52 protein-coding genes and 1 other annotated feature are annotated in these 57,671 nt (G+C 49.4%); of the genes, 9 read left to right on the top strand and 43 right to left on the bottom strand.

Annotated features, from left to right (window positions below; translation table 11 throughout):
- Positions 1 to 77: 77 nt before the first annotated feature.
- From cobA to nirB, 4 genes are read right to left on the bottom strand one after another with little or no spacing between them, the layout of a single operon-like run.
- The gene (cobA, locus tag ACAN56_RS28665; RefSeq protein ID WP_379147130.1) at positions 78 to 845 is read right to left on the bottom strand and encodes a uroporphyrinogen-III C-methyltransferase; all 768 of its coding nucleotides are present in this window, start codon (positions 843 to 845) and stop codon (positions 78 to 80) included.
- Entirely contained in the window at positions 842 to 1,714 is an 873-nt protein-coding gene (locus ACAN56_RS28670) for a formate/nitrite transporter family protein (protein ID WP_379147132.1), read from the bottom strand. The genes cobA and ACAN56_RS28670 overlap by 4 nt, the downstream gene beginning before the upstream one ends.
- Positions 1,715 to 1,743: 29 nt before the next feature.
- Positions 1,744 to 2,055 carry a nitrite reductase small subunit NirD gene (gene nirD, locus ACAN56_RS28675; RefSeq protein ID WP_038599708.1) on the bottom strand — a complete coding sequence of 104 codons (312 nt, stop codon included), beginning with the start codon at positions 2,053 to 2,055 and terminating at the stop codon, positions 1,744 to 1,746.
- Positions 2,056 to 2,074: 19 nt separating this feature from the next.
- Complete coding sequence (nirB, locus tag ACAN56_RS28680; RefSeq protein WP_076109354.1) at positions 2,075 to 4,504, bottom strand: nitrite reductase large subunit NirB; 2,430 nt, start codon at positions 4,502 to 4,504, stop codon at positions 2,075 to 2,077.
- A 332-nt stretch (positions 4,505 to 4,836) separates the two neighbouring features.
- Between nirB and ACAN56_RS28685 the strand changes: the two genes are divergently transcribed.
- Both ACAN56_RS28685 and ACAN56_RS28690 read left to right on the top strand, forming a co-directional pair.
- A complete protein-coding gene (locus ACAN56_RS28685; protein WP_076109353.1) occupies positions 4,837 to 5,433 on the top strand; it encodes an ANTAR domain-containing response regulator in 597 nt (198 codons plus the stop codon).
- A 12-nt stretch (positions 5,434 to 5,445) separates the two neighbouring features.
- Positions 5,446 to 6,480 carry an anthranilate phosphoribosyltransferase gene (locus ACAN56_RS28690; RefSeq protein WP_038591591.1) on the top strand — a complete coding sequence of 345 codons (1,035 nt, stop codon included), beginning with the start codon at positions 5,446 to 5,448 and terminating at the stop codon, positions 6,478 to 6,480.
- Positions 6,481 to 6,566: 86 nt separating this feature from the next.
- On the opposite strand, the gene ACAN56_RS28695 is transcribed toward ACAN56_RS28690, so the two are convergent.
- The 12 genes from ACAN56_RS28695 to ACAN56_RS28750 all read right to left on the bottom strand — a co-directional run bounded on the left by ACAN56_RS28695 (position 6,567) and on the right by ACAN56_RS28750 (position 17,750).
- A complete protein-coding gene (locus tag ACAN56_RS28695; RefSeq protein WP_038591588.1) occupies positions 6,567 to 7,061 on the bottom strand; it encodes a DMT family transporter in 495 nt (164 codons plus the stop codon).
- Between the two features lie 50 nt (positions 7,062 to 7,111).
- On the bottom strand, positions 7,112 to 7,810 hold the full coding sequence (locus ACAN56_RS28700) for a Crp/Fnr family transcriptional regulator (protein ID WP_379147136.1): 699 nt from the start codon (positions 7,808 to 7,810) through the stop codon (positions 7,112 to 7,114).
- Between the two features lie 20 nt (positions 7,811 to 7,830).
- A complete protein-coding gene (locus ACAN56_RS28705; protein ID WP_038591582.1) occupies positions 7,831 to 8,256 on the bottom strand; it encodes a DMT family transporter in 426 nt (141 codons plus the stop codon).
- Positions 8,257 to 8,429: 173 nt separating this feature from the next.
- Positions 8,430 to 8,831 carry an NUDIX hydrolase gene (locus tag ACAN56_RS28710; protein WP_038591579.1) on the bottom strand — a complete coding sequence of 134 codons (402 nt, stop codon included), beginning with the start codon at positions 8,829 to 8,831 and terminating at the stop codon, positions 8,430 to 8,432.
- Between the two features lie 103 nt (positions 8,832 to 8,934).
- Entirely contained in the window at positions 8,935 to 10,899 is a 1,965-nt protein-coding gene (locus ACAN56_RS28715; RefSeq protein WP_379147139.1) for a GTP-binding protein, read from the bottom strand.
- Between the two features lie 9 nt (positions 10,900 to 10,908).
- The gene (locus tag ACAN56_RS28720) at positions 10,909 to 11,892 is read right to left on the bottom strand and encodes an aldo/keto reductase (RefSeq protein ID WP_379147141.1); all 984 of its coding nucleotides are present in this window, start codon (positions 11,890 to 11,892) and stop codon (positions 10,909 to 10,911) included.
- A 109-nt stretch (positions 11,893 to 12,001) separates the two neighbouring features.
- On the bottom strand, positions 12,002 to 12,820 hold the full coding sequence (locus tag ACAN56_RS28725) for a GNAT family N-acetyltransferase (protein WP_379147143.1): 819 nt from the start codon (positions 12,818 to 12,820) through the stop codon (positions 12,002 to 12,004).
- Positions 12,821 to 13,064: 244 nt separating this feature from the next.
- Entirely contained in the window at positions 13,065 to 14,240 is a 1,176-nt protein-coding gene (locus ACAN56_RS28730; RefSeq protein ID WP_379147145.1) for an alanyl-tRNA editing protein, read from the bottom strand.
- Positions 14,241 to 14,305: 65 nt separating this feature from the next.
- Positions 14,306 to 15,070, bottom strand: coding sequence for a TSUP family transporter (locus ACAN56_RS28735; protein ID WP_379147147.1), 765 nt, complete (start codon positions 15,068 to 15,070; stop codon positions 14,306 to 14,308).
- Positions 15,071 to 15,235: 165 nt separating this feature from the next.
- Positions 15,236 to 16,402, bottom strand: coding sequence for a purple acid phosphatase family protein (locus tag ACAN56_RS28740; RefSeq protein WP_379147149.1), 1,167 nt, complete (start codon positions 16,400 to 16,402; stop codon positions 15,236 to 15,238).
- A 21-nt stretch (positions 16,403 to 16,423) separates the two neighbouring features.
- Positions 16,424 to 16,858: an NUDIX hydrolase gene (locus ACAN56_RS28745; RefSeq protein ID WP_379147151.1), complete on the bottom strand. Its 435-nt coding sequence runs from the start codon at positions 16,856 to 16,858 to the stop codon at positions 16,424 to 16,426.
- Between the two features lie 340 nt (positions 16,859 to 17,198).
- On the bottom strand, positions 17,199 to 17,750 hold the full coding sequence (locus ACAN56_RS28750; RefSeq protein ID WP_379147153.1) for a hypothetical protein: 552 nt from the start codon (positions 17,748 to 17,750) through the stop codon (positions 17,199 to 17,201).
- 236 nt (positions 17,751 to 17,986) lie between these two features.
- Here ACAN56_RS28750 and ACAN56_RS28755 point away from each other — a divergent pair, with 236 nt between their 5' ends.
- On the top strand, positions 17,987 to 18,556 hold the full coding sequence (locus ACAN56_RS28755; RefSeq protein WP_379147216.1) for a YdeI/OmpD-associated family protein: 570 nt from the start codon (positions 17,987 to 17,989) through the stop codon (positions 18,554 to 18,556).
- A gap of 88 nt (positions 18,557 to 18,644) precedes the next feature.
- Here the strand turns inward: ACAN56_RS28755 and ACAN56_RS28760 are convergent, their stop codons facing one another.
- From ACAN56_RS28760 to lysS, 3 genes are all read right to left on the bottom strand, one after another.
- The gene (locus ACAN56_RS28760; protein WP_038591548.1) at positions 18,645 to 18,824 is read right to left on the bottom strand and encodes a hypothetical protein; all 180 of its coding nucleotides are present in this window, start codon (positions 18,822 to 18,824) and stop codon (positions 18,645 to 18,647) included.
- Positions 18,825 to 19,010: 186 nt separating this feature from the next.
- Entirely contained in the window at positions 19,011 to 19,730 is a 720-nt protein-coding gene (locus ACAN56_RS28765) for a YebC/PmpR family DNA-binding transcriptional regulator (RefSeq protein WP_038591545.1), read from the bottom strand.
- 91 nt (positions 19,731 to 19,821) lie between these two features.
- Complete coding sequence (gene lysS / locus ACAN56_RS28770) at positions 19,822 to 21,378, bottom strand: lysine--tRNA ligase (RefSeq protein WP_379147156.1); 1,557 nt, start codon at positions 21,376 to 21,378, stop codon at positions 19,822 to 19,824.
- Between the two features lie 64 nt (positions 21,379 to 21,442).
- Positions 21,443 to 21,706: a binding site (T-box leader), on the bottom strand.
- 105 nt (positions 21,707 to 21,811) lie between these two features.
- Here lysS and ACAN56_RS28775 point away from each other — a divergent pair.
- Positions 21,812 to 22,798, top strand: coding sequence for a phosphotransferase family protein (locus ACAN56_RS28775; RefSeq protein ID WP_379147158.1), 987 nt, complete (start codon positions 21,812 to 21,814; stop codon positions 22,796 to 22,798).
- Positions 22,799 to 23,386: 588 nt separating this feature from the next.
- On the opposite strand, the gene ACAN56_RS28780 is transcribed toward ACAN56_RS28775, so the two are convergent.
- The 3 genes from ACAN56_RS28780 to ACAN56_RS28790 all read right to left on the bottom strand — a co-directional run bounded on the left by ACAN56_RS28780 (position 23,387) and on the right by ACAN56_RS28790 (position 26,678).
- Entirely contained in the window at positions 23,387 to 24,502 is a 1,116-nt protein-coding gene (locus ACAN56_RS28780; RefSeq protein ID WP_379147160.1) for a 5-methyltetrahydropteroyltriglutamate--homocysteine S-methyltransferase, read from the bottom strand.
- Positions 24,503 to 24,517: 15 nt separating this feature from the next.
- Complete coding sequence (locus ACAN56_RS28785) at positions 24,518 to 25,450, bottom strand: LysR family transcriptional regulator (RefSeq protein ID WP_038591530.1); 933 nt, start codon at positions 25,448 to 25,450, stop codon at positions 24,518 to 24,520.
- Between the two features lie 106 nt (positions 25,451 to 25,556).
- Positions 25,557 to 26,678, bottom strand: coding sequence for a phosphodiester glycosidase family protein (locus ACAN56_RS28790; RefSeq protein WP_038591527.1), 1,122 nt, complete (start codon positions 26,676 to 26,678; stop codon positions 25,557 to 25,559).
- 172 nt (positions 26,679 to 26,850) lie between these two features.
- Here ACAN56_RS28790 and ACAN56_RS28795 point away from each other — a divergent pair, with 172 nt between their 5' ends.
- On the top strand, positions 26,851 to 27,339 hold the full coding sequence (locus ACAN56_RS28795) for a GNAT family N-acetyltransferase (RefSeq protein WP_038591521.1): 489 nt from the start codon (positions 26,851 to 26,853) through the stop codon (positions 27,337 to 27,339).
- Between the two features lie 90 nt (positions 27,340 to 27,429).
- On the opposite strand, the gene ACAN56_RS28800 is transcribed toward ACAN56_RS28795, so the two are convergent.
- The 7 genes from ACAN56_RS28800 to ACAN56_RS28830 all read right to left on the bottom strand — a co-directional run bounded on the left by ACAN56_RS28800 (position 27,430) and on the right by ACAN56_RS28830 (position 39,536).
- Positions 27,430 to 28,584 carry a TPM domain-containing protein gene (locus ACAN56_RS28800; RefSeq protein WP_379147163.1) on the bottom strand — a complete coding sequence of 385 codons (1,155 nt, stop codon included), beginning with the start codon at positions 28,582 to 28,584 and terminating at the stop codon, positions 27,430 to 27,432.
- 140 nt (positions 28,585 to 28,724) lie between these two features.
- Positions 28,725 to 33,209 (bottom strand): coiled-coil domain-containing protein, encoded by a 4,485-nt coding sequence (locus tag ACAN56_RS28805; protein WP_379147165.1) that lies wholly within the window; start codon positions 33,207 to 33,209, stop codon positions 28,725 to 28,727.
- Positions 33,196 to 33,954, bottom strand: a complete 759-nt coding sequence (locus ACAN56_RS28810) for a DUF6063 family protein (RefSeq protein ID WP_038591513.1) — start codon at positions 33,952 to 33,954, stop codon at positions 33,196 to 33,198. Before ACAN56_RS28810 ends, ACAN56_RS28805 begins: the two co-directional genes overlap by 14 nt.
- Positions 33,955 to 33,965: 11 nt before the next feature.
- On the bottom strand, positions 33,966 to 35,474 hold the full coding sequence (locus ACAN56_RS28815; RefSeq protein WP_038591510.1) for a hypothetical protein: 1,509 nt from the start codon (positions 35,472 to 35,474) through the stop codon (positions 33,966 to 33,968).
- A 176-nt stretch (positions 35,475 to 35,650) separates the two neighbouring features.
- Positions 35,651 to 36,247 carry a GNAT family N-acetyltransferase gene (locus tag ACAN56_RS28820; protein WP_379147168.1) on the bottom strand — a complete coding sequence of 199 codons (597 nt, stop codon included), beginning with the start codon at positions 36,245 to 36,247 and terminating at the stop codon, positions 35,651 to 35,653.
- Positions 36,248 to 36,394: 147 nt separating this feature from the next.
- A complete protein-coding gene (gene thrS / locus ACAN56_RS28825; RefSeq protein WP_379147170.1) occupies positions 36,395 to 38,308 on the bottom strand; it encodes a threonine--tRNA ligase in 1,914 nt (637 codons plus the stop codon).
- 472 nt (positions 38,309 to 38,780) lie between these two features.
- The gene (locus ACAN56_RS28830) at positions 38,781 to 39,536 is read right to left on the bottom strand and encodes an HAD family hydrolase (protein WP_379147172.1); all 756 of its coding nucleotides are present in this window, start codon (positions 39,534 to 39,536) and stop codon (positions 38,781 to 38,783) included.
- A gap of 80 nt (positions 39,537 to 39,616) precedes the next feature.
- Between ACAN56_RS28830 and ACAN56_RS28835 the strand changes: the two genes are divergently transcribed.
- Positions 39,617 to 40,102, top strand: coding sequence for a DUF6803 family protein (locus ACAN56_RS28835; RefSeq protein ID WP_038591505.1), 486 nt, complete (start codon positions 39,617 to 39,619; stop codon positions 40,100 to 40,102).
- Positions 40,103 to 40,141: 39 nt separating this feature from the next.
- Here the strand turns inward: ACAN56_RS28835 and ACAN56_RS28840 are convergent, their stop codons facing one another.
- Positions 40,142 to 40,738, bottom strand: coding sequence for a TetR/AcrR family transcriptional regulator (locus ACAN56_RS28840; RefSeq protein WP_379147175.1), 597 nt, complete (start codon positions 40,736 to 40,738; stop codon positions 40,142 to 40,144).
- Between the two features lie 101 nt (positions 40,739 to 40,839).
- On the opposite strand from ACAN56_RS28840, the gene ACAN56_RS28845 reads away from it, so the two are divergent.
- Positions 40,840 to 41,877, top strand: coding sequence for an alpha/beta fold hydrolase (locus ACAN56_RS28845; protein ID WP_038591499.1), 1,038 nt, complete (start codon positions 40,840 to 40,842; stop codon positions 41,875 to 41,877).
- Between the two features lie 90 nt (positions 41,878 to 41,967).
- On the opposite strand, the gene ACAN56_RS28850 is transcribed toward ACAN56_RS28845, so the two are convergent.
- The 8 genes from ACAN56_RS28850 to ACAN56_RS28885 form a co-directional block, all read right to left on the bottom strand.
- A complete protein-coding gene (locus tag ACAN56_RS28850; protein ID WP_379147177.1) occupies positions 41,968 to 43,350 on the bottom strand; it encodes a sensor histidine kinase in 1,383 nt (460 codons plus the stop codon).
- A complete protein-coding gene (locus ACAN56_RS28855; RefSeq protein ID WP_197073696.1) occupies positions 43,347 to 44,054 on the bottom strand; it encodes a response regulator transcription factor in 708 nt (235 codons plus the stop codon). Before ACAN56_RS28855 ends, ACAN56_RS28850 begins: the two co-directional genes overlap by 4 nt.
- 212 nt (positions 44,055 to 44,266) lie before the next feature.
- Positions 44,267 to 45,457: a cell wall-binding repeat-containing protein gene (locus tag ACAN56_RS28860; RefSeq protein ID WP_379147180.1), complete on the bottom strand. Its 1,191-nt coding sequence runs from the start codon at positions 45,455 to 45,457 to the stop codon at positions 44,267 to 44,269.
- 190 nt (positions 45,458 to 45,647) lie between these two features.
- On the bottom strand, positions 45,648 to 46,160 hold the full coding sequence (gene msrA / locus ACAN56_RS28865; protein ID WP_379147182.1) for a peptide-methionine (S)-S-oxide reductase MsrA: 513 nt from the start codon (positions 46,158 to 46,160) through the stop codon (positions 45,648 to 45,650).
- 80 nt (positions 46,161 to 46,240) lie between these two features.
- Positions 46,241 to 47,275 carry a Gfo/Idh/MocA family protein gene (locus ACAN56_RS28870; protein WP_379147184.1) on the bottom strand — a complete coding sequence of 345 codons (1,035 nt, stop codon included), beginning with the start codon at positions 47,273 to 47,275 and terminating at the stop codon, positions 46,241 to 46,243.
- Positions 47,276 to 47,308: 33 nt separating this feature from the next.
- Positions 47,309 to 48,403 (bottom strand): Gfo/Idh/MocA family protein, encoded by a 1,095-nt coding sequence (locus ACAN56_RS28875; RefSeq protein WP_379147186.1) that lies wholly within the window; start codon positions 48,401 to 48,403, stop codon positions 47,309 to 47,311.
- A 15-nt stretch (positions 48,404 to 48,418) separates the two neighbouring features.
- Positions 48,419 to 49,183 (bottom strand): sugar phosphate isomerase/epimerase family protein, encoded by a 765-nt coding sequence (locus tag ACAN56_RS28880; protein WP_038591479.1) that lies wholly within the window; start codon positions 49,181 to 49,183, stop codon positions 48,419 to 48,421.
- 45 nt (positions 49,184 to 49,228) lie between these two features.
- Positions 49,229 to 50,392: a Gfo/Idh/MocA family protein gene (locus ACAN56_RS28885; protein ID WP_038591476.1), complete on the bottom strand. Its 1,164-nt coding sequence runs from the start codon at positions 50,390 to 50,392 to the stop codon at positions 49,229 to 49,231.
- A gap of 153 nt (positions 50,393 to 50,545) precedes the next feature.
- Between ACAN56_RS28885 and ACAN56_RS28890 the strand changes: the two genes are divergently transcribed.
- The gene (locus ACAN56_RS28890) at positions 50,546 to 51,376 is read left to right on the top strand and encodes a helix-turn-helix domain-containing protein (protein WP_379147189.1); all 831 of its coding nucleotides are present in this window, start codon (positions 50,546 to 50,548) and stop codon (positions 51,374 to 51,376) included.
- Positions 51,377 to 51,390: 14 nt separating this feature from the next.
- On the opposite strand, the gene ACAN56_RS28895 is transcribed toward ACAN56_RS28890, so the two are convergent.
- Entirely contained in the window at positions 51,391 to 52,464 is a 1,074-nt protein-coding gene (locus ACAN56_RS28895) for a YeiH family protein (protein WP_379147191.1), read from the bottom strand.
- Between the two features lie 197 nt (positions 52,465 to 52,661).
- Here ACAN56_RS28895 and ACAN56_RS28900 point away from each other — a divergent pair, with 197 nt between their 5' ends.
- Complete coding sequence (locus tag ACAN56_RS28900; RefSeq protein ID WP_038591467.1) at positions 52,662 to 53,567, top strand: LysR family transcriptional regulator; 906 nt, start codon at positions 52,662 to 52,664, stop codon at positions 53,565 to 53,567.
- 82 nt (positions 53,568 to 53,649) lie between these two features.
- Here ACAN56_RS28900 and ACAN56_RS28905 read toward each other — a convergent pair whose 3' ends face one another.
- The 4 genes from ACAN56_RS28905 to ACAN56_RS28920 all read right to left on the bottom strand — a co-directional run bounded on the left by ACAN56_RS28905 (position 53,650) and on the right by ACAN56_RS28920 (position 57,562).
- Entirely contained in the window at positions 53,650 to 54,327 is a 678-nt protein-coding gene (locus ACAN56_RS28905) for an ABC transporter ATP-binding protein (RefSeq protein WP_038591465.1), read from the bottom strand.
- The gene (locus ACAN56_RS28910) at positions 54,324 to 55,442 is read right to left on the bottom strand and encodes an ABC transporter permease (protein WP_038591462.1); all 1,119 of its coding nucleotides are present in this window, start codon (positions 55,440 to 55,442) and stop codon (positions 54,324 to 54,326) included. Before ACAN56_RS28910 ends, ACAN56_RS28905 begins: the two co-directional genes overlap by 4 nt.
- Before the next feature lie 69 nt (positions 55,443 to 55,511).
- Entirely contained in the window at positions 55,512 to 56,888 is a 1,377-nt protein-coding gene (locus tag ACAN56_RS28915) for a sensor histidine kinase (RefSeq protein WP_379147194.1), read from the bottom strand.
- Positions 56,885 to 57,562 (bottom strand): response regulator transcription factor, encoded by a 678-nt coding sequence (locus tag ACAN56_RS28920; RefSeq protein ID WP_038591456.1) that lies wholly within the window; start codon positions 57,560 to 57,562, stop codon positions 56,885 to 56,887. Before ACAN56_RS28920 ends, ACAN56_RS28915 begins: the two co-directional genes overlap by 4 nt.
- Positions 57,563 to 57,671: the final 109 nt, after the last annotated feature.

Here is a 57,671-nt window from a genome sequence, read left to right on the forward strand (position 1 = left end):
AGATTTTATATTCAACCGGGGCCTGTGACTGCACTCACTTACATCTTGACAGTTCCTAAAAATTATAATCCATGCGATTATCCAATTTGCGAACGTGCGGCATTCTCCAGAGCCAGCAGCTGTTCCCTCACTTTCACCGCTTCACCGATGATAATAAGTGCCGGATTGCTGATCTTCATAACCGTGGCCAGCTTGTCGATGTTGCCAAGCGTACCGGTCACCGTCCGCTCACGGGCTGTAGTCCCATTCTCGATCAGCGCTACAGGAGTTGCAGCATCCTTCCCATGCTTCAGCAGCTGTTCGCGGATCCCGCTCAATTGGCTCACCCCCATGTAAATGACAAGGGTATCCACGCTGTGAGCAAGCGCATCCCAACGGACAGGAGCAGCATGATCGTGACAGCGGCTGCCGGTTACGATGGCAAATGAGGCGGCGAGGCCGCGATGAGTCAAAGGAATTCCAACGGAAGCCGCTGCACCGATGGCCGAAGTAATGCCGGGAATGACCTCGTAGGGAATTCCCGCAGCAGCAGAGGCAAGCGCTTCTTCCCCGCCCCGTCCGAAGACGAAGGGATCGCCGCCCTTTAAACGGACGACATGGCTGCCGGCGGAAGCATGTTTAATCATCAGCCTTTCAATGCCATCCTGCGGCATAGAATGCTGGCCCGGCGCTTTGCCGCAATAGATGCGCAGTGCCTCCTTCCTGCCATAAGCGAGCAATTCTTCATTCACCAGCCGGTCATAGAGAATAACATCCGCAGTCTGAATGCGCCGCAGCGCTTTGACCGTAATCAGCTCCGGGTCCCCCGGTCCTGCTCCAACAATACTTATGCTTCCCTGTTTCATAGGCCTTTCTCCAATGCTGCCGTGCTTGAGATAACAGCATCTCCCCGTCCGGACGGCTGATCCGCAGCGGAAGAAGCTCCGGACTTAAAGCTTTTTTGAGAAAGATAGAACAGCAGGCCAGTAAACAGCACCCCGCCGAGAAAATTCCCGAGCAGAACGGGGATACCATTCCAGATCCACCAGTCTCCAAAGCTGACTTTTGCCCCTAGCAGCATTCCGGCAGGAATCACGAACATATTGACCACCGTGTGCTCAAAGCCTTGACCGAAGAACGTTAGGATCGGCAGCCACATCGCCAGTATTTTTCCGGCTGTGGATTTAGAGGTCATTGCCATCACTGCCCCGAGCGTAACCATCCAGTTGCAGAGCATCGCCTTGATAAAGGCGAGCGTCATCCCTTCTGCCCCCATACTCTTATAGGCTGATGTTTTGCCTTCACTTGTTGTGATCAACATCTGAATTAGCGGATTTGACATATCGGTCCCCATTTTTGTAATAGTGAGGCCATATAATGCCGCATATACTGCACAGCCAATTAAGTGACCGATAATTACCCAGAAGAAATTGTTCAGCATCCGGCCGGGAGACGTCTTTTTCTCCAGCACCGCCAGCGGAATCAAAGCAAAGCTGCCGGTAACGAGCTCCAGTCCAAGCAGAATAATCATTACAAAGCCGACAGGGAATAAAAGTGCTCCGATCATAGGTATCTTGGTTTGGGCTGTTGCTGTAAAAGCTAAGGTAGTCGCACACGCCAGTATCGCTCCGCCGAGGCTGCCGCGTACAATAAGCTGCATGATGCTCAGCTCTGCTTTGGCCTTGCCGGCTTCGATCATTGCGGACAACACTTCACTAGGCTTCACGTAATCCATGATCATTCCCCCTGTAATCATTATTTGTACTAGATAGTCAGATAGATGTGCCCGCTGCTGTGGTCTACCTCCACCTCATAGGTTGTCACATGACCGGAATCGGGTGCCTGTACAGCACCGCTATGAAGGTCAATCCGCCAGTCGTGGAGCGGACAGTGCACCTTTGAACCGCAGACCATACCTTCCGATAAGACGCCGCCTTTGTGCGGGCATTTGTTCTCAACAGCCAGCACCTCACCACCGGAGAGACGGAACAAGGCTATCTCCTTGTCTCCCACCTTGAACTTGCGCGAGCCTCTGATGTCGATATCCGTCAAATTGCCAACAAGCATTTTGGTCATAGTCATAGCAGTGGCCTCCTTATACCGTCTCGGGTTGTGAGAGTTCTTCGAAATTTTTGCGCAGCTCCGGCTCATTAACAATTTGTTTCCACGGATCGGTGGTGAGACTGAGCGTCTTCTGAATTCTTTCCTGCAGCGCCAGCCGCTCTTCCTTAAGCTCTAAGGCCTGCTTAATGCTGTCCAGACCCACACGTTCGACCCACTGGGCTGTCCGCTCATTCCAGCCGGCATTCTCCCGGTAATATTGCAGAAATGCACTGGCCCATTCCAGCACCTCATCATCGGTTTTCACTACACAGAGGAGATCTGTTGCCCGTACATGCACACCGCCGTTGCCCCCGATATGCAGCTCCCAGCCGCCATCAATGGCGACAACGCCGAAATCCTTAATCGTCGCTTCCGCACAGTTTCGCGGACAGCCGGAGACTGCAAGCTTCACTTTGCCCGGCGTATTCAGCCGTTCGAAAGCTTTCTCTAAGCGAATGCCCATACCAAGGGCATCTTGCGTACCGAACCGGCAGTAGGTGGAGCCGACACAGGTTTTGACCGTCCGGAGTGTCTTGCCGTAGGCATGCCCGGAAGCCATATCCAGCTCTTCCCACATTTTCGGCAGATCCTCCTTCTTGACGCCGAGCAAATCAAGTCTTTGCCCGCCGGTGAACTTCACCAATGGAACCTCGAACTTTGCGGCAACCTCTGCAATCTTGATCAGCTCAGCCGGTGAGGTCACGCCTCCGTAAATTCGCGGCACCACCGAGTACGTGCCATCTTTCTGGATATTGGCATGGTAGCGTTCATTCGTGTACCGGGACTCCTTCTCATCCACATATTCTTCAGGCCAGAGCATCCCCAGATAGTAATTCAATGAAGGACGGCATTTGGCACAGCCCTCTTCATTACTCCAATCCAGTACATTTATGACTTCCTTGACTGTCTTCAGTTCCATCCGCTTGATCTCAGCGACGATTTCGTCGCGTCCAAGTGTAGTGCAGCCGCAGATGCCTTCCTTGACCGTGACCACATGATCACCGGCATAAAGCTGCAGCAGTCCCTCTACCAGCGGTTTGCAGCCGCCGCAAGAGGCGGAAGCTTTCGTGCAGGCTTTGATCTGGCCTACGCTGGTGCAGCCCCCGGATTGAATAGCCTCGGCTATCGCCCCTTTGGACACACCGTTGCAGCCGCAGATGATCTCGTCATCAGCCATGCCCTCGAGCCGGTTTCCTTTGGGCGAGGCAAGGGCATCGCCGGAAATCCCAAGCAGCAGTTCTTTTTCCTTCCCTTTAATATTCTCGCTTTTCTTAATCATGGAGAATAGCTGTGCCCCGTCATTCGTATCGCCGAACAAGACGGCACCGATCAGCTTGTCGTCCTGAATGACCAGCTTTTTGTAGACTCCGTCGATCTCATCCTGATAGCGTAAAGCTCTTGACCCCGGCTGCTCCGTGAACTGGCCTGCGGAGAATACATCGACCCCGGATACTTTCAGCTTGGTCGAGGTAATAGAGCCTGTGTAACCTTCAGTCGGAACACCCGCCAGTCTCTTGGCGAGCACAGCCCCCTGCTCATATAACGGAGCTACGAGTCCGTAAGCAATACCCCGGTGCTCTGCACATTCTCCGACTGCATAGATTCCGGGAATATTGGTTTCCAGATAATCATTCACAATGATGCCGCGGTTAATCTTTATAGAGCTCTTGCGTGCCAGCTCAATATTCGGCTTGATGCCGACTGCCATCACGATCAGATCGGTTTCGGCTACTTCGCCGTCTGTGAACAGCAGTCCTTTAACTCTTTTTTTACCGAGAATTGCCTCCGACTGCTTCTTGAGCAGGAACTTCATCCCCTGTTCTTCCAGCTCTTTGCGGAGCATCACCGAAGCCGCTTCATCCAGTTGGCGTTCCATAATGTAATCATGGATGTGTACAACCGAAACCTCCATCCCCAGGTGCAGCAGTCCTCTTGCCGCCTCCAGACCAAGCAGTCCTCCGCCGATGACCAGCGCTTTTTTATACTTTTGCGAAGTTTCCTGCATAATCCGGGTGTCCTTAATATCGCGGAATGCGATGACTCCTTCCTTCTCTGCTCCGGGCAGCGGCAACATGAACGGGTTAGAGCCGGTGGCCAGAATCAGCTCATCATAGCGGGCTTCTATCCCTTTATCCGTATATACTTTACGCTCCACAGTATCTATGGAAGTGACAGTGTGGCCCGTATACAGCGTAATATTGAAACTGCGGTACCATTCAAGGTCATTGATAATAATCTCATCCATGCTGGCTCCGCCTGCGAGGACAGAAGATAACATAATCCGGTTATAGTTCGGATGCGGCTCGGAACCAAAAATCGTAATCTCGTAAGCCTCAGGAGCCAATTTGAGCAAATGTTCGATCGCCCGTACCCCCGCCATCCCGTTTCCGACCAGTATCAGTTTTTTGCGTATTGCTGACATATGCCTCTCTCCTCTCCATGTAGACAACAGAAATAGCCCGCTTCACTCCGGCCGGAAACTTACGATTCCAGGTAACAGATGTGAGAGCAGGCGCCATTGCCGCTTCGACCGAATACAACGTTGTATTCGTAGATTTGATGAATTTGTTAAAATGACTATACTACATGAATTCGTAATACGTCAACAATTATGACATATAAATTTTTATATATTTAATTTATCGACAACATCGCTAAATATGTGTTATATAATATAACATTATAACTTATATAAGTACGTTCAAGAGTAGATCTATGACGTCGATCATTACGATGTAAAAGGAGCGTCAAACTATGCATTCCCTGCTCGTCATTCATAATGGTACAACAGAGAACGATACAGAAACGCTCTCGTCCCGGAGCCCGGACGTCATTCTTCGCTCCTGCGGTTATGTGGTCGAGGTAGCTGATACTCCGGAACAGGCCCTGGCCCTGATCAGCGATGCCGATGCCTCCATTCTTCATCTGCCTATCACCGAAATCAATGAATGGAGCACCCCGCTGATCCAGCACAAAATTGCGCCAATGGTCTGGTGGTGCACCTCCCTGACCGCGACATTATCTGTCTCGGCCTGTGAAGACAATATTAGGGTCGACGGGATATTATCCCCCTTCATGCACCCGCAGGAGATTCACTGGATTCTTCATTTCAGCGCCAAGCAGTGCTTCGAACGCCATCAATGGCTGAAGGAGCGGGAACAGCTGCTGTCCCGGATCGAAGAGCGCAAATGGATTGATATGGCTAAAGGCATTCTCTCCAAAGCGAAGAACATCAGTGAATCCGAAGCCTATGACCTTCTTCGCAAGCAGGCGATGAATGAACGCAAGCGTATGGTTGATGTCGCCACGTCGATTGTTAAAGTATATCAGCTGCTGCAGGATCAAACTTAAGGAGAATCCCATATGATCAATATTCTAAAAGAAGTTGCCAGAGGCAAACGGGGTGCCCGGGATTTAAGCTATGATGAAGCTTATTTTGCAGCGGAATCCATTCTGGGCCAGACAGCCTCTCCCGTGCAGATTGGTGCCTTTCTAATTGCGGAGCGCATCAAGCTGGAAAGCATCGAGGAGCTGGAAGCCTTCGTAACGGTCTGCCGCAAGGTTGCCCTCCGTGAGCCGGTTCAGCAGGGCCTGGATTGTGCCGGGCCTTATGACGGCAGAACGAATTCTTTTGTCGCCACCTTCCCTACCGCCTTCTTGCTGTCTGCTGCGGGAGTGCCGGTCACACTGCATGGTTCCCCTTCATTGCCGCCCAAGTGGGGGGTTACGCTGCAGGACATTATTCAAGCCTCCGGTATTGAGATTGCCAGGCTGTCCCGGACAGACGCGATCGAAGCTGCAGAAGAAAGCGGCGTCCTCTTCGCCAAGGCTGAGCAGTGGTGTCCTCCGCTTGGGGCCATCCGCAGCCTCCGGGAAGACATAGGCATGAGAACGATCCTAAATACAGCCGAGAAATTGATCGACTATTCTTGTTCTCCTTACATCGTATTCGGGATCTATCATAATACTGTATTCGACCGGATTTCCAGACTTATCGTGAAGCTCGGCTACCAAAAGGGATTGGTTGTTCAAGGGGTGGAAGGCTCTGAGGATCTCTATATCGACCGCCCGAACCGCGTATACTCCATTGCGAACGGCATAGCGCAGCTGGATATCATTGATCCTGATGCCCTGGGACTTGAAACCGTTGTGCCTGAAATGGACTGGACTCCCCAACGGCAGCTGCTGACGGCTGAAGCAGTACTTCAGGGAGGCGGGCATATGGCCTTCTACAATCAGACGCTGTTGAATGGCGCAGCCCGGCTTCACGTGGCCGGAAAGGTCAATTCCATAGAAGAAGGCGTGTATACTTGCAAGCATTTACTGGACAATGGAGACGCCTGGATGGTCTACAGCAAGTGGAAAAACGCACTGCTCGGCAGTAAAGCTCTCCACTAGAGCTGTAACAAAAAAAGCGCGCAACCGTAACCATACGGTGCGCGCTTTTTGCTGCAAAAAAGACCTAAGCCTAAGAATAACTGCTATTAATCGGTATGCAATGCTTGCCGCTGCTTGCGGGGTTCGGCAGACTTTTGCGGCTCGCGGCCCCCACCTAATTTGAAGACCAGAATTCCGCCTACAATCACCAGAACACCTATGAGCTGATTCAACGTGAACGGAACCTTGGCCAGACCGAGCCAGCCCAGTGAATCCCACAGCAGGGCGAAGCCGAGCTGAGACGTCAGTACAATCGAAATCGCATATGTCGCTCCAAGCAGTCTGGTGGCCTGCACCAGACAGATGACCACACCGACACCGATCATTCCGCTGATCCAGTACCAGGGCTGCATATGCTGAAGAGTGAACATATTTTTGCCTTCCACGATCAGCCCCATTACCAGTGAAGCAATAAAGCCCATCCCCAGTACCAATGTTGTTGTGGACCATGATCCCGTATGTTCATTTACTTTGCTGTTGAATATGTTCTGCAGGCTCACAAGCGCCCCGGCAAACATGGCCAGTAGTAGTCCAAGTATCATTATCTATTACTCCTTTTTTATCTTCTTTATGTTCATCAGTATGGTGTGGTTTACTCATAAATATTACGGTGCGCCAGCCTGCTAAGCCCTTCCCGGTCCTTCACCAGAATGTAGCCTTTGCTGCGCTCGGTCAGCCCCTGCTGGCAGAACTTCTGGATTACCCTGTTCAAATGCCTATAGCTGGTGCTAATAAAATTCGCCGTATCCACCAGATTAATCGTGCTTAACTGCCCCGTAAATTGAGGATCAGATTCATCATAGGTAATGGATAAAAGATAACTCGCCAGCCGTACCTCAACGGGGTGCATCAGGTTCAAGCTGAGGAAATCGGATTTTCTGTAGAATTTCTGAGTAATAATCTCCAGCAAAAATTGCAGCAAGGGCGGATGGTTCTGCCCGTATTTTCTCAGCCACCTGTACGGTATACAAATCATATGAACCGGCGATACGGCTTCAACCGTGTTCAGCAATTCTGTTCCCTGGATGTATTCAACATCCCCAATTAGCTCGAGCGGTGTCTTGAAGGAAATAATCAGCGTCTTGCCCTCGGCCGTCGTCGTATAAATCTTGAGTTTACCTTTAACCAGCACGTACAGCGACTCGGAAGGATCTCCTTTGAAGCAAATTGTTTCCCCCTGCGCAAAGCTGTACAGCGACAGATGCGCCCTCAGCGGTTCAATGAGAATCTGCTCCAGCTGATGTTTCTGCAAATAGGTCTGCAGCAGACCTTGGTCTTGAATTTCCTTCATGGCCGGCTTTCCCTCCAAGGCTAGAACTTAAGAATGACTACTCCCAAGATCATCATGCCGATTCCGATGAATTGCGGCAGCCGCATCTTCTGCTTCGCCACACCGAACCATCCGTTACTATCTATCAGAAATGTAAGGAGCAGCTGCGCGATCAGTAGTGCCGATATGGTAAAGGTAACACCGATATTCTGAATTGCGGTCACTTCGCTAAAAATAACAAAAGCGGCGAATGCACCTCCTGTTAAATACAAGGGTTTGACCAGCTTGAAGCCTTGTTTCTTCCCGTCTCTAACGAACAGCAGGATGATAAAAGCCATAATAAAGCCCGTTAATTGGGTGATCGTTGCTGCCTGCCACGTGCCTATATCCTGGCTGATGCGGGCGTTGGCTACCCCTTGCAGCGTAATGCAGGCCCCGGCCAAGAATGCAAAAATAATTCCTCTCATTGCTTCTCTCTCCTCTATGTGATCTCTGCTTTAATTAAATGACATCTGGCGTTATCCGTGAAGGACATATGTCCTAAGTGGAGGAAAGAGTTGAATTGGAGGTGACAGGACAGTAAATCGAAAGCCCGTTTCAAGCCATGGCATTGGCTGAAACGGGCCTGGAAAAGCAAATATTAGGAGAGTAGCTTCATTTCATGTAATTGGTCAAAGATGATCTGGCTGACAGCGGAAACATGTTCCCTGTCTTTATAGCTAAGCCATGCCAATTCTGCAATTTCCGCTGCCGGAGCAAGCTGCCCTGTGTAATCTGCGGTGAAACAGGTCATTTGGACAAGCACGCCTTCCTCTTTGCCATGGGCTGCTGCTTCATAAGTGCCAAAAGACCGGATACTGTCCGGCACAAGCCGGACCGTTAATTCCTCTTCGATCTCCCGGATTAACGTCTCATTGTCAGTTTCACCCGATTCTCGTTTCCCGCCGGGAAAATAATAGGTATCCTTTCCGTGGGAACGGGCAGCCAACACTTTACCTTCCACGATGTGAATCCAAGCGATCTTGTCTATCGTTACTGTCATGTAAATCCCCCTCAAAATCTTGGCCTTTGCTCTTTTTAATTAAAAGCGAAACTTCTTGCTACGGAAAGGACATATGTCCTCGTTGCAATCTGCCAGAGGGTGCTTACCATTGCCGCTTCACATGCATATGTTCCTCCGCTTCATCCCAAGGTACGGAGAAAGCTTGCCCTTTCGCGCAAAAAATCGAAATGGAGGTGTAAGCCGGATCGGCATTTTTATTGTATTGTTTATTTAGGATAACGGTTTCCGGTTCATGGCAATCCTGATAACCGGCAACCCTTAGCGACAATGAGCCTTTGCCCTGCGTCATTGAGGCCAGTCTGACGGAATAGTTCATAAAGGTGGCGACAGGCACCGTACCCGTGACGACTGCCACTTGATCCGTCATCTCGGGTGCGGCAAAGCTCCCGCTACCCTGCTGGATATCCGCCATTACTTTGCCCACATGATCGATATTTATCCTGATCTTGAGCGCATACACTGGCTCCAGCAAAATATTCTCCGCCTTCTCCAGTCCTTGACGCAAAGCCCGGAATGCGGCTTCCCGGAAATCCCCGCCGTGGGTGTGCTTATTATGCGCTCTTCCACTTAGCAAGGTGATACGCAGATCCGTCAGCGGTGAGCCGGTAAGCAGGCCACGATGCCGGCTTTCCAGCAAATATTGCTCAATCTGGTGCTGGTAGCCGGCAGCTAAATCGTCAGGGTGGCACTCATTCTGAACAGAGATACCGCTGCCGCGCGCGCCGGGCTCAAGCTTCAGATGCACCTCGGCGTAATGGCCGAGCGGTTCAAAATGGCCGCAACCGTACACTGTGTTCTGGATCGTCTCCATATACAGAATCTCCGGATCGCCAAATGTCACCGGGATACTGAAGCGTTCGCGCATAATCTGCTCCAGAATCTCCAACTGAATTTGCCCCATCACCTGAATATGCAGTTCCTGCAATTCCTCATCCCAGCTCACATTCAGCGACGGGTCTTCCGCACCCAGCTGCTGGAAGGCAGTATGCACTTCCTTAAGATGCACGGGCGGTTCAAACCGCACCTTTGATTTCAATGTCGGGACAAGCCCGCTGCTGAGGTGATCCTGCAACAATCCGACGCCTTCTCCAGGCTTAGCGGATGTTAATCCCGTGACCGCAAACAGCTCTCCCGCAGCGCCCCATTCCGCTGCTGTTGTCTTAGCCCCGTAAATTTTGCGGATACCGGTAATCCGTTCCGCTATCCGTTCCTGAGGCGGACCGTAAGCCAGTTCCTCTCTTGATTTAAGCACGCCTTGCAGTGCTTTAATGTAGGTGATCCGTGTTCCCTTTTCATCATGGCGGATCTTATATACTCTTCCTGAAAAAGGCTGTTGGTAATCATATTCAGTATGTACCAAAGCATCCAGGCTGCGGAGAAAGCTGTCGATGCCCTCGTCCAGCAAGGCAGAGCCAGACATACACGGAAAGATTTTGCCGTGAAGGACTAAAGCGATGAGCGCTTCGAGCCAGTCAGAATCGTTTAGACTTCCGTCCAGATAAGCCTCAAACAGCTGATCATCGCGTTCGGCCATAAATGACTTGAGTTCTTCGTCTACTCCGGTTTCCTGAAGTTCCGGCAGCATGAAAGCATCCCTGCTGAGCTGTAGGCGGATTTCATTCAATACACGCTGCGGGTCAGCGCCCGCACGGTCGGTTTTATTGATGAAGAAAAAGGTCGGAATTCCATGCTGGCGCAGCAGCTGCCATACGGTCTCTGTGTGTCCTTCCACACCTTCAACAGCACTTACAATGACTACTGCGTAGTCCAGAATCTGCAGCGCGCGCTCCATCTCCGGCGAGAAATCGACATGCCCGGGCGTGTCCAGCAGAAAGTAGCGCGAATCTCCAATGCTGAATTCCGCCTGGTCTGCAAATACCGTGATTCCACGCGCTTTTTCAATCTCATGCGTATCTAAAAACGTATCTTTATGATCCACTCTGCCCCGGCTGCGGATGGCCTCCGTATGATAGAGCAGCTGCTCGGCGAAGGTCGTTTTCCCGGCATCAACATGGGCAAGCAGACCGATGGTTGTGTTCCTTGTCATAGAGTCGGCTTATACACCCCCACGGATGTGCGGAGCGACATCGTTGCTGTAAAACTGGCTTAACCGCTGCATCTCTTCTGCCGTAAAGGAAGGGACTTCGCGTGAAGCGAGATTGTCGGCTACCTGCGCTTCATTCTTAAATCCTGGAATGATGCAGCTGACGGCAGGATGATCCAGAATCCAGCGCATCGATGCTCTTGCCATGTTCCCTCGGCCTTCGCTGATCCAATCCAGCTTGCGGGCCAGCTCTACACCTTTGACAAAAGGCAGACCCGCAAAAGTCTCGCCCACATTAAACTGCTCGCCGTTGGCATTGAAGCTGCGGTGATCGTCAGGCTGGAAGGTGCTGTCCTCCTTGAACTTCCCTGTGAGCAGGCCGCTGGCAAGCGGCAGCCGCACCAGGATTCCCGCACCTTGCGCTTCGGCACGCGGCAGCAGTTCCAGTGCAGGCTGCTGGCGGAACAGATTGAAGATAATCTGAAGCGCTTGCACGCCAGGATACTCGAGACATAGAAGTCCCTCTTCAATCGTTTCCACGCTGACTCCGTAATGACGGATTTTACCCTCGGCTTTTAATTGATCCAGAACGGCAAATACACTACCGTCACGTAAAATCTCAATTGGCGGACAATGAATCTGATACAGGTCAATGGCTTCACGCTGTAGGCGGCGCAGGCTTTGTTCCGCGTATTCACTTACTCTCCGTGCTGAATAATTCTCAGAATCATGAATGTCACCGGCACGGCAAAATTTCGTGGCAATATGTATTTGATCTTCTTTGCCTTTGGTGGCTTTGGCAAGCAGCTCTTCGGCATGACCGGAACCGTAAACATCAGCGGTGTCGAAGAAATTCACGCCTTGCTCAATAGCCAGCGCCAGACCCTTCAGTCCGTCCTCATCCCGGCTTGTTCCCCAGTCGCCGCCAATGGCCCAAGTGCCAAAGCTGACTTCGCTGATTGACAGTCCTGTATTTCCAAGCTTACGGTAATTCATATGATATCCTCCCGGAATATTAGATTGTTAACGCCACTTAACGACATTTGCACAGCAAACCATCCATTTCTATTATGAACGGTCCGCTGTGCAAGACACAAGTATCACCTTACTCCCTCACAAAAGAAAATACCGGGTATTGCTCAACAGGGGCAAATCCCAATTTGGAAGCTAGTCTGTGAGAAGGGTGGTTGTCATGCGTCGTTTCCCAAAGTGGAACCATCCCCCTTGTCAGATAATAGTCGATTAAAGCAGTTGCAGCTTGTTCTGCATAGCCCTTGTTCCGCTCGGCTGCTTCGAAAGTATCCACATCAATAAAATATTCACGTCCGGCTGTGAACCCGTTATTTTTGCAGATCGAAAGGGTACTTTCTCCAAGCTTTACCGCCGCACCGCAGGTTGTCTGCTCCGCAAACTTTGAAAGTACATAAGGCAGGTGATGATAAGCATCCGGCAAAACAGGATACTCAGAGAGTTCGATCCGCAGGTTACTGGTTAAATCCGGTTTCGCGTATTGTTGTCTCCGATTAAATTGCTCAGAATGGAACACATACACTGACTCGAGATGTTTATCCACGTTCCATTTGTTCAATTTGTCCATTCCGCCCAGAAACAACGTCTCCCACTCCCTGGAATCGTCCGTGTAAATTTCAAACCAGCTGCGGTTCTGAGCTTTGCAATCGGGAAGTACCACATCCTGCAAAAACAGCTTCACTGCCTCTTTATTCTGCTCCGGGTTGATGTTGCCTGCGGCATACATCCATCTGCCGGTCGCCCACACTATTGCAAGGGTCGGCCTCTCCGTCACATCTGTAAATACCCGCCCCGGATAACTCCCCCGCAGCACAGATAACGCCGGAATATGCTGCTTTTTCTGGTTAAACAAAGATTCGAGTATTTCATACTCTTCATAGTTCAGCTCTTTCATTACAATTCTCCTGAAGTCCGACATGGAAATATAAACAGATATACATTTTAGATTATACAAGCTCTATTGCGATTATAAAGGGGCAGTTATTATATAACCCTTAAGCAACCCTCAACGCCAAATGGCCGTATTCGCTTTTTAGCGATACGGCTATTTTTTATAAAGATACTTTATTTTGAGAAATACTTCTGTTTCAGTGATCCGAAGTACAGCTTCGTGAATCTATGGCATCAGGCGATCTCGTCTAGATAAATTCTTTTTTGGCAAATTCATAAAAAGCAAGTGCATTCTCCCATGCCGGAAAGCCGGCCTGCGCCATCTTATCACTGCCCCCGCCTTTACCCTGGAATTCTGCCAGGCTGGCTTTGAAGAAGGCTCCACAGGAATTTTCGGAGCTGCCGCTGTGGGCCAGCACCACTTTATTCTCTGCTGCCGAGAGCAGCAAGACCGGAAGCTCCGTCTGTGCAGTCAGCTTAAGCACCAGACTCTGCAAATCCTTGAGAGATCTTTGCTCAAATACCTGCGAAACCAGATGACATTCTGGTTCCAGAGCTGACAACAGCTCCCGGGCAGTGAAGCTGTCATTCTGGTCCTTCAATGCCGTGAGTTCCAGCTGCAGGTCCTTATACTCCTGCTCCCACTTTTCAATCCGGTCAATGATTTCATCCTTGCCCGTATTGTATTTTGCGGACAGTACGCTGAGTATTTGCAAACTCTCATTAAATTCCTCCAGTGCGCGGGTTCCGCATTTGAAAGTAATTCGGATATTGCCCTTCTGCTTCTCTGCTTTCAGCAGCTTGATCATGCCGATAGCTCCTGTAGAAGAGACATGTGTCCCTCCGCAGGCGTTATATTCTACACTATCAATTTCGACAATCCGGATGTTCTCCGTCACTTTGGGCTGCTTCACAAGAGGCAGACGCGCCAATTCTGCTTCATTTACGAAATAGCTTGTAATGCTGTGATTCAGGTATATGTGCCGGTTGACTTCCCGTTCCACAAGCGCCAGCTGAGCTGGAGCCAGCTCCGGCAGTTCAATGTCGATCGTGGCATATTCACTGCCAAGGTGAAAGCTTAATGTCATGGCCTGGCAGAGATCGAGGAATACGGCTGAGAGCAGGTGTTGGCCACTGTGCTGCTGCATATGGTCGAACCGCTTGTCCCAATCAATCCGGCAGCTGAGCTGGTTGTTTGCAGGCAAACGTTCTACCTTGTGCAGTACTTCATCGTCCTCCAGAATAACATCAAGGACTGGAAGTTCATTGATAAACCCCGTATCACAGGGCTGCCCTCCACCGTGAGGATAAAAGGCCGTTTCTTCCAAAGCTAAATACAAGCCATCTTCTTTCTCAACCACACGGCTGATTTTGGTTTGCCATTCCTTCAAATAGGCAGATTCGTAGTAAAGCTTATTAGTCATAACTGTGTCCCACTCCATTTCCGTCTCCGGTTGTATCGAAAAACTGTCTCCGCCATTTCTTCTTGTTAATGCATCGTATCCCAGATTTGCTTGCTGATCAAGATGACCGTCACCGCAATAAATAACGGACGGATATATGCGGCACCTTTGCGGATGGCAATTCTGGACCCGACAATGGCCCCGATCACCATCGGGATTCCCATAATCAGTCCGTAGGAATAACTGACCGAGCCTAACGCTACAAAGGTCAATAAGCTTGAAATATTGCTGGCGAAATTGAGCACTTTAGCATTTCCAGCGGCTGTCACGAACTCGAACCCCATCATCAGGAAGGCAAAGATCAGAAAGGAACCGGTTCCCGGACCAAAAAATCCGTCATAGAAACCGATAAGCAGAGCGACTGCAATACCGATTAGACGTGATTTTTTGCTGCTGCCGGCGAATGTGGATACATCTCCCCAAGCTTTTTTGAACAACGTATAAATTATGATCACGACCAGCATGACAATAACCAGCGGCTTCAGAAACTCCGAGGGCACCTGCCTGACTGTAAGTGAACCTGCCACTGCACCGATGATGGAAAAAGGAATGAGTACTTTGACCAGTTGAAAGTTGATCTTCCCGGAACGCATAAAAGACGCGGTACTTGTGAAGGAGCACAACGTCCCGGCTAATTTGTTGCTCCCGAGCAGTAAGGGTAATGGGATACCCGCAGACAGCAGTGCCGGAATTGCAATCAGCCCGCCGCCTCCAACTACAGAATCAATCAGTCCGGCCAGAAATCCGCAAATGACCAGAATAGCTATCATACTTATGCTTGCATGCTCCATACTGCGCAAATCCTCCTGCTATGTATTTCAGAGACTGCCCTCTAAACAAACTCCAGCATACACAATTTTGGATGAGCGCACCATAGATTTATTTCCCTGTGCTATCTTTAGCTACCTAATGAGTCAACCGCTTATTATTTAGCTCAGCATACCTTTACCCAGACCTCACACGAACTCCTTTGCTCCATCCGTATCCTTGAAAATACTAAATTTATCGAATAACGCTCCTTGATGATCGATCGCGCGAATTTCCAATTGTTGTGGAGTTACTGCTACTTGCAGAAAATGCGGCACTGCCAGCGATTGTGAAGTAAACCATTCCCGCTTGGGCAGCAGCCACTCTGGCATTGCACCGGCTCCCCCAGCTACGACATATACGATCCCGTCCTTGAAATCCAGCTTGCCGGAGCGCAGCGGATAGCTTCGTTCATACACAATCGTATGGGAACTGAGTACAAGATCCACACTATGCTGCTCCAGCAATGGACCAAGCGCCCGCAGTGCTTCAACCTGATACCCGCCGGACACATAAGGAGAATAGTGAAAGTAGACAATTTTCCATTTGGCGGAAGTGTTTTGCAGATCTTGAACCAGAAAATCATATTGCGCATTTCCTGCCTGAAATTTCCCCGAGCTGTCAGGATAAGTATCATTGTTTATGAAATCCGTGCTGTCCAGAGCAATAAAATGAGCATCTCCATAATCAAAGGAGTAATAATTCTTCGGAGCGGTAAAAGCAAAAAAATCATAATACCATGAGCCTCCGTTCTCATGATTGCCCAAGCAGCTAAAGCAGGGGGTATCTTGCAGCAGCTCTTTTCCGGGACTGAAAAAATACTGATCCCAATCGGCATAATTTGTTCCATCGTTAACAATGTCACCGATAAACAGGCTGAAGTCCGGACGGTACTTTTTCATCTGTGCAAAGATGCTGTTGTTGATCTCACCGCCTGTGATATCAAAACCGCTGTAGCCGCCGGTTTCACTGGTTACCGTAAATGAAAACGGCTCTCCTGGCAACATAGCTGTCTTAAAGGGAAATGGCCCTGCTTCTGCCACCTCCTGCTCATTCTGAGAATACACCTTGTAGAAATAAATCGTTCCTGGCTCCAGTCCGCTAACCGTAAGCTGCTGGATTAGGGAATATCCTGAATTCTCAGCACCGGCGAGGATCTGTTCCGGCTGCTTGTAGTTTCCTTGATAACCACTATGTATTCGTTCCGCCCTCATCACTTCCACTCTGGATGTTGCAGGCTTAGAGGTTTCCCACATGAAGGTCATAGACTCTTCGGTCGGCCACTGCAAATAAGGCCCCTTTATCATAGTCAGCATTAATTCACTCCTCTCTCATCTCTACTTCCACCCATGTTCCGAAAACCATACTCCCTGCCTGTATTGGTCCAGCGCCTGACCGGCAACAGGCAGAAGATTAGCTGGCAGCCGGTCTAATGGAAACCAGCGAAGATCATCACATTTGTGGGGTTCAGCGTTGCTTATTTCACCTGACCACTGCTTGGCGATAAAGAAAAAATCAACCCGTTCGTCATGGGAAGTTTTAATATGCATTACTCCGGCCATTTCTAAATCCCCGGGAGCAATTACAGCGCCGCATTCTTCCTGAACCTCACGAATTGCGGCGGTCATTACCCCTTCACCACGTTCCAGACGTCCCGCCGGGAGCGCGTAATATCCATCATCATGTCCCGTATTGAAGCGCCTGAGGAGCAGCAGTTGCTGGTTTTTAATCATAAAAACATGCACAACACTTAAGAGGCGGAATTCAGACATTCTGAGGTGCACCTTCTCTCTTTAGTTATATTATAGGAACGTACGTTTGTTAAAGGCCATGTGAAAAATATAGCATAAAAAATCCCACTTATCTACTTCATCTATAACTTAGCTGCGGCTTAGCAGTTGATAAGGGCGGTGTTCTTAAACTATATAAGTGGAACTTTAGATTTATTGAGCCGGCATAGAACGCAACTGCGGTGAATGTTTGGACTTCCGGCCGCTGTTAGGTTTGGATTTCCTGAAATTGTTCTTTAGTTCAACTTTACCTAGAAATAAAAACTCCTTCACAGCAGCAGCCGTGAAGGAGTCTAGTATTACATCTATCGAAGTGACTGTGTTATTTGGCAGCTTTGGCTGCGTTCAAAATAGCCGTTAAGTAGCCCTTGGTATCCACCAGCGTAGCCCCGCTGACGGCATCCACCATTTCTTCTTTGCTCTTCTTAGTGAGCGTAGCTTCAAGCGATTTAATCGTCTTGCCGGTCGCAAATTTCTCAACAGCAGCTAAGTTTTTGTCATAAGCAACGGTGGATTTGGCTTCTTCTTTCATATGATCACTGTAATATTTGTTATTGGCCTTCTTGGAGGCCAGAACCATTGCAGGGTCTTTATAATTTTGTCCGAAATCGGCATCAGAGTTAGGGACTCCCTTGGCCACATCTGTGCTCAGGAATTGATAATCATCCAGCGAGGCAGCCACGATTACACCGTTTTGAACAACGGCAACAGCTACGGTGAAGCATTTCGTGCCATGTGCTGCCGCTTCTACCCGGCCTACCTTGAGCGGTGCACTGGCGGCTGAAGATACATCATTCAGCACGTTGCTGTTGCCTACTCCTACAACTGCCAATGAAATACCGGCTACCAGCAATAACTTTGTTACCTTTTTCACAACCATTCCCCCAGTCATGTTATAAAAACGCTTACAATCTATATTTATCAATTTTTGTCCATCAAGTCAGTTACAAATGTTACTAATAAAATGTAAATAGATGGAATGATGTGTGTCTTTAACCCCTGCCCGGAAGGCAGTAATATATGTATCATGGTCGTAATCTTATACTAAAAGCAAGCCGCCTTTGCTATGATGGAGGTATGAATACCAAAAAAGGAGAATATTTTTCATCTATGGAAATTGAAAATCTAATTACAGCAATATCGAGAGAAGCGTTGAGGGGTTGGCTGCAGGAAAATGCTAAGACTGAAAAATATTGTTGGGTCGTAGTGAATATGACGCCAACCCCAGATACGTTGCTATACTTGGACGCGGTCGAAGAATCCTTATGTTTTGGCTGGATCGATGGAGTCAAAAAGAAAATATCTGAAACTGAGCTGGTGCAGAGACTGTCTCCCAGAAGCAAAAAAAGTTCTTGGACTGAATTGAATAAAGAACGTGTCCGCCGCCTCGAAAAGTTGGGGTTAATGACTGATGAAGGAAGAAAGGTACTTCCTGATATGGACCACGATTCTTTTAAAATAGATAGGGTTATTGAGCAAAAGCTTAAAGAGGAAAGGCAAGTTTATGAGAATTTTTTGGCATTTCCAGCTCTTTATCAACGAGTTCGGATCGACACGATACAATGTAATATTAAGCAACCCGAATTATTTAAGAGTAGATTAGACAAATTTATAACAAACACTAAAGAAAATAAAATGTACGGTCAATGGCATGATAATGGACGCCTTCTGGATTATTAAGATGCGTTAGCTCAAATGGTGTATAAATGACAAAAAAAGCGGCAGAATATCTTCTGCCACTTTTCTTGGTGCTACTCAAGTGGAAGGATCACTTATACGTGTTTTGTTCATTTTTCTTATAAGTCGTCCTATCATCCCGGAGCGACTCTTTGCGGTTGTCGAGCTTTTTCTGCTCCCTTTGCTGGGCTTCCTGGCTGTTGACGGGTGCATTCTCCAGTTCTTCCACCGTATTGATCAGGTTTTTATCCGGCGTTGTTTCATGCGGCACTGTGTTGCCTCCTTTTAAGTTGGATACTTATTAGTGTTCCAGCTTATTTTGGCATTTCCACAGTCAGATTATTCTTTCCAGCGCCCCCTAACAAAATAACCCCATATAAAGATTGCTGTCTCATATAAAAAAACGGCCAGAGCAGACAAAACATCTGCTGGCCGTCTTCGGATGAAATCAGTGCTGCTATTCTTCGGAATCTACATTATGATATACCTGCTGTACATCATCCAGTTCTTCCAGAGCATCAATCAGCTTCTCAAATTGAGCCTCGGCATCTTCGGCAAGCGCGACATAATTCTGTGGAAGCATGGTTAGCTCTGCCACGGTGAAATCGGTTATGCCTGCATTGCGGAACACTTCCTGTACCGCATGGAACTGGTCCGGCGCGGCATATACTATGACAGCCTCGTCCTCTTCCAGTACATCGCGAACATCCAGGTCCGCTTCGATCAGCATTTCCATCACTTCATCGGCAGATTTGCCTTCCAGACCGATAACGGCTGTTTGATCGAACATATACGTTACCGAACCACTGACACCCATGTTGCCGCCATTCTTACTGAACGCGGAACGCACCAGGGGAGCTGTACGGTTAACGTTATTCGTGAGCGCATCAATAATGATCATTGAGCCGCTTGGTCCGAAGCCTTCATAACGAAGTTCAACATAATTCTCATCACCGCTGCCTTTAGCTTTTTCCAAAGCACGGTCGATAATGGCTTTCGGCACATTGTACGTTTTGGCACGTTCCAGAACAACCTTCAACGCCCGGTTTGATTCCGGATCAGGTTCGCCCTTCTTCGCGGCTACATAAATCTCTACCCCAAACTTGGCGTAGACCTTACTTGTATTGGCATCCTTCGATGCTTTCTTTTCTTTAATATTATTCCATTTACGACCCATATAGTTTCCGCTCACTTTCCAACATTAATTATAAACAGTCGACTTCTATTATACCTCTGATCGAACGATCACGTAAAGGGCAGTCCATTTGCTAGGAAAAGTCTAACAAAGCCAGTATTTGTTCCGCTCCCAGCACCTGAATTAACACGGGAATCCGCGGTCCTTCCTGTTGATTGAGAGTGAATTGATAGATGATTTTAAACAAACGTTTTTGATTGTTTTTCATTATTTTTTTGTCCTTATCGTGACAAATTGCGTAAATTTCCGTCATCAGCTCTTGTTCATCCATTCCTTCTCTTCGCAGTAAGCTGCAAAAATCTTTAATCCATTCCTGTTCGCCGGGCTCTAAAGTCTGATAATAGGCGATGTCAGGTTCAGTATTCACTGTAATCATACGCTGCGGAACCCATTGTCTGATCCAATGCTCCGCACGGTTTGCGGTTTGTTGCAGCAGCTCCTCGTCGTGCCCTCCACCGTTACGTGCCACTATCTCCTTTAGCAGTTCGAAATCGAAGTTCACAAGCGGCAAAATACCGGAGACCTGACTGAAGCTTGGGGCCTTGGCCTCTGTAACATGGTTCATGGACAGCTCCAAAGCAGCTTTGATCTCTTCAGAGAGTGCTGGAGACGGGTAGGCTTCACGAAAACGCTCAAATTCTGCATAATTTCGGAGTACATCTTCATCCATCCCAATATGAAAAGCGGCATTCGGCTGATATTTTGCGAACAGAAACAATAGATTCTCCGGGGTATACACTTTCAGAAGATCCGCAGGCGTGTAATGATTTCCCGACGAGCTGGACATTTTGGCGTGGCTGCCTTTGATGCTGATGAATTCGTAAGGCACGTAATAAGGCGGCTTATTCTCAAAGATTTGTGCAGAAATCACACTGGCTACGTTGAAGCTGCCTGTTTCAGAGGAATGATCGCGTCCACCGGGCTCGAAAGCTACCCCTTCCATTCCCCAGCGCATCGGCCAGTCTATTTTCCAATGCAATTTGATTATAGCAGCCTCCGGGACAGAGACAGTGTTATGCTGACCACATGTACATGTATAGGATAGTGTTTCTGCCTGATCGTCAAAATCCACAACCGTAGTGCTGTCCTTTCCGCATTGCTCACAATATACATGAACTGGATAAAAAGCAGCTCTGTCTTCCGCACTGGCTTCCCCTGTTTTAAATGACATGAGAATATCGTAAATCTCCCCTCTGCGGCGCAGCGCTTGAAGAATGGCCGGATTGTAGCGGCGCGACTGATACTCCCTGCTCTGATAGATGAACTCGGGTGTAATCCCAAATGCCGTCAGCGCTTGTTCAAATTCTTGCTCGAAATGCTCCGCATAGGAGGAATGGCAGTCATAAGGACACGGAACCTTGGAATAAGGCAAACCAATATACCGTTCAAAGCCGGGATCGACATGATTAGGAACCTTCCGGAACCGGTCGAAGTCATCCCATGAAAAAATAAACCTCACTTCTTTGCCCGCTTTTTCGAGCGCTTTGCTTACAAAATAAGTCGTTGCGATCTCCCGGAAATTCCCGATATGTACCGAACCCGACGGGCTGATCCCCGAAGCACACACAAAGGATTGCCGCTCAGGATGCATTTCGATTAACTGACTCGCTATTTTTTCTGCCCAATGCATAACCAATCACCTCTAATTTTTTAGTTGGGAAAAGCAAAAAAGCTCCCGTCCGCAAGATTGTCATCTTGAGGACGAGAGCTATAATTAGCGTCGTGGTACCACCTCTGTTTGCGAACAGGTTACCCTGCTCACCTCTTCGGGTACGGCCATTACGCTTATACCCTATCTCTGTAACGGGAGATCCCGTCATACCATCCTTGAGCAAGCGACTCAATTCTGTATGAAGCTCGGAGACTTTATTCGTTGGAATCATCGCTGCTCCATTTCACCAGGCTGGAGCTCTCTGTGAACAATACGTTCCAAGTACTCTTCTCTTCATTGCTATTGTTGATGTAAGTTATTGTAAGCCATAGTAACCCGGTTCATGTACATCTGTCAATAACATCCGTTTGATGAATAGGTATGTTACGATAGCTTCAAGGAGGCTGATGAGATGAAAGAGAGCTGGGAACGGACAGAGCAACCTGTTTCACTGGAGCTTAAGCAAATTAAGGAGATTGTCGAGCCTGTATTCTCCGGGAAACGAGTAACCTATGCTGAAGCAATGTCTACTGGATTTCGAAATTCCAACTATAAGATCACTGTGGAGGGAATGGCTGACCCCTTTGTGCTTCGCCTGTACAGAGAGGATGGTAGGATCGCTTACAAAGAGCTGGCCATTGCCGGACTTATAAGTCCGACTGTCCCTGTAGCGAATTTTATTCATGTTGATACGAGCTGCACTATTTTTAATCAGCCGTGGGCTGTGCAGGAATGGAAACAAGGAATTCACTTACGTGATGTATTAAAAACCGGAACAGCTCTGGATGTCGCATCAGCCGCAGCTTCAATCGGCAGAGTTCTAAACGGCATACATAATTACACATTCCCGGAGTTTGGTTTCTTCGGCAAAGACCTGCGGATCTCCGAGCCGTTCAATACTGATGCCGAAGGTTTTCTCGCCTTCGTTGAGGACAGCCTCTTCCATAAACCTTGCGGGAGCTGGCTTGGTGATGAGCTGACACAAGCAGTTTGGTCCTTCTGCCAGTCAAATCTTGCAGCCTTGAAGGAAAGCCGGAGCCATGCCAGACCCGTCCTCGTCCATTCTGATTTTAACGGATTGAACATTCTGATGCAGCGGGATGCTGCAGACTGCTCTGTGTCAGCTGTACTGGATTGGGAGTTCGCTTTTTCCTGGAACAGATACGTTGATATTGGCAACATCCTGCGTTATGAAGCGGCTGATTCTGTCTTTGAGAAGCATTTTATTGCAGCCTATCAGGAGCACGGTACGGTTCTGGATAAGAACTGGCGGCTTCTCTCCAAGCTGGAGGATCTCATTGCCCTATGTGAACTGTTGAATCATTCTTCAAGAGAAACTCCCAACCGGATAAGGGATCTTCAGCAGTTGATTGCGAACACTGTCCTACCCTTCCGCTGATGTGTTTTATCCTGAACAACCTTCCTACAGCATGAAGACAGATACCTAAAATGTGCTGATTTCCCCTGTTGTTTACCCATTTCAAACAAACGCAAGTGCCATATATATAAGTTGAATAAGGTAAACACCTACACATTGGAGGGATATCATGTATAAACCGATCCGCAAAAAAAATTTCAGAAGAAGACCTTTGGTCATAAAAATCTAAAAACATAAAAGAGTTGAACCGAAAAGAATAAGACCTCTGGATATCTGGAGCACGATCCGTCCATCGGCTTTTAGGGCAATCGGTGCCCCAAACAGCGTTGTCAGCATAACTAAAGCAGATCAGCTTACCAAAATTCCTTTTCCTGTGGTTCAATTCGATTTATGCGGTGAGTTTCTACGATCTTGAAACTGAACGGCGGCGATCGGGTTGAAATCTTTGCCACCACCACAACTCCAGGCTTTATAGATCAATTTTCATTTGTTGTCACCACTTCGTTCGAAGCTGCCAGATTCCCGTCTCCTTGCTAACTAACGAATCTGCATTAAGAGACCGCTCCTAATTTCAGGAGCGGTCTCTTAGGGGGGTAACTCCAATTCTATTCAGATCCAGACTTCATTAGCGGTTTCAATAACCAGGCGCAGCTTATCCCACTGCTCTTCCTCGGTCAGCATATTGCCTTCCTCCGTGGAAGCAAATCCGCATTGCGGACTCAGACACAGCTGCTCAATATTTACATATTGGGCGGCTTCTTCGATTCGGAGCTTAAGCTGCTCTTTACTCTCAAGGCCTCCATGTTTGGTAGTCACCAACCCCAGTATTACAAATTGATCACGGATAAACCGCAGCGGCGCGAAATCACCGGACCGTTCATTATCGTATTCAAGGAAAAAGGCATCGACCTCTGCCTGAGCGAACAGCACTTCGGCAATCGGCTCATATCCCCCTGCGGCGAACCAGGTGGAGCGGAAGTTGCCCCGGCATACATGCAGGGCAATCGTCATATCCGCCGGACGTAGAGAGATGCTCTCGTTAATCAGCCGCACATAGTCCTGCGCCAGCTGGTCCGGATCAATTCCCCGGCTGCGCAGATGCGCCCGGTGTTTGCCGCTGCAGAGCGTTCCCCAAGTCGTATCATCCAGCTGCAGATAGCGGCAGCCCGCATCATAGAAAGCCTGAATCGCTGCCCGGTACACTGCAATAATATCTGCGTACAGCATTTCACGCTCCGGATAAATTTCATTCCCGTTATAATCCTGCACGAAATGAAACAAGGCAGGAGAAGGAATCGTCATTTTTACCGGCGTATCTCCGGCTAACTGCTGCGTCTTGATAAATTGTCCGATCATGGGATGATCCGTAAAGGCGATTTTACCGACAATCTTGAAGCTCTCCGCCCGCTGGGCAGTTTCTTTCGAGCCGCCGCCTTGGTTTAGGCTAATTTTCTGTGTGCCTTGGATTCCGAAGAAGAAATCCAGATGCCACCAGGAACGCCGGAACTCACCATCTGTGACCGCCTTAACTCCCAGCGCCTTTTCCTGTTCCAGCAGCTTGGAAATCTCTTGATTCTCTATCTCATAAAGCTGCTCTGCCGTGATTTCACCCTGTTCAAACAAATTGCGGCCGGTCTTAATCTCATCTGTACGCAGGAAGCTGCCGACGATGTCGTAACGAAAGGGAGGAGCATTTCTTTTGGAGCCGATAACTGGACTGATCATACGTCCCTCCTGCTGTTATAGTAAGGATTGATTGAAGTCGAAATATTGTTCAGACACCAGATCATTCAGAATTTCAATGAACCCGGACATGATTTCGCTTGGCTTACGGTCCTTGTGGGCAATCCAGCCAACCGTGAAGACCTCATTGCTGTCAAAAGGAACCGTTACGAGCCCTTCGCCATTCAGCTCAGAGGCCATAATGCCCGTGCCTATCGTATAGGAATCACTCCCCAGCAACAAGTGGGTCAGCGTGGCCCGGTCTGTCACTTTAACATTTTTCTGTATTTGCGTGAAGCTCAGCATCTCTTCAGAAAAATGCAGCGAATTGTTATCCCCTTGCTCAAAGGTAATATAGGGATACGGAAGAATCTCGTCCTGTGTAACCCTTTCTTTGGCGGCCAGTGCGTGGCCCGTTCTGACATAAACATGCGGGTTCGTATTGAACAGCGGGGTGAATTTCAGGTTCCCGTCGCTGAACAGCTTGTTCATCACTTTATAGTTACTCTCGTTGATATACAGAATACCGAGATCGCTGCGCAATGTGCGGACATCTTCAATAATTTCATAAGTCTGCGTTTCTCTCAAGCTGAAATTATATTCCGCCACATTGCGCTCGTTCATCAACCTGACAAACGCATCAACGACAAAAGCATAATGCTGGGTCGATACGGAAAAATAAATCGGGCTGCGTTTTTTGCCGGTATACCGGTTCTCCATAAACTCGGTTTGTTCAATGATCTGCCGGGCATAGCCCAGAAATTCCATCCCTTCAGCAGAGATGCTGATCCCTCTGTTGTTTCGTTCAAATATAGTAATTCCCAGTTCGCTCTCCAGTTCCTTAATGGCGTTGGAGAGACTGGGCTGCGACACAAAAAGCCTTTTGGCCGCTTCATTCATCGAGCCGCTGTTGGCAATTTCAATTGCGTAGCGGAGCTGCTGCAATGTCAACCCTGTTCCCCCTCCGGTCCTTAAGCGATAATTCAGCATCACAGAAGATATCGTAGCATAGAACCTTCTGACGTTCCACGTCTGTTCTGTCTAGGATACCTGCAGTTTAATGTGTCCGCTTCTTTCCAGCATCGATCTTCGCAGGGTCCAGGCCTTCCCAGATGTTCGTAATATCCGCCTGCTCCGGGTGTTCAAACACCAGAAAAGCCGTAGGCAAATAACGTTCTCCGTATTGCGAAGAAGGTTTGTTGACGATCTCGTTGTCCTTAACAAGTACGGTGGATGAACCTCCGTCCAGATTGGCAGCGATCACCGCTCCGTGCTTCAGCATGATTTGCTGTACATCATATAGATTGGCGCCGATGCTGTATCCGGGCTGTCGTCCGTCGATCACCACAAATAGAAGAGCACCGTCATCACGTTGACCCATCGCCGTTCTTGGGGCAATCCCCCAGCCTTCGGCCGCATTCTTAATGAGGCCCTTGCCATTGACGATCAATCTCGGTTGAAAGGACACTGCCTCCTGTACACCAAGATCACTGAGCTCATTCAGCGAATAATTGCCAGCGATCATTTTGCCTTGCTTATCGAGGCCGACGATTTGTGTTGATTTTTTTCCGCCCAAGCCATTGTAAAACAATTTCCCTTGCGAAATCACGAGTCCTATCGGCTTAAATCCGTTGCCTTTCCAGTTCGGGTCGGCGAAGCCGCCACCGTTCACACCGGCAATCGCGCCGGTTCGTGACACCATGCTGGACACTTTCTCGCCTGATCCAATTTTGCCGGGAACACCCAGCCGTACCTTGGTCGGATCATTAACGGTCATGACATAACCGGAATAACCCGTGCCGGACACTTCCTCAATCTCGACCAAAGGTTTCTCTACCTCCACCGGCGGCTGTACAATGGTATGGGTGTCCTTCTCATCTCCCATATGCACAAAGCGTTCATTGTACTCCTTAACCCGGTCTTTCAGTTCATCTTCACCAATGATATATTTCGCCATATAGCGGTGCTGAGTGGTAATCAGCGTATCTGCGATCAAGTAGCGAAGATTATGCGCGGAGGGCGCAAAATACAGCCAGCTCCCGCCGGCGATTAGTAATAGGATCAAGATTAAAAAAAGTCTGGAGAGTGTGCGTAAAAAACTTTTTTTCTTGCGCTTGCGGACCGGTTTTTTCTTCTTCTTGCTTACAGCATTGCGCTGAGGTAATGATGATGAGCTCACTTCATAAAGCCTCCCTAATACTTCTATTAATGGTAATAAGCATGAAAACATATACTTTCATCATAGACGATAATGAAAGATTAAAAGTTTCATTTTTTTCAATTCTGCTGCTGAAGGTTAGGAGACCCGTGTACTATAATGAGGTTAAATGTCGTTTGGAGGGGGATTACCAATGAATTTTAAAGATTTTGAGATTAGAAAGTTTCGGCTTTCGGATATCGAACAAATTGTTACCTTGTTCTATGAGACGGTTCATTCCGTAAATAAAAAGGATTATTCTGAGAAGCAGCTTGACGCCTGGGCAGATAACAATGACCGGGAAACCCGGCAGAATGCCTGGAAAGAATCGTTGAGCAGCCACCTTTCTTATATAGTCCAGTTGAATGACAGCATCATCGGTTTTGCGGATATGTCACCTGAGGGATATCTGGACAGAGTATTTACGCATAAAGACTTTCAGGGACAAGGCATTGCCTCGGGATTGTTAAAAGTACTTGAAGCCGAAGCCAGAAGCTTGGGACTGGTCCAAGTAACTGTCGATGCAAGCATCACAGCAAAGCCATTTTTTGAACATCACGGCTATAGGTCTGTTCAGATGCAGGCGGTGGAGCGAAAAGGTGTTATCCTGCATAATTTCAAGATGATCAAAGAGTTAGACTAACGAAGTAATATTAAACTTCACATAAAAAATAATGCCCGTTGACCTTATAGGGTCACTCGGGCATTGGATATCGCCTTTTCCGCCATCATTTCATCCGTGTCTTTGCTTGCGGCTGCCATAACCGTATAGTGCGATTTTTCTGTTCCGCCATACTATCGCAAGGCTAAACAACAGGATAAACACAAGAAACAGACCGCTGACTATTATACCTTTGGATATAGAAACAGGCTGGTTTTCCACTACCGTTGCTTTGTCAGCCGGTAATGCAGCCGTACTGGAAACGGCAATAGTCTCTGAACTTGCCACTGTGGAACTCTGGGGAATATCTGCTCTGGCCAACAAGAATTTGTGCAAAGCATTGACTGTTGCTACCGCACCACCTGCGTAATTTTTTCGGGCAAATTCCGGTTCAAGCACCTTATCCAGAATATCTTGCATCGCCTCATTGGTCAGCATTCCGTCGATGTCCTTGCCTTGCAGTATATGGTAATTGTCCCCGCCGATGTCCAGCACCAGCATTACATCCTTGGAACCCGCCCCAATGGAGGCGAATTTCGAATACGTATATTCCTGCAGGTTTTTGTCTGCGGAATTTTTAACCGTAACCACATAAATGCCGCTTCCGGTCGTTGTCTTGAAACGGTTGCTGGATTGGTTGAGATAAAGCTTTCTGACCTTTTTGAGAACTCCGGCATTATCGGACACGTAGGTTTTGGAACCGACCTGCTCCTTCCAGACTCCGCCCAGCTTTTGGATCAGTGACCCGTAAGTTTTGCGTGCCCCGAAGCTGTACTCCTTCTTGGCAAAGTCCGGCGCAAGCGACTGGGAAAGAACTTGCGATAAAACAGCGTCATTAAGCTCGTCCTCCAGGCCTCTGCCCCTAACCGCCCAGTACTCGTTATCTTTGATCGAAAAGAGCAGCAGCACACCCTTATTGTTGTCAGCTGAGCCTACTTCCCAGGCGTTGAACAGCGAGGTTGCATACTCCTCTATCGCAGCTCCATTTGTAGAGTCCACTGTCACCAGCACAACTTGTGAACCGCTCTGCTGATGCAAACGAATACCATAGTTGACGATGTAATTTTCGGTTTTATCATCAATCACATTGGCGAAATCATTTACGTAAAAAGAGTCCGTGTGCTCAGGCACGGCAGTTTGGGCCAAGCTAAAAGCGGGCAGCAGCATACTCAGCAGCAGTACAATTAAAGCTATGATAAACGTCTTTTGTCTCATCCGAATTTCCATGATCTTCATCTCTCCTCCCATACGAAAATAGTATATTCAAAACATAGCCTGATAGAACAAAAAGAGACTCAGCGTGATGCCGGGTCTCTTACTTTATTTCTATAGTTGCCGTTAGATAGCGCGACTGACTTATGATATGGTCAGAACAAGGAAGCAGGAATCAGCTTTCGGCCACCCTTAATGAGCGTGGATTCCAGCATTTCTCCTTTATCTCCCCCAAAATACAGCTGCCAGTACACGCCGAAACGGATGCTGACATCATTCTTCACCAGCTCGGGCGGCGTAACGATCAGCCACTGGAATTTGAGTGCTTTGGATATTTCAAATACCGGATCAAGTACGTTGTTCGAAACCATCTCACCAAATGGATTATCGTACAGGAAAACCGTCCAGCCCTTGTTCTCACGGTTGACCCGCTTATGGGTCATGATCATCATAGCAACCAGCAGCTGCACAGACTGGCGTTGCCCGCCGCTGCCGACAGCCTCATCCAGTGCTCCGCGGTTAATAACTTCCCAGTCGGAATAATGGTACTCTTCAGGAGCCGCATACAGGAAATAGTTCTCGGTCACCGGCTTGTAGACCTGAAGCACCGGAAAACGGTTCTGCATCGCGGCGTATACGATTTTCCCGTCATTGATCATCTCTTTGACAGCGGCTGCCGGCACCTGCTCAATCTTGGCATATTTCTCCAATAGCCCGCTAATGCAGCGGTTGAAATAATCACTGACCAGCGGCTCGATATCATCGCTCGTCTTCGGCACCGTAATGTTCTTGTAATTCAGGCGGACCAATGGAAAAGCATGTCCATTCTCATTAAGAATGATCATCCGGCGTTCCATACGCTTCAGGATATCGACAATCTGCACGACACGTTTGGCGGCGCGGCCAACCCACAGCTTGCGGGACAGCTCCATCCCTTCCTTGTCGCTGCGGATGCTCTCAATCTGATCGCGCGAGCTTTGGAGCATGGAATCAAGCACCTGCCGGGCTATCGAAAAGTCATCCCAATGTACAGTATTCAGCCTTTCCTGGATTTTGGTCTCCAGCTCGGCATTCCAGCCGCTTTTCGCCAATTTGCTGCTTAAAGATGTCTTCTCTTCCTTCACCTTACGGGAGATTTCCGACCGCTCGCTGCGGCTTTCCTTGCTGCGCAGCAGCCAGTCAGCTACCTGCGGCTCACAATTATCTTTTACCTGCTGCTGCAGTTCTTCAGGAACATCCCGCAGTTGGACCCGTCCCTCAACATGGGTATCCATGATTTTGCTTTGGCTTACCAATGTTTGAATCCATTGATCCATAACGCTCAAGGCTTGTTTACAGCTGTTCAGCAGCTGTTCATTCTCCCGGAAACGCCTGCTGATCTCTTCTTCCTTTTGATCCAGCGGATCATGCCATATTTCTACAGCACGTTCATGTTTTTCCTTAATCGCTTTTTCGGATTTCCGTAGATCCTTTTGCAAGTTCTCAAGGATGGTCTGGGCGCGGATAAACGAATCGTGGACAAGCTGGTAGTCCTCATCCAAGTATACCGTCTCGTTCTTCTGTCTCGCTCTGGCCGTCAAAATCACCTCGGCTGTATCCGTTGGAAGAGGGGCATTCCGCCAATCTTGATCCACCTGGACCACCGCAGCTTCGATCTCCGCCAGCTGTTCACCGGCCCGTTTGATATTCCCCGCTCTCGTACGGATCTCCAGTTCATTCTGCGTTAAGGACTGCTGGAGGCTTTCCACCGTGCTGAGCAGCTGCATTAGCGTATCTTGAGCAGCAGGATCAAGTACGGGCTCTTCTTCCAGAGCAGGAGCAGCCGGATATTCGCCGGGGAAAGCAATTTCGGGAAACCAGTTCTGCAGCCTTGGAAAAAGCGAATAGCGGGTATCTCCAATCCACTTCTCCCGCTGCTGCGCGGTACTGCCCAGCTCGGCCTTTACCTGAACCAGCCCCTGATCCTTGCTGGCGATTTCTTTGCTCAATTCTTTTTTGCGTTCTACCGCTTTTTGCTTATCCTTATAATCCTGTTCCTGCTTCTTTGTCCGTTCATCCCACTGGCGCAGCGCCTGTGCTCTTTCTTCATGCTCGGTCCGATCGGCTTCAGATTGTGCCAGCTCTCTCTGAATAACCGCAAGGCTGTCTTCATTCCTGCTGATCTCCGTGTTCAAATCCCCGAGCTTTAGATTCAGCTCATTCTGCAGTAATTCAAGTGTATTCAGTTTGGCTTTCAGGGCCAAGGTATGTTCACTCTGGAACAAGCGCTCGAATTCCTGCCGCGCCGATTTGAGCTTCGACAGATAGGCTTCCGCATCCTTAAGCTCTTCCTCCTGATGCTTAAGACTGGAGGATATTCCGCGTTTCCATTCCTGGAAATGATCCGGCTGCAGAACCATCTGCGGACCTTGATTGGCTGGCAGCAGGAAAGGACCGGATGCGGCTTCCGCCATCTCTTCCCGGATGAAAACCGGCACCGCTGACTTGAGCAGGACTTCTTTCAGCGTATCCGGCTGGAGCTTGGCAGCTTCGCGCTGCGTCACAATAATTCCGTAAGGAAGAAGCGGATGCCGTTCCATTTCCTCTTCACGGCTCAGGTAAGGCAGGTCATTCAGGTAGGAGCTGCCGATCATGGAACTGATTTTGAGTGAATCCAGTGTGTCCTTCACTCTCAGGATATCCGCATTCGGCAGCCAGAAGGACTCCTGCTGCAGCTCTACATCGATCAGCTGGTTGTAATAATCCCTTCTCAGCCGTTTCGTCTGCTGCTCAGCCTCATCCAGCCTGCGGATAAACCGCTCCTGAATGGCCGGTTTCGCTTCAAATAGCGCCGTAACTCCCAGTTGGTGATGCTCTTCATACATTTCCAGCAGCACGACCAGCTGTGACCAGAGCTGAGACTCCCTGTTCATCTGTGACTCCAGCAGATTCTGAAGCTCATCGCTTTGGCTCTGCCCGGCATTCAGCTTCACCTTCAGCTCGGTCTGCGATTGGTGCAGACTGAGCTTACGCTCTTCAGCAGTTTTGCGCTGCTCGTTAAAGCCGCTGATATTGTCTGCGATTGTCTTAGCTGCTATTAACGTGCGCTGCAGCGCCGCTCCTGGCGCCCCGGCTGCTTCATGCCCATGGCGTGAGGCAAAAACACCCAATTCCTCGGTATATTGGCGGATGGCTCCTGTAAGTTCATTGATCCGGTTATCCAGACCGCCCAGTTCCAGCAGCAAGCTTTCCCTTTCTTTGCGTAAGCCATTTTCTTCAGCAGTCAGAGAATGCTGGCGGGTTACGAACGACGAGAGCTGTCCCTGCCAGAGCTGAAAGACTTTGTCCCACTGCAGCCGCAGCTCTTCCTTCGCTCCCTGAATAACCTCCTGGCGTTCCTTCATTTCCAGCGAGCCTTCGATAGCTTCAATTTCCTTCTGCCATTGCTCGATCTGGCGGAGCTGCGCGCTGCGTTTGGCCAGATAATAAGCTACTTCAAGCTTTTTCTCTTTCAGCTTCGACTCATCCAGCCGCAACTTGGCCCGTGTCTGGTTGTCTGAAATCCTCGTGAATTCATCCTGCTTAAGATCCTGTTCCTCTTTGCTGCGCAGATATTTCAGATTATCGCCCTCAAAACGCAGCTGGCGCGCCTCCTGGTGATGCTGAACCAATGCATCGGCAGTTTTGCTGCGTTCCGCCTCTGCATTCTTAAGCTCCTCGTGAATGACCGTGGACATCTGCCGACCCAGCAGTTCAGTCTCTCTGAAGCTCCGCTCGGCTTCCGTTCCCTGTTCGACCAGCTCATACAGCGGTGCAGCCAGCGTAGTGAATTCGGCAAAAGCCTTTTCCCTCTGCTCCAGCATCGGAAGTCTCTGGGCAATGGTTGCGGTATCGATAAACATCCGCTGAAGCGAACCATCCTCTTCTTTGACACCCTCGTTCAGACTGGAGCCAATCTCCGGAATAATCAGCTTCTCGAACAGATTGTGGTTGGTAAAGGCCTCATTTTTTTGAAAATAGCCCTTGATCCCGCCCTCTTCACCATTGATCCGTTTCATGTTACGCCATTCACCGATATGAATATCCCGTTCAGCAAGAAAGCTGTAGTACTTCTTCAGATCGGAGCTGTGGCTGCCGAAGGCAACAATTTCATTCCGTCGTTCCCGTACAAATTGTTGAATCGTCTCAAAACTTACAGGACCGCCTTCCGCATGATCATACAGCGGCAGCGTTGAAAGGGTCAGCTCAGCCTGCTCTTCATAATCCATCAGCGCGTAGAGCAGATAGTCAACCTTAATCTCCAGCTGATCTATCGAGCTGTGGGCAGTCATGGCAATACCGGTCGTCATGTATTCGTTACGCTCACTGTTGTCCAGCCGCCACTCAATCGCTACGTGGAAGGTATAGGGCTTGAGCTGTTTTTTATGATTATGGAAAAAAGCCTCGACCTGGTTCTCATTGTCTTTCCCCCAAGCCGCCTTAGGCAGGAGCAGTTGGAAGATGGACTGCAGCAGTACGCCTTTCCCGCCGCCGTTCATTAGGGTAATCAGGGTATTGGCCGGGCCTTCCTCATTGCAAAGATCAAGAATCATATCATCATACTTCTTAAGCATCTTCTCGTATTTCAGTCCGGCGATACGGATTCGTTCAATGCGCGGCATAGCCTTCCCCCTCCTTCTCCGTCAAGGTCCGGCCGATCAGAGCTTTCAATTCCTTGTAACGGTCTACATCGTGGTACAGATACCGCATTCTTTCATATAACTCTTCCCGGGGGAAAATCCGCTTCTCGTTCTCGGAAATAAACACCAGATGTTCCTCCTCCAGCAGCTTCATCCCTTCATGAATCAGTCCAATCCGTGAACCGGAGCCTCTCGACAGGGAATCGCCTTCCTCCTGGCTTTTGGTCTGCATATAAAGGCTTGCCCATACTTTATGCATTGCCTGAATATCCAGACGCCACTGCTTGCTGAAGCTGCCTTCCTCATCCAGCTCGATCCATGCTTGTAGAAGCGAGGACACCTGATCGGAGATTTGGATATAGGACATGCTGTCCTGACCGGGCTTAAAGTGCTGCTCATCCTGATCCATTTCCGCCAGAAAAACCAGGATAATGACGTTGATAATATGTAAATGGGTTTTACGTTCAATTCGTGAGTATTTATTCCGCAGCTGTGTGAAGTTGGACGCGAACCCCGATCCCAGCGGATTGACCAGCAGGTGAAGGCGGTGCCCAGAATTCATAATCCGGCAGCCTCCCTCTTTAGCCATATACTGCAAGGCGTCATAGGCCCCCGTATCCTGCAGGCATTCCACTGCAGCTGGATCATCCAGAGATATGACTTTCCGCCGAAGCAGATCAAAAAACAGCCGCGAAGCCTGCTGCAATTGTTCCAATGAATAGCTCATGCTGTATTCTCTCACCTCTCTACTATAGTAATGGTATAAGGGCTCATTTCCAGACCGGGCCAACTCACGCTTGTCCCCTGATCCGGTTCAAGTATGGTTGTCCGCAGCACTTTGCCCCGCAGCATCTCCAGCTCAGGACAATCCGTAAGCAGCCGCTGAATCAGCTTCTGGCACTCGTCACTTCCGCCAGGGTTGTCTTCGTTATACTCCTGTACGACGACCTCGGTATGAAAGAACTGTACCCACAGGTCAATGGCATCCGGGAGCCGTGCCCAACGGGACTGTTCCTCCGGAGAGAAAGCATCCGCTTTGAACGTAAAACGTCCTTTGCCGGCAAGCTCGGTAAAAATCGGTTTCCACAGCTCCGCAACTTCAGTCCAAGGTATAGACTTAGGCGTATAAGTTGCAAGTTGCTCCTCCCCTTCTTCATCGGGCTCATCCAGATATTCTTCCGGTAGAAAACCGACATCCTGTTCTTCCCAAGCCCAGGCGAGGGGGTAGATAAAGTCCTGGCTCGGTGTGAACAGTCCGCTAATCAAGGTTTCCAGACTGTCCCCGCTCGGCAGGCCTTCAGCTTTCACCCATTCCTCCCATACATTCGTGCGGAAATTAAAACCGGCAGCTCCCCAGAACAGCTCTGGAAAGTTCAGTCTTAAATTGGTTTCGGCTTCAAAAATGCTAAGCACAACCTCCGCGAGCTCGTCATGTACTTTTCTTGACAGCTCCACCCGTTCGGATAACAGGCGCAGCTCGTTAAAGTCGATAACATCCTTCTCGTCATTCGCCAACCGGGCCAGGGAACGGTGGATATTATCAAAATGCTTGCGTTCTTCATCAAACTGCTGGTGAATTTCCTCCACCCGCTGATGCCGCATAACCCCATATTCGCTGAACATATGCTTCGGGTTGCGCCGCAGCGCATTGCGGTATTCCTGCTGTTGCTGGGTCATCTTCCGAACCCGCGAGATCAGTTCACCCACATCCTGCATCGCCCGGGTGACGCGTCCATGCTTAATATGCATTTGGATCTCCAGCAGTTTAATACTAATCTGGAACTCTTCTATAATCTCATGGCTCATGAAGATAAGCTCCATCGCATATTCGGAAAGGCGGTAAACTGTCTTGCCGCTCTCTTCCCAACTGGTGCGGGTCGCATCCTCGTCTACCGTGAAGTATTTGTACTTTTGCAGAGTCATCTGCCGGGTCTGATCATCATAATAAAAGGCTTCAAAATCCCCGCCGCCCCCGCTCCACAGCAGCCCGTCTACCAGCCGTTCCACAGATTCGATGGTTCCAAACCTTGCAATATTAAACCGCTCCAGTGAACTCCAGGCCAGCTCAATAATATCCTCTTTGGCTCTTCGTTCATTGGATTCCAGCTCGAGATAGTAGACCTGCAGCAACACACTGAGCGCAATCATTTCCTTATAAGGCTGCAGTTCTCCAAGATTCATGCCCGCCCCCAGCGTCCACAGTGGGTTAAGGCGTTTGTTCCGTTCACCAAAATCAGACCAGTTCATCCTTGCGCCAACCTCGCCATCACTTCGTAGTTTAGGAGCATTTTTGCATAGCCCTCACAAAATAACATAAACCCATATCTGCCCCATGAAGGGAGAAATATGGGCTGGGTACCACTGATAACTTACGTTTATTGGGGAATATATGTTTCTATTATACCAATGAATTGAGGATAGTTCTACGAATATTTAACATTCAGCAGGTATTGCAGATTCTCTTTGACCGCAGGCCACTCCTCGTCAATAATGCTATAGAGTACATTATCAAGAACGGTGCCCTCCGACGTAATTCTGTGCTTGCGCAGAACGCCTTCTTTTACAGCGCCAATACGTTCAATGGCTTTCTGTGATCTCAGATTGTATCCGACTATCGTAAAATTGACCCGGATCAGCCCCAGTTCTTCGAAGCAGTAATGCAGCAAAAGCGACTTGGATTCGGTATTGACTGGCGTTCTCCAATACTCCGGTGAAATCCACGTACAGCCAATCTCCGCATTGCGGTGAATCCGGTCCAGATGCATAATCCGCGAGGTGCCGACGACTTTTCCAGAAGCTTGTTCAATCATGACATAAGGAAAGTCCGCCCCATTCTCCTTATTGCGCAGCGCAGTTTCTATTAGTTGTTCCACTTGTTGGATTGTTGTTATTTTCCGCCAGGTGTATTCCCAGATTTGCGGATTGTGCAGGAGCTTGAGCAGCTCCGCCCTATGATCGGCTTCCATAGGAATAAGCTTGATAAACTTGCCGTTTAGTTGTTTGATGTTGTTTGTAATCACAAAGGACGCCTCCAGTATTGTCTATTCATCAAGCCCGAGATTATTATAAAATACCCGAAACATCCTTGTCTGCCTATTTACGTAAAATGACTGCCCCGTCTATGAAAACGGAGCAGTCACTGGAGTTACATTATAATGTAGAAACACCTATTGCCGGGCGGCAATCTCGCTAACGATACGCTGAATGATCTCCTGAATACTTACAGTGCCGAGATCGCCTACTGCGCGTTGTCTTACGGAGACAGAAGCGGAATTCTGCTCATTTTCTCCAAGGACGAGCATGTATGGCACCTTTTCCAGCTGAGCTTCGCGGATCTTCAGGCCCAGCTTCTCCTTGCGGTGATCAAGCTCGACCCGGATTCCTGCCGCTTCCAGCGCTTGCTTCACCTCATAAGCGTAATCGGCAAAATGCTCGGACACGGGCAGCAGTTTGGCCTGTACAGGGGCCAGCCATACCGGAAATGCCCCGCTATAATGCTCAATGAGAATACCCATGAACCGGTCGATCGAGCCGTAGACCGCACGGTGAATAACGACAGGCCGATGCTTCTGGCCATCTTCACCGATATAAGACAGGTCGAACTTCTCCGGCATCTGGAAATCCAGCTGGATTGTTCCGCATTGCCAGCTTCTTTTGAGCGCGTCCAGAATATGAAAGTCGATTTTCGGCCCGTAAAAAGCTCCGTCTCCCGCATTCACCCGATAAGGGATGCCACGTTTCTCCAGTACCTTTTGCAGCGCCAACTCGGCCTGATCCCACAATGACTCCGCCCCCATATAATCTGCAGGCCGTGTAGACAGCTCCACCTTATACTCAAAGCCGAATACTTTATAAATATGGTCGATCAAGGCGAGTACCCGGCCGATCTCTTCCTCAATTTGCTCGGGCAGAACGAACAAGTGGGCATCATCCTGACAAAAGGTACGGACTCTCATCATTCCGTTCAGCGCGCCGGAGAATTCATGGCGGTGAACCTGGCCGTATTCCGCAATGCGGATTGGCAGCTCCCGGTAGGAATGCAGGCGGTTTTTATAAATCAGCATATGCCCCGGGCAATTCATCGGCTTAAGTGCGAACTTGTTCTCATCGACATCTGTGAAGTACATTTCATCTTTGTAATGATCATAATGTCCGGATTGCTCCCACAGCCGGTTGTTCATCATCAGCGGTGTACGGACTTCACTGTACTCCCTTTCCCGCTGAAGCCCCCGGGAGAATTCCTCCAATGCTGTACGGACGATCATGCCCTTTGGCAGATAGAATGGCATTCCTGGCGCTTCCTCGGAGAACATAAACAGCTCCAGTTCCTTGCCCAGCTTGCGGTGATCGCGTTTCTTCGCTTCCTCCAGCATGTACAGATGCTCTTCCAGCTGCGCATTCTTCGGGAAAGAAGTCCCGTAAATCCGCTGCAGCATCTTATTACTGGAATCTCCCCGCCAATATGCACCTGCTACACTCAGCAGCTTGAAGGCTTTGATCGCACCTGTTGAGGCCAGATGCGGCCCCCGGCACAGATCCGAAAATTCGCCTTGATCATAAATGCTGATTACTGCCTCCTCCGGCAGATCCCGGATCAGTTCCAGCTTCAGCGGCTCTTCAAATGCCTCAAATGTCTTCAGCGCCTCGCTGCGGCTGATCTCCCGGCGGACTATGGGCAGGTTCTCTTTGATAATGTTGCCCATTTCCGCCTCTATCGCAGCCAGATCTTCTATAGACAAAGGCTTCTCGATATCCACATCGTAATAGAATCCGTCTTCGATGACCGGGCCGATGCCCAGCTTGACATTCTTATCACCGTATATACGTTTAATGGCTTGAGCCAACAGATGCGCTGTGCTATGTCTGTGGATCATCAGGCCATCTTCACTGTCCAGCACTACGATTTCAACGAGGCTGTCCTGTGTAATCGGTTGATGAAAGTCAACAAGTCTGCCGTCAAGTTTACCGGCTACTGCATTTTTCTTCAGTGTAGGACTTATGGATTCTGCGACTTGTGCAATCGTGGTGTTACGCGAATACCTCCTAATTGTTCCATCCGGCAGTGTTGCTTTGATCTCCATGATTCAGCCTCCATTTCTTCAAGTTTTTTTGTATGTTTGAACGCAAAAAAACGCATCTCATCCCAGAAAGGGACGAGTGCGTTTAGCTCGTGGTTCCACCCTAATTTGATCTGCGCAATAGCAACCCCCTGCTGTTCGGCGGAAGTAAAGCTGCAAGATCCTTATTGGTATCCGATATCGGGGATAAGACGGTGACATTTACAGCCTTCCTAACAGCAGGAGGGGTTCAGTGCCACGGCTGCAAAGGGGTAAATTCCGGCCGGTTCTGTAAGAAGCTCTCACCTTGCACTTCTCTCTCTGGTCAGTCCGTGAAGGAACTCATGTCTTTGGTCATTGCCTTGGTTATGGTGTTTATGGTGTTGCTGGTTACATATTACTCAATCAAACACGGAAAAGTCAATACACAGTTGAAAAATAGTTTTTTTGTCCTTGTAAGATAACCAAACGGGTAAAAGGCTCTTTGAGCGACAGATTAACGTCTGCTGCTCATTGTATTGAGCTTGAGATGTGAGATAATCTCACCAACCTCTTTTACTTGATGTGCGATATAATCGGCCCCTGCGTTCACAAGCTCCTCCTCCGACCCATAGCCAAAGGTTACCCCAAGCGAGGCCACGCCGCAGCCTTTTGCCCCAATAATATCATGCTCCCGGTCTCCAATCATCAGTGCCTGCTCCGCGGCAATCTCGTTCTGCTCGAGCACATACCGGATTACCTCCTGCTTCTTGGAACGTGTGCCATCCAAATTGCTGCCAACAGTGTGCATAAAGTAGCCATCCAAACCGTAATGTCGGAGGATTTCCTTAGCAAATACTGTCGGTTTGGAGGTGGCTACATAAAGCTTGTATCCTTGCAGCCGGAGCTCTTCCAGCAATTGCGGAATACCGGAAATCACACTGTTTTCAAACATCCCCAATGTACGGTAACGCTCCCGGTAAAATTCAACAGCCTTCAAGGCATTATCCGCGGTAAAACCCTGGATCTGGATAAAAGATTCATATAACGGCGGCCCTATGTAAGGAATAAGCAAATCGAGATGCTCTACCTCTATTTCGAACTTGTTGAGCGCGTACTCCACGCTTTTGGTAATCCCCTCTTTGGGGTCGGTTAAGGTACCGTCCAAATCAAATAAAATACTCTTCAGTTCTCCCATGACGTATGCCTTGCTCCCTCCAAATTCAATTGCCGCAGTCTCTTTCCCCTCATCAGCTGCAGCTTTTTCAATCATACCTGCGTTTCTCCATACTTTCCACATACTTATCTTTTAACATTACAGGTGAAGTGATTTTATTTCCTGGAGGACTTAACATGAATATGACGCATTACATGTCCCTGCTTGCGGACAACCAGCCGTGGAACTTAATTCTTTTCATGGCGATTCCGGTCATTTTTGCAGAGACGATCACCGTTACAGAATTTATCATCCTGTTTACGAAGAAGCTGGATGGACCGCTCCGAGCATTTAACCGGATCTGCAGCATTCTTGCCGGACTTTACTTTACCGGCGTTTTTCTCTATTTGTTCCCTACCGCGTTTGTCCCGCTCACCGTAAATGGCGAGTGGCATACATGGGTGGACGTAGTAGCGGTAGGCTTCTATCTGAGCGGCGTGTTCTTCCTGCTGCCGCTGGCCTTGCTTGACCTCGGCCTGATTGGACGCAAATATCCGGAAGAGAGCAAGCTGAAGCTGCATTTCATGCTGATCAGCGGCTTCCTGGTGGTGGCGCATATCGCCATGATCTTTGGCATGATTAACCCGGAAATTATGGGCGGCATGGCCGGGATGAATCATTAATCAATCTTCGAAGGGGCCTCTCCGATTTTGGATTGGCCCCTATTTAAGATCACACAGTATAAGTAAATGCTGCTCAAGCATTTGCTCAAGGCGCTCATCGGACAACCGCCCGGGCTGCATCAGCTGATGCATGGCCAACCCGTCAATCAGCGCATACATTTTCTCTGCTTCCAGATCAATATCGAGCTCCGGCTTCGCCGCCTTTTGTTCCACTAATGTTGTAACGACAAACCTGGAAACCTTATACACCTCTTCCTGCATCCGGTCGTTCAGTTTCGATAACTCCGGGTAGATCAACACCTTTGCATTAAAAGAAAACCAAACCTCGCTTTCTATAATTCTCTCTTCATCCAGCGGAATCAGTTGCAGCAGCAGACGTTTCATATCCTGCAGCAGGTTGCCCTCCGGCTGGAATCCCTCCACCCGCTGTTCAATTCTCGCAAGAAAAAGATTCATGCAAAATGCGAACAATTCTGCCTGCGTAGAGAAATAATGACGCATCGATCCTACCGATAAACCGGATTCCTTTGCGATATTACGGACAGTGGCTTGTTCAAGACCCGAGTTATGTATAATTCTCAGAGCGGCGTCGGCAAGCCGTTTTCTTTGTTTCTCATGATCAACTTTTTTTGGCATATCTCTATTATACCTGCTTATCTTTTTATAATACAATGTGCTATAATGTTTTATATAATACGTTTGTATTAAATAAAACATCGAAAGAGGAGCATTATTTTATGACTATTCAACCACAACAGCCGAAGAAACGATCCAAAAAAAAGATCTGGAAAAGAGTAACTCTCTCCCTGCTCACCTTCATAATTTTACTGCTCGGGTCCGGATTTGCTTATGAATGGCTGGCATCCAGAAATGCAGAACAGAAATACCAGCCTCCCGGCAAGCTGGTTGATGCAGGCGGATACAAGCTGCACATTAACAAATTGGGGCAGGGCTCCCCAACCATTATTCTTGAATCGGGAAGCGGTGAAACCAGTTTGTCCTGGAGGGATATTCCTGAGAAGCTGTCCGAATTCGCAACTGTTGTGAGCTACGACCGAGCCGGATATGCTTGGAGTGAAAAAGCGCCTACAGCACGCACGGGAGAAAATATCGTTCGTGAGCTGCATACGGCATTAGAACGGGAGGGAATCGATGGCCCTTACCTGCTAGTTGGGCATTCTTTGGGTGGGATGTATGCCCGGTTATTCGCTGATACTTACCGGGATGAGGTTGCTGGTATGGTACTGATTGATGCCAGACCGGAAGATGACGAGCGTGAGACCAAACCTATTCTGACTGCGGAAAAATTTGCGGGCAATCCCCCCGCAACAGTCTTGCAAGTGTTGAAATTATCAGGCGCTATGCGTATATTCCAGGATGTGCTGCTGGATGGCCTGGTTGCGAAAGAAGATAGAGGGCAGTTCATAAATGTCATTTCAAAGCCTAGTTTCTTCAAAGCTAAAGAACAAGAAGGAAATCTGGCACATACCACAGAGGACGCTATTCGGGGTCAGAACCTTGGTTCTCTTCCGGTAAGAATCCTGTCACGAGGAATTCCTCAGGATTATGCAGGCTTTGGCTTCTCCGAAGCTGCCGGTAAAAAGCTGGAAGATATTTGGCAAAAGGGGCAGCGCAAAATGTTGGACCTTTCCACAGACAGCAAGCAGACTGTCGCAACCCATAGCGGACATATGATTATTCACGACGAACCTGATCTCGTCATTCAGACGATCCGCAGCTTGCTGACACAACTACAGTCACCATCCCCTCAATAATTCATATTATGCTCACTAGCCCGGACCCGGTCTTGTTTATGGACCGGTCCCAGGTCCGTGACCATATAATGAGACGGCCATGAAATCCGGCTATTTATAAAAAACAACCCTACACCGTGTTCCGGCTCCGGCCCTGCTAGTAATCTCAATCTCGCCCCCGAGCAATTCTACCAATTTGTTCACAATGGACAACCCCAGACCGGTGCCTCCGTACTGCCGTGAACGTGATTTCTCTACTCTGTAGAACCGGTCAAAGATATACGGAAGCTCCTCCTCAGGAATGCCAATCCCAGTGTCCTCGACGATAAATGCAGCTGAGTCTACGCGAAAATCCAGCTGGACGCTAACCTCTCCTGCATCGGTATAACGAATAGCGTTTTCCAGCAGATTCATTACGATTTGCTCCATCCGTTTGCCATCCCCTTGCAAACCAAACGGTTCACCGGTACAGCTGGAATTTAGCTGCAACCCTTTTTCTTTAGCAGTCAATTCGACTTTGCGGACCGCCTGATCGACGAGCAGCGCCAAATCGACCTCTTCCAGATTCAGCGGTATTTTCCCCTCCTCCATTTTGGCCAATTCGAACAAATCGTCTACCAGATGTTGAATCCGGTGCGCCTCTTGGTCGATGATGTCCAAGTAGAGTATTTTTTCTTCTTCCGTCTCATACAGCCCTCCCTTAACCACCTTGGCATACCCCTGGAGATAGGTGATCGGCGTCCGCAGCTCATGGGAAATATTAGCGAGAAACTCCTGGCGTGTATCCCTGTAGTGCTGCAGATTCATAGCCAAATCGTTGATGGCACCAGCAAGAAAGCCAATCTCATCGTTGCCGCTGATCGTGAGCCGCGTTTCCAGTTCACCAGCCGCAATCTTGCGCGTAGCCTTCTGCATTTGGACAAGCGGACGCGATAATATGCGGGCGATGAACCAAGTGATGCCCAAAGCAAGCAAAAAGGCGCCCAGACCAGACAGCAGCAGTATATCTCTCACCGTAGACAGGGAATGTTCCATATTCTCCGTGGAAGACATCACATAAAGTGCCGAGGTAATAATGTCACCGCTTGAGATGGGTTGTCCCGTAACAAAATAACGGTAGCCGGACGGGTCTTTGTACAAGAAGCTCACCCTTTGTCCGGTGAAAATAGCTTGCATATCCTGAGCCCGGATAAAGGAGCGATCTGTAGAATCATGAACACCGGAGTGCAGCAACACTTTTCCATCCAAGGAGATGTTAAAGATGCTGACATTGGAAAACTCCGCAAAGGACATCATCATTTGACCGTTCGTGGTATCTTTGGATTCGGCCATTGCTGTGAAATGGGAGGCCAGTTCCTCAGCTTCCGTCTGCATTTCCTGGTAATAAAAGCTAGTAAACATCCGGTCTATCACTATCCCGAGTGAGAGCAGAACAATCAGAAACACCGACATAATCACGACACCCAGCTTAAAGCCGATGATGTTGTTTTTCATTCGACATTACCGGGAATCTGGAATTTATAGCCGAGCCCCCACACGGTTTGCACCGGTACATAAGAAAGACCTGCCTTCAGCAGCTTCTCGCGGATATTCTTAACATGCGTATCAATAACCCGCGTCTCACCGCCGTAGTCATTGCCCCAGAGCTGTTCTACCAATTCTTCCCGCGTAAACACGCGCTGCCCGCTGCGCGCCAGCAAATGCAGCAGATCAAATTCCTTCTGTGTAAAGAGGATCCTCTCACCTTGAACCTGTACCTCTCGTGCCTGCGGATAAATCCTTAACTCCGGGTACTCCAGCACCTGCTCCTGTGACGCGGAAACCCGGAACATATTCGAACGCCGCAAGAGGGAATGGATTCGCGCAAGCAATTCTTCCGGTTCAAACGGTTTGGTTAAATAATCATCCGCACCGATGCCCAGCCCATGTACTTTATCTTTCGTTTCCGACCGTGCGGTAAGCATCAGAACGGGCGTCTGACTGCTCTCCCTTACCGCCTGGCAGACCTGCCAGCCATCCATATCAGGCATCATTACATCCAGCAGGATCAGGTCGAAGTTATGTTTCTCTATCATGGACAGGGCTTCGCGCCCGGTGGAGGCTTCCTTAATAGCAAAACCCTCCTGCAGCAAATAAATGCGCAGCAAATTCCGCATGTTCCATTCATCGTCAACGATGAGAACCTGTGCTTTGGACAAGCTGTTCACCCTTTTCGTGGCCTATATATATTGAACTTATAATTCTTCTATTTTGGGATCGACCGTGACTACAGAGAATGTTTGGACTTCCGCCACTTTTCCCTAATTGTAATTCTCAAGTTCAATCTATACAGTTTCTTTATTCTTTTTTCAATTATACCTAAAAACAAAGAACAAGCCGACCACGGATGTCCGCAGCCAGCCAGCTTGCTTTAGTGCCCCGAATGGGGATTGTCTCCAGAGGCGGAGGTGATTTCGAGCATGTCATCTATTTCGCTCTGTGTACTGCTGGTTATTGTGCCGGTATCGCCGGTTAGCCAGGCATGGTTATAGGGACCTTCTGCCGGTGAATCCTTGAACTTGGGCTGAAGCTCCATCATATAATTCATGACCGAATCCGGTAGTCCGTCTTGTTCCGTAAAGATTAACGGTGCATGTTTTCCCAAATGGGAAAATGGCGCAGCGGCGATGGCCAGCATGGTGGAATCCTTCGTCAATAAGGATAGGTTATGGCCCGGAGTCGTGATACCCCAGCCGAAGCCGCTAACCTCATCCTTGAATTTGGCAAAAGCAATCGCATTCGCATAAGGATCATCACCGGAGATGCGAGTTACCGTACCATATGCTCCCAGCTGCTCCTCGACTTTTGCCGAGACAACAGAAGCTGGGCCTAGAAGGTAAATGGCAGCATCGCCTCCGCGCTTTTTGAGCGCCTCTGCCGTGGAGGCCGGGATATCATCCTTCGCTACGTATAACAAAGGCTCAGGCATATGCGCAATCCAGTTGACTGCAGGCAGCGTATATTCGGGGCTGTCCATTGAGCCGATAATTACACTCTGCGGCAGCTCGCCGGATACTTTGGCATAATAAGCGTCAATCGCCTGAGCTACAGCAGCAGGATCTTCGCCTTCTATCTTGTCCACCTTTAAATCCAGTGCCTTAAGCTGATCTTCCACACCGTCCGCGACGGGTCCGACCAGAACGACCTGGATGCCCGCATTGCTCTCGGCACCCAGCGGATTCAGCCGTTTAAGCTCTTCCAACGTAACCTCCGGAACGCCATCTTTGCTCAAGAACAAGACCGGCCCGTTACTCGGATGGTGGATTAAGTCAGTACTCACTGCAGCAATTTGCCAGTTATCCGCATTGGTTAGGACTACGCTTGCAGGACGGTTGGCTTTGGTTTCTGCCGTCCATAAAGACCGGGACACCAGTACCGCTGCCTGAACCGGGTCCGAGGTGTTGATCCGGGTTGTGTTTTTGGTCGCAATCCAGGGCATAGAAATCGCGGCAGAAGGATTCTGTTCACTTTGCGGAGCTGCTGATTCCTTATCCGATTGACAGGCGGTCAGCACCGTACCAAGCAGCAATGTCACAGCGCTTAATTGTATGATTTTCTTCATGTGTATCCCTCCATTTCATAGCTATCACGGATACTTAGAAGTTTACCCATCAAATGTGTAGAAAGAATGTGGAATTTCAACAATTTAAGAATAAGTATTAAGTTGGAATTGGTGCAGCCTAAAAGTGAATAAAAAAAAGCTGAACGGAAAGTGCTCCGTCCAGCTGATCCTGATCAAGCTTCTTCTATACTTACCAGTGCTTCGCGATAAAAGTATCACGGCCGGACTGTTCCCGGTCTTCCTTATAATGCTTCGGGTTCTTCTTGTGATAATCCTGATGATAGTCTTCTGCCGGGTAAAAGACCGGTGCGGGCAGGATTTCCGTAACGACAGGTCCCTCGAAACGCCCGTTGGCCGCTACCTGCTCTTTGGAAGCCAAAGCTGCCAGTCTTTGCTCTTCATTATAATAAAACACCGCAGTCCGGTACTGCGTTCCCCGGTCCTGGAATTGTCCTCCGTCATCAGTCGGATCAATCTGCGGCCAGAACAATTCAAGCAGCTTATCGTACGGGAAAAGTGCCGGATCAAAGCTGATCTGCACTACCTCATAGTGTCCTGTAGTGCCTGTCTTGACCTGTTCATAGCTTGGATTCTCGACTGACCCCCCGGCGTAGCCTGATACAATTCCGTGTATACCCGGCAATTCTTCAAAGGGTGTAACCATACACCAGAAGCAGCCTCCTGCAAACATTGCCTGTTCCATACCTGTAATCCCTCTCCCTATCTATATATCTCTACATACTATAACGTATGTTAAGAAGATAAGGTTAAATCTGCCTAAAGTCAATTTGAGGGAGCGGTCTGCCAAGGATAAGTCTTTTTTTCAATCCCGGAGGAGCTGTATATGCCTGCGATCAGTTCCAGTGTTTTGAGTCCTTCTGAGCCGTCAATCCAGAATGGTCTTCCTTCGCGGACATGGTCATAAAAGTCATGAATCAGTCTTTGATGCCCCGTTCCCCAATACGACTTGCCTTGAATACCTGACACCCCCGGCTCACTGAGCAGCGTTTCCTGGCCGTCCTTCCACAGATACAGGCAATCCCTCCGCAGCAGCAGCGTCCCTTGTTCGAACACTATTTCCAGCTCTACGGGTGAGTTAACAAGGTAGGCATTGCTGCCGTAAAAAAGTCCCCTGACCTTATTCCTGAAGTTGATGCAGGCATGTGCCGTATCCTCCACTTCAATAACTCCGTCCAAGACATCTGTGCTTACACTTCCCTGTACTGATGAGATCTCACCGCCGAACCATTGCAGCAGATCTAGCGTGTGAATCGTCTGGTTGATCAGCACCCCACCGCCCTCTGAGGTCCATTTCCCCCTCCAGTTGCTCTCCTTGTAGTACTCAGGTGACCTGTACCAGGTGACAATCCCCTTCATACATACAAGCGGCCCCAGCACGCCGGATTCAATGGTCTCCTTAATCTTGATAGAGGGTTCATTGTAGCGGTTCTGAAATACGATGCCGAGCTGGCCTTTGCTGTGCTCCGCAGCTTTCAGCATGCGCTGGGCAGAAGGCAGGTCAACCGCCATCGGTTTTTCTGTTAAGACATGTTTGCCCGCCTCCAGCAGATCGACCGCCATCTGCGCATGCAGATCATGCGGTGTACACAGGTGGACGATATCAATATCAGATCTGTTCAAAAGCTCCTTATAATCTGTTAGCGCGCCGCAGCCATATTCTTCTCCAAATGCTGCCGCTTTGGCCACATCAATATCTACGGCTGCCAGCAGTTGTCCCCCTGATTGTGCCGCGATCGCCTTGGCATGCAAGGGAGCTATTGCTCCGCAGCCGATTATGGCTGCTCCAAGTATTGTCATCTTGTGCACCTTCCAATCTTATTTCCGTTCCTATCAGGCCTTTATGAGTGTCTCGGGCGTAAGATTTACCGCTTGGGCCTGAGCTTCCAGGCATAGCTCCGCCGCTTTGAAGACATGCTGCTGGGTCATAGCAAATTCTGTCCGTTGCAAGCAATCCAGTATCAGCTCGCCAAAGAACGGAAAGCCGATTTTGCCGGAAACATGCTCATAATGCTCTCCTTGACGGTCTGCCCAATAGACATGATCCGTTGTGTTGGAGCGGGCAATATCGCTGTATTTGCGCAGCTCGATATACCCTTCCGTTCCCATAATGATCGTTCGGCCGTCACCCCAGGTGCCCAGTCCGTCCGGTGTGAACCAGTCGACACGAAAATATTGCGTCGCCCCGTTGTCGCCGACAAGTGTTGCATCGCCGAAATCCTCCAGCTCAGGATAAGCAGAATTGTTGTAGTTGGCAACCTTGCTGTGCAGTACCTTGGCATCGCGGCAATCCGCATAATACAGGAATTGTTCAATCTGGTGACTGCCGATGTCGCAGAGGATTCCGCCATATTTGTCCCGCTGGAAGAACCAATCCGGACGGCTTGGTGCGCTCAAGCGGTGAGGGCCCATTCCGATGATCTGAAGCACACGGCCGATCACTCCCTGCCGAATCAGCTGTCCGGCATACACCGCACTCTCCACATGCAATCTTTCGCTGAAATAAGTCATGTACTTTTGCCGCGTCAATGCAGTCTGAGTCCGCGCTGCTTCCAGCTGTTCCATTGCCGTAAACGGCGTTTTGTCAGTGAAATAATCCTTCCCGTGTGCCATCACCTTGAGTCCGAGCGCCCCTCTCTCGGAAGGAACCGCGGCCGCTGCAATGAGCCGGACCTCGGGATCCTCAAGAATTTCTTCGGCGGAGCGTGCGGCTTGAACACCAGGATAAGTGCTGACAAAAGTTTTTACCTTCTCTGGATCGGGATCAAAGACCCATTTCAACCGGGCTCCTGCTTCGACCAGACCATTGCACATCCCATAGATATGACCGTGATCCAGCGCCATCGCAGCGATCATAAATTCACCCGGTTTTACAACCGGTCTAGCTTCATGAGTAGGTGCATACATCATTCCATCTTTTCTGCTCATCTTCAACCCTCCCGGTCACAGCTTCGAAATCAGGTATTTGAGGCTGATCTCCAGACTCTCGAAAGGATCGCGGCGGCAGACATCCTGCTCAACAACAAACCATTCCACACCCGTTTCACGGCCGGCCTCAATAATAGCTTCATAATTCATGTTTCCTTCACCGATTTCAGCAAAAACCTGTCCCCTGGAGATGATAGCCATATCCTTCAGATGCATGACCTGCATCCGGCCCTTTACCTTGTGAACCCAGTCCACAGGATTGGCTCCCCCGGCCTGAACCCAATACATATCGAGTTCAAAGCCGAACACTTCGGGATCAGATTCCTGCAGCAGCACTTCCATACCAGTAACCCCGTCAATCCGTTCGAACTCAAAATCATGATTATGATAAACGAATTGCAGGCCATGCTCCTCCTTCAGGGTCCGCGCAATTCCGGAGGCAAGTTTGGCAAATGTCCGGTAGCCCTCCTGGCTGCTCTGATATTCTCCCGGCAGTCCGCCGAGACCGATGTATTTGCAATTCCACAGCTTATGTTCTGCAGCCAATGCGTCCAGGTCATTCACCAGCCGATTCCACGGCACATGGGTTGCGCAGATGGTCAGCCCAGCTTCATCCGCGTATTGTTTGACCAGCTGCGGATCAATCGGACCCATTCCGGAAATTTGCACAGCCTGATAACCCATCACTTTCAGCTTCTGGAAAGCAGCCCTTAAATCCTCTGCAGTCTTGGTAAAATCACGTAGTGTGTACATTTGTGCAGCTATTGTAGAACGTTGCATATGAGCAATTCACTCCTTATTAAGTTTGTCTGTCCTATAATTACATTAATGAGTACCTTTTACGTCAAAAGCCCGCTGCTCTACAGCTTCCTTCCGGAAGGTAGAGCTCTCCACCCGTTCCATGAGCTTCTCATGAAACAAATCACTATCAATCGGAAGCTCGACCCAATTGTCAGTCCAAGCGGACAAGTACATTGCATTCGAAAGTGTCAGGCCGCGAATTCCTTCTTCCCCGGGAGCGAGCAGCGGTTCGTCATGCAGAATGGCATTGGTGAAGTTGCGCAAGATTCCCTTGTGCTGTTCTCCTCCGCCCTCTGGAACCGGAATCTCACATTTCCAGCATTCGGGTCTTCCGAAGCCTTCGGCAAATTCGGCATTGAACTTCGGCTCCGGGATGCGCAGACGCCAGAAGGTCAACTTGCCGTTCTCCACGACGATTTTTCCGTTATCCCCATTGATTTCAAAGCGGTTGGTTCCCGGCGCCTCCCCGGTAGTGGTGATGAACAGGCCTGTTGCTCCGTTCTCATATTCGACATAAGCGGTTACATCATCTTCCACCTCAATATTGCGGTACTTGCCAAACTGGCAGAATGCACGCACACGCTTCGGCATCATTCCGGTTGTCCATTGCCAAAGATCCAGCTGATGCGGGTCCTGGTTCAGCAGCACACCGCCGCCTTCTCCAGCCCATGTAGCCCGCCAGCCCCCGGAGTTGTAATAGCTCTGGGAACGATACCAGTCAGTAATGATCCAGTTGGTGCGGCGGATCTCACCCAGCTCACCGGACTGAATCAGCTCTCTCAGCTTTTGATAGAGCGGGTTGGTCCGCTGGTTGTACATAATGCCGAATTTGCGGCCACTTTGCGCAGCGGCTTCGTTCATCTCCTGCACGGCTTTCGTATATACACCGGCGGGTTTTTCAATTAATACATGATAGCCGTGCTTCAGCGCCTCGATCGCAAGCGGCGGATGATCATAATGCGGAGTGGAGATTAATACGGCATCAATACTTTTGGAGGCAAATAATTGAGCAGGTGTGCTGAACCTGAGCACCGTATCAGGCAAGTGCTCTGCCGCCCACTCCAGGCGTTCGGGGCTTGTATCACAGACAGCCGCCAGCTCAGCTCCTTTTACTTCATGAATCAGATCGAGCGCATGGGCCCGGCCCATATTTCCAACTCCAATAATTCCATAACGAACCTTCTTCATCCTATGAATCACTCCTATGTGAGTTATGATATGAGAATAACCCTATTTCCAGACAGTGAACATGACCGGAATTAAGGTTTTTTTGTACATAATTAAGATGTTTTAGTTAAATGAAAGCGGTATACTGGATTTATTACACATTAAAGGAGTTATATGATGAATCAATCCGGCAACCTTACAGGAGCGTTACTGCAGAACCTGAGCGTCACCGTTACCCATGCCCACTTAAGCAGCAGATACCCCGGATGGAACCGCTTGAATGAGACGCCATCCTTTAACAGACTTTATTTCATTGATGGCGGCGAAGGTAAGGTGATCCTGAACGGGCAAGCCCATTATCCGCGCCCCGGCCAATTGATGATCATGCCGGCAGGCTCGACGCAAACTACAGAAACCTCCCCTGACAATCCCTATAAGCGGTACTTTTGTCATTTTGATGCCCATATCGGAGAATGGCCCTTGTTTCATACAGGCAACAAGCTGTACATAAGCGATGTTGTGGAGCCGGATGCCGTTCGGGAGATTTTCACAGAGATGATAACACGGTTTCCGGAAGAGAACCTTCTCTCCACCATGCGGAATCAAGCCGCACTACTTCATCTGCTAGCACTCTGCCTGGAGGACGGCGGATATTCCGATTTCATGGGTGAGCTGGCTCATACCAGTGGTCAAAAACAGCTAGCGAACGTCCTGCAATACATTGAACAGCGCCTTACGCAGCCTATGGAGGTAGAGGAACTGGCCGAGCTGGTTCATCTGCATCCGAACTATTTCATCCCCTACTTCAAGAAATACATGGGGGTTCCGCCCATGCATTATGTGCAGCTCAAGCGGATGGAACTGGCTAAAAGACAGCTCTCTTACTCCACTTCCAGCATTTCCGATATCGCTGCGCAGGTGGGCATGGAGCTGGCCCATTTCTCGAAATATTTCAAGAAATCCACCGGCGTATCTCCCTCTGCCTACCGGAACAGCACAAGGTAGAGGGGATAAACGGACTATGCGAGTCCAAGGACATGAACCAGCAGAAATCCAAGTCCAGAGAGCAGTAATGAGCCGATTAAGCCAGCCAGCAGCGGTTTTTTACCCATTAGGGCAAAGGTCTTGATATCCACACCAAGCCCGAGTCCCGCCATCGCCATGGCCAGCAGCATATACGCCAGGATAATCAGATCAGCCGTTACTTGTTTAGGGATTATTCCCAGCGTATTTACACCGCTCATCAGCAAAAAACCGCCGATAAACCAGGGAACCGGAAGTTTCCTCCACTGAATTTTGGAATGCGGTGGCTGTACAGCCGCCACTTGCCCCCTACACTCCCTCTCTGCTTTACACTGTCTATAGGCTTCCCAGACTCCGATAGCAAGAGCTGCCGGAACAAGCATCGCTACCCGAGTCAGCTTCACGATCACCGCGAGGTCTGCAGCCTTTTCACCGATGGGTGCGGCAGCGGCGATCACATGCGCTACTTCATGAAGAGTGGCTCCGGCAAATATCCCATACCCTTCTGGACTAAGGGACAACACCGGATAAATTAACGTATAAACCAGCGTAAATATCGTCCCCAGCACAGCTACCGTTGCCGCGCTTATTGCGGTCTCATTGTCCGAGGCCCTTAGTTGGGGAGAGATTGCCGCGACGGCTGCTGCTCCGCATATCGCAGTTCCGCAAGCGGTCAGCAGTCCAAGTGTCCTATCAATTTTCATCCATTTGCAGAGTCCATAAACGGTGAACAAAGTAAATACAATATTAATCACGGCAATCGCCAACACCTTGGGACCGGCCTGCACAAGTTGAAACAGGTTCAATCTCATCCCGAGCAGGATGATCCCCGCTCTGAGCAATCTCTTGCTGGAAAAGCTGATGCCCGGCACTGCCTGTTGCGGTACCCCTCCTGCTGTACGAAGCAGAACTCCTAACAGAATGGCAATTACCAGCTGGCCCATGATGCCAAGGTAAGGCAGCAGCGCCAAATATTTGGCTGCTATGGCCAGTAGTCCTGTAAGCAGGATTCCTAGAATAAATCCGCTGTATTTATCGTTCAAGCGCTGAAGCTGATGTGCATGATTCATCTCAAACCACTCCCTGTTTACGTTCAATTACGTTGCTAACTTGTAATCTCACTATAAGTGCAGCCAACAGGGAAGTGAAATACGTCTTTGCTATCTCTATCATTACAAATACTTATGATTGATGATAATAACTATGTTAAAATGGATAATAATCGGCCATGTACAAAGAATTCCAAGGCTAATAATGAGGTATAATTATGATAGTAGATGCATTACGTGTATTTGCAACCGTTGCTGAACAGCGCCATTTCTCCCGTGCCGGAGAGCTCTTAAACCTCTCCCAGCCCGGCGTGAGTCTGCATATCCGCAACCTGGAAAATGAACTGGGAACCAAGCTGCTTCACCGTTCCCCGAAGGAAGTCCGGCTGACAGAAGCGGGAGCTATCCTCTATAAACATGTGAAGCAGATCCTCTCGCATTATGAAGAAGCGGGCAGGGAAATCCAACTGCTGCGCGATGAAGTCACCGGGAGTATTCATATCGGGGCCAGCTTTACGATTGGAGAGTACATCCTGCCTGGCAGAATTGCCGAGTTCGCCAATCAATACCCGCAGGTGAATCTGCAGGTCACGATCCACAATACCGAGGAGATTATTGCCGCCATTAAATCGAACATCCTTGATATCGGGTTCATTGAAGGCGAAACGTCTGACCATGAGCTGTCCGTGATTCCCTATATGAAGGATGAAATGATCATTGTAGCTCCGTGTAGCCATCCCCTCTCGGCCGCAAATGCCGTAGATAAAGACATGCTCCAGAATCAGGTATGGGTGCTGCGGGAGCCTGGCTCCGGCACCCGTGCCTTCAGCGATCATTTTCTGCAGCATGCCCAAATCTCCCATAAGCGGTCTTATATATTCAACAGCAGCCAGGGGATTAAGGAAGCCGTCTCGGCTGGATTAGGAATCGCCATGCTCTCGAGATGGATTGTGCGCAAAGAGCTCGCCCGGGGCGAAATCAGCGAGCTGCGGATCAGGCATCAGCTGCTGGAGAGAAATTTCTCAATCATCAGCCGCAAGGAAAACGCTGCTACCATGGCCATAACCGTCTTTATCGAGAAGCTGCTTGCACCGGTTAATCCAGACCGTAAACCGCCAGTCTAATTCTCATAGACAACATTTATACGGAATAGCAAAAAACCTGAACCCTTGTTCGAGGGTTCAGGCCATTAAGGCATACATAAACTTAAGACTCAATCAGTACTCCATCCTCCAGATGCAGCACGCGGTCACACCATTCCAGCATCCGTTCATCGTGGGTTACCATGACTGCCGCTTTCCCCTCACTCTTCACTTCGTCGGCAATCATCCGCACCACTTCCTTGCCCCGCTCATAATCAAGGCTTGCAGTAGGCTCATCTGCGAACAGAATCGCCGGCTTGTTCATCCACGCTCTGGCAATCGCCACCCGCTGCTTCTGTCCGCCGGACAGCTGCTCGGGATAGTGGTTGCGGCGCTCCCAAATGCCTAACCGTTTGAGTAAATACGCAGCCCGCACTTTGGCTTCTTTGGTGCTGAGCTTCGCCAACTTGGCTACATAGAGCAGCTGTTCCTCAACCTTTAAATAAGGCAGCAGCTGTGCGCTTTGAAACATAAAGCCGATTTTTTGCAGCCGCAGTTCGGTTAGTTCGCTCTTTGCCTTATTGCCCAGCGGCTCTCCGTCAATAAGGATTTCCCCGCTTGTTGGTGTCAGTAGAGCTCCAGCCGCCGAGAGGAAGGTGCTTTTTCCTGAGCCCGAAGGACCCAGAACAGCTACAAATTCGCCGGCATTGACCGTCAGATCAAGGTTCTTCAAGACCGACATCGTGCTGTCCCCGTCTCCATAGGTTTTGGTCACTTGCTTCATGATTAATTTGGCACTCATGCTCCAGCCCTCCCTATCGCTTCCAATGCATCTACCTTAGCAACACTTGCTACAGAAATAAGTGATCCCAGCAGAGACATACCTATAAACAACACGCTGGTTAAAATAATCGTCGAGCTCTCCAACTGAAACGGCATCGAATCCGGCAGCCCCTTATTCATACCAAAGGTCAGCAGCAGGCTTATTGCCAGACTGGCTACGGACAGTATCATTACCTGCCCTACCACACTCCAGGCGAGATAGGACATTTTGGTGCCCATGGCCTTCAGGATACCGAACTGGCTCGTCTTCTGAATCGTGATTACATAGAAGAATACTGCCAGTACAACGCCTGCGATGACAAACAGGAACACAATCATCATCATCAGTGAATTCTGCTCCGCCGAATATCCGGGTACACTGGAGATCGCCTGTTTTTGCGTGATGACCTCCACATTGTCCAGTTTGGCGGTAATTTCATCTGCTTGAGCAGAAGATGCGCTGAGCGCTACCACATTGTAAGGCACAGACTGTGAATCAGCCTTCTCCTGCCGTGCCCCTTGCTTCATTTCCTGCCAGTCCAGATTATTGATATAGACAACCGGGGTATGACTGTAAGAACTATCGTCCACAATACCGGATACTTTCCAGGACATCCCTGAAGCCTGATCAACGATGGTGCTTCCCAGGGTAATTCCCGACTGTGCAAGCTGGGAGTCCACAACTGCGCTGCCCCCGGCTTCATTCGATATCCCGGTTCCCTGCACCACCTTAGGAGCAAGCATACCATTCATATCTACGGCAAAAAAAGTAATGTCCGCCTTCGCATCCCCATTGTCCGATGTTACCGTGCTCGTCTGCACCGCAAGCGGTGTTGCTTTATCTTCGCCCACAACTGAACGTGCCGCAATCAGCTCGGCATCACTTAATTGAGAACGTCTGAAGGCATGATCGGCGTCGCCCTGGACGACAAAATAGTTAGCCGGCATATTCTCCACCGCTGAAATATTGGCATAGGCAAGTCCTCTGGCCAGCCCGGTAACGAACAGGACGAGAAAGGAAACCAGCAGCATGATGACCATGATAAGGCTGTAACGTGCTTTGGAATGCCTCATTTCCCTTAAAGCTAAAAACATAAAACCACTCCCTCTGCTCTGTATAAACACAGTGTAGAGGATGAAAATGAACGGAGTATGAATAAATAATTACAGAAGCGGCAGATTCACGGTGAAGGTGGTGCCTGTACCGACCGTGCTGGATGCTTCAATAGTGCCGCCGTGCGTTTCGATTATTTTCTTCACTATAGACAGTCCCAGCCCGCTGCTGTTGCTGTCACGGGTACGCGCCTTGTCCACTTTGTAGAAGCGGTCGAAGATCATCGGCAGCTCTGCGGCTGATATTCCTTCCCCGGTATCCGCGACTGTAACTTTACAGCTGCCCCCGGTGGCTTCCGCGGATAGGGTGATGGTTCCACCTGAGGGTGTATATTTGATCGCGTTGGACAGCAGGTTCATCCACACCTGATAGAGCAGATTCGTATCCCCCTGAAGTGTTATATCCTCCACATGCAGACGAACCGCCAGCTCCTTCTCCGTAAGTCTCCACTCCATAATCTGCACGACCTGGCGCAGCTGCGCACGAAGATCGAAGCTCTTCTTCTGCAGCGCATTCTCGTCATAATCCAGAGAGGACAGGGTGAGCAGCTGTTTGCTGAGCATCGAGAGGCGGCGGCTCTCCCCGTCAATAATGGAGAGGTACTCCAGCCTCTGGTTCTCCGGCAGTGCAGAATCTTTAAGCGCATGGGCAAAGCCCTGGATGGAGGTCAGCGGCGATTCAATCTCATGCGAGACGTTGGCGACAAACTCCTGACGCGCCCGGTTCGTCCGCTCCAGCTCCTGGCTCATGATCATAAAATGGGAGGCCAGCTGGCCGATTTCATCCCGCCGCCGGGTATTGAGCCGGATGTCGTACCTTCCTTTGGAAATCCTTTTCGTAGCGGCAGTCAGCCTCGTAATCGGTTTAACCACATGCAGCACGGTAACGAGGACAAACCACAGGCTGAACAGAACACTTACCCCAAGCAACACGGCAAAAAAGATCCGCAGCTCCCCAAACTGCACCTCGGCATCCGGACGCATAAACAAGGCATAGGTCTGACCGTTGATACGCACCGGCAATCCAATCGAGTTGCTGAGCTGATTATCAAAAAAACCGGTCACAAACGCCTGGCTCGGGAACTCCGCCACTCCATGGTAGACCTCTCCGGCAAGCACGTTTTGCAGCACTTCCTCGCCCAGATCATTTTTGCGGAAAGGCAAGCCATAAAACTTCTCGTCGCCCTGACCATTGGACAAGTATAATTTATACCCCAGGGATGCCGTACTTAGCAGATATTCTCCCACCGCATCGGGATGGTCCTGGACAAACTGCTGCAAACCTATCGCCATTTTCGTGAGTTTGGCATCGTTCTGCGGTTTGATCTTGACCTGATAATAGAAGTTGGATGCGAAAAATCCCATAAAACTGCTTATCAGTATAATTGAGCAAAACAGCACACTCATCCGTACATAAAGCGACTTCATGCGTTCACCATCTCCACTTTATAACCGATTCCGCGCACCGTGCGGATCACAAAATCCTCTTGATAGTCAGCAAACCGCTGGCGCAGACGTTTGATATGCACATCCACCGTCCGTTCGTCGCCCTCGTAATCGGCTCCCCATACCAGCTCAATCAGCTCGCTGCGCGAGAACAGACGCCCCGGATACTGCGCTAGCTGCGCCAGCAGCTCAAATTCCTTCACCGGCAGCAGCAGCACATCGTTCCCGTTACTGATTTCATAATTTTTGCGGTCGATCACGAGCGAGTTAAGACGGATCTTGTCATCGGAAGCTATCGAATAGCGGCGGAACAGCGCTTTGATGCGGAATAGCAGCTCCTCTGGCTCAAACGGCTTGGTCACATAATCATCCGTCCCCCGCAAATAGCCCTGCTCCTTATCGCTGAGCTGCTGCCGCGCCGTCAGGAGAATAATCGGAATGTCGTACGTTTCGCGTATGTACTGGCACAGCTCCAGCCCGTCCATTTGCGGCATCATTACATCCACGACGGCAAGATCCACCGTGCTCTCCTTCATCAGCCCTACTGCTTCCCGGCCATCGCCTGCTTCAACGACCAGATACCCATCCCGGGTCAATACATGCCGCAGCAGTGTACGGATATTTAGATCATCATCGGCAACCAATATCTTTTTCATCTGAACACCTCTCCCATATCCCTTCTTAGCTGTCACCATAGTAGCAACATTGCTCCGTTAAGACAACCGGGAGTCCGGCAAGCTGGCTTTCATTATGTTCTAAATTACT

The sequence above is a fragment of the Paenibacillus paludis genome (assembly GCF_042610515.1).
Classification (GTDB): Bacteria; Bacillota; Bacilli; order Paenibacillales; family Paenibacillaceae; genus Paenibacillus_AQ.

Coding starts and splice junctions, on each gene's coding strand:
- nirD (WP_038599708.1), bottom strand. CDS start 2,055: ATGACCAAAATGCTTGTTGGCAATTTGACGGATATCGACATCAGAGGC.
- ACAN56_RS28900 (WP_038591467.1), top strand. CDS start 52,662: ATGATAGTAGATGCATTACGTGTATTTGCAACCGTTGCTGAACAGCGC.
- ACAN56_RS28700 (WP_379147136.1), bottom strand. CDS start 7,810: ATGAAGGAAATTCAAGACCAAGGTCTGCTGCAGACCTATTTGCAGAAA.
- ACAN56_RS28910 (WP_038591462.1), bottom strand. CDS start 55,442: ATGTTTTTAGCTTTAAGGGAAATGAGGCATTCCAAAGCACGTTACAGC.
- ACAN56_RS28890 (WP_379147189.1), top strand. CDS start 50,546: ATGATGAATCAATCCGGCAACCTTACAGGAGCGTTACTGCAGAACCTG.
- ACAN56_RS28805 (WP_379147165.1), bottom strand. CDS start 33,209: ATGCCGCGCATTGAACGAATCCGTATCGCCGGACTGAAATACGAGAAG.
- ACAN56_RS28765 (WP_038591545.1), bottom strand. CDS start 19,730: ATGGGTCGTAAATGGAATAATATTAAAGAAAAGAAAGCATCGAAGGAT.
- ACAN56_RS28895 (WP_379147191.1), bottom strand. CDS start 52,464: ATGAATCATGCACATCAGCTTCAGCGCTTGAACGATAAATACAGCGGA.
- thrS (WP_379147170.1), bottom strand. CDS start 38,308: ATGGAGATCAAAGCAACACTGCCGGATGGAACAATTAGGAGGTATTCG.
- ACAN56_RS28705 (WP_038591582.1), bottom strand. CDS start 8,256: ATGAGAGGAATTATTTTTGCATTCTTGGCCGGGGCCTGCATTACGCTG.
- ACAN56_RS28845 (WP_038591499.1), top strand. CDS start 40,840: ATGACTATTCAACCACAACAGCCGAAGAAACGATCCAAAAAAAAGATC.
- ACAN56_RS28920 (WP_038591456.1), bottom strand. CDS start 57,562: ATGAAAAAGATATTGGTTGCCGATGATGATCTAAATATCCGTACACTG.
- ACAN56_RS28795 (WP_038591521.1), top strand. CDS start 26,851: ATGAATTTTAAAGATTTTGAGATTAGAAAGTTTCGGCTTTCGGATATC.
- ACAN56_RS28755 (WP_379147216.1), top strand. CDS start 17,987: ATGGAAATTGAAAATCTAATTACAGCAATATCGAGAGAAGCGTTGAGG.
- msrA (WP_379147182.1), bottom strand. CDS start 46,160: ATGGAACAGGCAATGTTTGCAGGAGGCTGCTTCTGGTGTATGGTTACA.
- ACAN56_RS28840 (WP_379147175.1), bottom strand. CDS start 40,738: ATGCCAAAAAAAGTTGATCATGAGAAACAAAGAAAACGGCTTGCCGAC.
- ACAN56_RS28800 (WP_379147163.1), bottom strand. CDS start 28,584: ATGGAAATTCGGATGAGACAAAAGACGTTTATCATAGCTTTAATTGTA.
- ACAN56_RS28830 (WP_379147172.1), bottom strand. CDS start 39,536: ATGATTGAAAAAGCTGCAGCTGATGAGGGGAAAGAGACTGCGGCAATT.
- ACAN56_RS28835 (WP_038591505.1), top strand. CDS start 39,617: ATGAATATGACGCATTACATGTCCCTGCTTGCGGACAACCAGCCGTGG.
- ACAN56_RS28885 (WP_038591476.1), bottom strand. CDS start 50,392: ATGAAGAAGGTTCGTTATGGAATTATTGGAGTTGGAAATATGGGCCGG.
- ACAN56_RS28850 (WP_379147177.1), bottom strand. CDS start 43,350: ATGAAAAACAACATCATCGGCTTTAAGCTGGGTGTCGTGATTATGTCG.
- ACAN56_RS28715 (WP_379147139.1), bottom strand. CDS start 10,899: ATGACAAGGAACACAACCATCGGTCTGCTTGCCCATGTTGATGCCGGG.
- lysS (WP_379147156.1), bottom strand. CDS start 21,378: ATGCATTGGGCAGAAAAAATAGCGAGTCAGTTAATCGAAATGCATCCT.
- ACAN56_RS28710 (WP_038591579.1), bottom strand. CDS start 8,831: ATGACAGTAACGATAGACAAGATCGCTTGGATTCACATCGTGGAAGGT.
- ACAN56_RS28875 (WP_379147186.1), bottom strand. CDS start 48,403: ATGAGCAGAAAAGATGGAATGATGTATGCACCTACTCATGAAGCTAGA.
- ACAN56_RS28725 (WP_379147143.1), bottom strand. CDS start 12,820: ATGAAAGAGCTGAACTATGAAGAGTATGAAATACTCGAATCTTTGTTT.
- ACAN56_RS28780 (WP_379147160.1), bottom strand. CDS start 24,502: ATGATCAGTCCAGTTATCGGCTCCAAAAGAAATGCTCCTCCCTTTCGT.
- ACAN56_RS28880 (WP_038591479.1), bottom strand. CDS start 49,183: ATGCAACGTTCTACAATAGCTGCACAAATGTACACACTACGTGATTTT.
- ACAN56_RS28745 (WP_379147151.1), bottom strand. CDS start 16,858: ATGTCTGAATTCCGCCTCTTAAGTGTTGTGCATGTTTTTATGATTAAA.
- ACAN56_RS28870 (WP_379147184.1), bottom strand. CDS start 47,275: ATGACAATACTTGGAGCAGCCATAATCGGCTGCGGAGCAATAGCTCCC.
- ACAN56_RS28810 (WP_038591513.1), bottom strand. CDS start 33,954: ATGAGCTATTCATTGGAACAATTGCAGCAGGCTTCGCGGCTGTTTTTT.
- ACAN56_RS28735 (WP_379147147.1), bottom strand. CDS start 15,070: ATGGAGCATGCAAGCATAAGTATGATAGCTATTCTGGTCATTTGCGGA.
- ACAN56_RS28860 (WP_379147180.1), bottom strand. CDS start 45,457: ATGAAGAAAATCATACAATTAAGCGCTGTGACATTGCTGCTTGGTACG.
- ACAN56_RS28685 (WP_076109353.1), top strand. CDS start 4,837: ATGCATTCCCTGCTCGTCATTCATAATGGTACAACAGAGAACGATACA.
- ACAN56_RS28815 (WP_038591510.1), bottom strand. CDS start 35,474: ATGAACTGGTCTGATTTTGGTGAACGGAACAAACGCCTTAACCCACTG.
- ACAN56_RS28730 (WP_379147145.1), bottom strand. CDS start 14,240: ATGACTAATAAGCTTTACTACGAATCTGCCTATTTGAAGGAATGGCAA.
- ACAN56_RS28740 (WP_379147149.1), bottom strand. CDS start 16,402: ATGCTGACTATGATAAAGGGGCCTTATTTGCAGTGGCCGACCGAAGAG.
- nirB (WP_076109354.1), bottom strand. CDS start 4,504: ATGTCAGCAATACGCAAAAAACTGATACTGGTCGGAAACGGGATGGCG.
- ACAN56_RS28775 (WP_379147158.1), top strand. CDS start 21,812: ATGAAAGAGAGCTGGGAACGGACAGAGCAACCTGTTTCACTGGAGCTT.
- ACAN56_RS28690 (WP_038591591.1), top strand. CDS start 5,446: ATGATCAATATTCTAAAAGAAGTTGCCAGAGGCAAACGGGGTGCCCGG.
- ACAN56_RS28720 (WP_379147141.1), bottom strand. CDS start 11,892: ATGAATTACCGTAAGCTTGGAAATACAGGACTGTCAATCAGCGAAGTC.
- ACAN56_RS28670 (WP_379147132.1), bottom strand. CDS start 1,714: ATGGATTACGTGAAGCCTAGTGAAGTGTTGTCCGCAATGATCGAAGCC.
- ACAN56_RS28915 (WP_379147194.1), bottom strand. CDS start 56,888: ATGAAGTCGCTTTATGTACGGATGAGTGTGCTGTTTTGCTCAATTATA.
- ACAN56_RS28905 (WP_038591465.1), bottom strand. CDS start 54,327: ATGAGTGCCAAATTAATCATGAAGCAAGTGACCAAAACCTATGGAGAC.
- ACAN56_RS28695 (WP_038591588.1), bottom strand. CDS start 7,061: ATGATACTTGGACTACTACTGGCCATGTTTGCCGGGGCGCTTGTGAGC.
- cobA (WP_379147130.1), bottom strand. CDS start 845: ATGAAACAGGGAAGCATAAGTATTGTTGGAGCAGGACCGGGGGACCCG.